Source organism: Agromyces bracchium, from assembly GCF_009709675.1.
Taxonomy (GTDB): Bacteria; Actinomycetota; Actinomycetes; order Actinomycetales; family Microbacteriaceae; genus Agromyces; species Agromyces bracchium.
Map to the genome: position 1 here is coordinate 1 of NZ_WMLB01000041.1, position 57671 is coordinate 57671.

A 57671-nucleotide genomic window follows, 5' to 3' on the forward strand; every position below is an offset into this window, starting at 1 on the left:
CTTGTTGGGGTCGACAGCCGCCCACGGCGAAGTTGTGGAGTTCCAGCCTAGATTCGTGGTGTCGTCACTCAATCGGAGGCGAACACTCAACTGGTACCTCACACCAACTCGCGGGCGCTTGATCCTCAAAGTCGCAATGCCTGATGCGCGATCCAAGACAGGCATAAGGTCCGCGAGTTTCGTACTGTTTCCTATTCCTGGCGCGTAGGCTCCAGCTCCGTAGCTTTCGATGCTCTGGGGAGCATTCTTCCCGAGACGCAAGTGCAACGCGATTCCATCTCGCACTGGGGCGGATGGCGTCTTCGAGGTGTAGTGCATTTCGTCCGGGACTGTGAAATTGAGGAAGTTCGCTTGGAGCACTATGTCCGCGACTTGCCCCTTCTTGAGCGGCTCGTGGAAGTGGACAACATAGTGTCGCCACTTTTCGAAGGTTGCCGGGCTGAGCATCAGCGACTGACTGGGACTGAGGAGCGAGAATCTGGGCTGGATGGCTCCTGTCCACTGAGTTCGATCCGTGAACCAGAGAACGTTGTCCCGAGTCGCTTGGACTCGGTTCGTCGTCACCATTCGCTGTACGCGCGGATTGTCTTCGGCAAGTTCATAGACTTGATCGACAGAAATCCACCGATATCCAGGATCATCGTTCCTGCGGAGGCGCACGAAGGCGATGACGAGGCCGACGCCGACGCCGACAAGGACGGAGCCGACGGAAATCAGGATTACCTGAGCGGTAGGCGAGGCAGAAGGAAACCACGCAAGAGCGGCGATGGCAAGGCCGGTCGCGAAGACGCCAATTCCGATGAGGTTGTTCAGTATCGATGCAGATCGTTCAAGGATCCCAGCAACGTGTGGCCAGCGACTCACTTCGACCCCCTCCATGATCACTGAAATTGTGGCAGAAGCGTCGATCGAATGACGAGAACCGATCCGCTCGAAGCGGGTTCGCAGCGCTACTCCTGTCCACTGGACAGACCCGAGTACGAGAGCGGTCGGCAAAAGGCCCCGCTGGGCTGGCGATTCGGTGATGGTGCTGCCGATAATGCGGAGGCTTTCCGTCGAGCGGCCCGCGCGCGGTGCGACCAGACACGCTGCGCCGACAAGCCCTACTCGCCTAGGGACACCCCTGCTCATCGTCGCCAGTCTCACATGAACAACGAACCGGTTGAGCGACGGCGAATGTTTGCCAACATCGGGCGAACCCCATGGCCGATCGAACAAGGGCACGTTTGATCGGTGCTGGCCCGGCTCGGCATCGAAGGGATGACGGGGCACGACCTCGGGCACTACTTCGCGAGCCTTTGAGCGGCAGCCGGGTACGACATTCGCTACGTGAGCCGGTGGATGGGCCACGCGAGCAACAACATCGCGGACAGCACCTACACACATCTGTCCAGCAACAGCGAAGGCACCGATGCGCTCGACGCGGCCGCCGCCCAGGGGCGAACTCTTCTAATCGCCGGACGCGGTGGGGTCGCCCCTACCCCGACCCGGGTGGAACTGGCATTCCCTCGGGTCGCAACCTCAGAGGAGGCAAACAGGCAGCGCATGCCTGTTAGTGACAACACTGGAAGTCTACCGCTCTGACGAGAGCTGTAGGCCAGCGCAGGAAGGGGTCGGTTAACGTGCCGGCCCCTTCCGCTGCCTCTTGTCGGAGGGGTTCCGGAGGGGATCGCCCGAAGGGCGCCCACGACGGAAGAAGCCCCGGACCCGCACTGTTCTGCGGGATACCGGGGCTTCGCTCTGCGCGCCCGGAGGGACTCGAACCCCCAACCTTCTGATCCGTAGTCAGATGCTCTATCCATTGAGCTACGGGCGCATGGGATGTCGCCCGGAACCTCTCGGCTCATCAGGCAACCCGGTTACTCTATCCCACGTCGCGCCCGCACGCCAATCGAGCGCGTCCGCCCGGGCGCGTCGCCGTCCGCGGCACTCGCAGGCACGGAAACGGACGATCGGCTCCCACTTGGATCCGAGCCTATCCACCATCGGAAGCCGATGATCCCGGGTCCCTCGACCGGCACTAGCATTCCGCCATGGGCAAGCTGATCTACAACTCCTCGAACCGTGAGATCGAGATCGAGGACCGCACGCTCGCGCACCTGCGCGTCGCGATCATCAACAAGCTGCGCCGGTCCGAGAGCTTCGCCATGACCTGGGAGCACGGCATCGAGCACGGCAGCGGCCGCACGACGCTCTGGCTGCACGAGTCGGTGCCGCTGCAGTTCGTGTTCAGCGGCAACCGCCCCCCGAAGCTCAACCGGCTGTGGATCGAGCAGATGCTGCTCTCCGCGAACAGCACCGTCGGCCTGCAGAACGTGCCCGAGCCGGAGGAGAACGAGCCGTTCGACTTCGAGTGAGCCCGACCCCTGCCCGGTGCCGGTTCCGGCCCGGCCTCGGCCGGCGCTCGTCACCGGCGGGATAACAGCCCCTCGCTGAGGCGGCAACCCCTCGCCCGCCCGCCGCTCCCGTGCGTACGGTGGCCGCTCGGCGCGCCTCCGCGCGTCGTCACGACGGAAGGGAGATCGCCATGAGCACGACCGTGACCGCTGATATCGAGGTGGGCGTCCCGATTCGCACGGCGTACGACCAGTGGACCCGGTTCGAGACGTTCCCGCAGTTCATGAGCGGCGTGGACTCGATCCGCCAGGTCGACAAGGCGACGACCCACTGGGTGGTGTCGGTGGGCGGGGCGACCCGCGAGTTCGACGCCGACATCACCGACCAGGTCCCCGACGAACACGTCGCCTGGCACAGCACCACGGCCGAGGTCGACCACCGCGGGCGGGTCGAGTTCCGACCGATCGCCGCCGACCGCACGCGCGTCGACGTCACGCTCGAGTGGGAGCCGGAGGGCTTCGTGGAGAAGGCGGGCGCCGCGCTCGGCTTCGACGACCGGCAGGTCGAGCACGACCTCCGGAGGTTCAAGGAGTTCGTCGAGTCCCGTGGTGTCGGAATCATCGGCGAGGACCCCGACCTCCGCCCCTAGCCGCCAGCGGGGTCGGGCCCGCCGCCGCCGGCGGCGGTGCCCTCCTCGGGGTCGAGATGCTCTGGCACGAGCATGATGCCACCGGTGGAGTTGGCGCTCCGCATGAGCTCCTCGAGGAAGGATCGGCTGAGCTCGGGTGGTTCGGGGTCGTCGAAGACGAATCGCAGCGGGATGTTCGGGTGGAGCCAGAGCGTGCTCCGCCCATCGGGTTGCTCCTCGGGGTGCTGCCACGACACCGTGAACGACTCGCCTCGCCGGAGCTTCGTGACCACCGCGACCTGCAGATGCGCCAGCGCCCGGTCCTCGATCCCGATCGGCGTACCGGCGTTGCCGTAGTACAGCGTTCCCATGCGCACGAGGCTACCCCGCCCCCGCCCACCTCGGTCCGTGCCCGTCAACCCCCTCGGCCCATCTCTCGCGCGCGCGTAGCGTGACGGGACGGACACCCGAACGAGGAGGCCCCGGTGCATGACCACCTGGTCGATCCGACCACCAAGCACACCACGGAGCCGTTCCCGCAGCAGGAGCAGTTCCCGCCCGGCCTGACGCCGCGCATGACGCCGCAACCCGACCACGGCGAGTACAGCTACCGCGGCTCGGGCCGCCTCGCCGGCCGGAGGGCGCTCATCACCGGCGGCGACTCGGGGATCGGCCGGGCCGTGGCGATCGCGTTCGCCAGGGAGGGAGCGGACGTCGCGATCTCGTACCTGTCCTCCGAGCAGGAGGATGCCGACGAGACCGCGTACTGGGTTCGCGATGCCGAACGGCGCGTCGAACTCCTCCCCGGCGACCTCGTCGACGAGCAGCACTGCGCCGACCTCGTCGACCAGACGTGCGATTCCTTCGGTGGCATCGACCTGCTGGTGCTGAACGCCGCCCACCAGCGCGACCGCGGCGGCATCGACGAGGTGCCGACCGACGACTTCGACGAGGTCATGCACGTGAACCTCTACTCGAGCGTGTTCCTCGCTCGGGCGGCCGTGCCGCGGATGGACGCCGGCTCGTCGATCATCACCACCTCGTCGATCCAGGGCTTCGACCCGTCATCCCGCCTCGTCGACTACGCGATGACGAAGGCGGCGCTCGTGGCGTTCACGAAGGCGCTGGCCGAGGAACTCGGGCCGCGAGGCATCCGCGTCAATTCTGTCGCGCCCGGGCCGATCTGGACGCCGCTGATCCCGTCGACCGGATGGCCCGACAAGCTGCCGAAGTTCGGCCAGGACACGCCACTGGGACGCGCCGGGCAGCCGGCGGAGCTCGCGGGCGCCTACGTGTACCTCGCGTCGGACGACGCGTCGTTCACCTCGGGCGCGATCCTGCCGGTCACCGGGGGAAAGCCCCTCTGACCGGCGACACGCCCCGCACGGAAGGAAGGAGAACCGACATGCCTGGCACCCGACGAGGACAGAACTCGCTGAAGGACCCGGAACTGTACGAGGAGCTCCGCGACGACGGTGCCTCCAAAGAGAAGGCCGCCCGGATCTCGAACGCGGCCGCAGGACGGGGCCGCACGGCGGTCGGCAGGAAGGGCGGCGAGTCCGGCAGCTACGACGACTGGACCGTGCCCGAGCTGAAGAAGCGCGCAAAGGAGCTCGGCCTGACGGGCTACAGCGACAAGCGGAAGGGCGAGCTCATCGACGCCCTCCGCAACCACTGAGGGGCGACGGATGCCGCGGCTGCGACGCGTCGAACCGTACGCGTCGCCCGGCCTGACGCGCCGACGCAGCGGCCGCGGCTTCACCTATGGCCACGCCGACGGCTCGCCCGCCGACCGCGCCGACCGGAACCGGATCGCGGACCTCGCGATCCCGCCGGCCTGGACCGACGTGTGGATCGCCGAGGCGCCGAACGCGCACATCCTCGCCGTCGGCCTCGACGCGGCGGGCCGCCGGCAGTACCTGTACCACCCGGTCTGGCGCGAGCGGCAGGACGCGGAGAAGTTCGCGCGCATGGCGGCGCTCGCGGAGGTGCTCCCCGGCGCCCGGCGCGGCGTCCGACGCGATCTCGAGCTCGACGAACTGCTGCGCGAGCGCGTGCTCGCCGCGGCCTTCCGCACCCTCGACCTCGGCGCCATCCGCATCGGCTCCGAGGAGTCGCTCGCGCAGGCACGCAGTCGCGGACTGACGACGCTGCTCGTGCGGAACGCCCGGCTGGAGGGGGCCGACGCCGTCAAGCTGCGGTTCCGCGCGAAGGGCGGCATCGCGCAGGAGCTCGTGCTCCAGGATGCGGCGCTGGCGACGTTCGTGGAGGGGATGTCGGGACGCTCCCCCGCCTCGCGGCTCTACGCGTTCACGGAGGGGCGACGCATGCGGCCGCTCGGTCCGGTCGACGTCAACGAGGACATCCGCTCGCGGACGGGCGGCGACTTCACGGCGAAGGACTTCCGGACGCTGCGCGGCACGATCGCGGCGGCCGACCGGCTCGCAGAGCTCGGTACCGCCTCGACGGCCCGGGCTCGGGCGGCGGCCGTCCGCGAGGCCATCGTGCGCGCGAGCGAGGTGCTCGGCAACACGCCCGCGATCGCGAAGGCGAGCTACGTCGACCCGCGGGTCGTCGAGGCGTACGAGCACGGCCGCCTGGTGGGGCTGCGGGGCGGGCGCGAGCGCGCGCTGCTGCAACTGCTCGTGGACGACCTCGACTGATCCGTGCGCGGGCCGTGCGTCTGCTGGGGATCCTCCACATGTGCGTCGAGCGGTACATACACGGCCATACGCTTGCCCTATCCACTGCGGGCGGACGCCCGCGAGACACCGGCTGGGAAGTCGACGACGACGGGCCGGATCATCAGCGCATCACTCATCCCTGCACCGCACCTCGGTGCGCTCCGAACCACGAAGCCCCGCGGCGATCGCCCCGGCGTCACCCAGAGCTACGCGGCCCTGTCGCAGGTCATCAAGGAGAGCGGACTGCTGCGCCGGACGCCGATCTTCTACTCGCTGCTGGTCGGCGGGCTCGTGCTCGCCCTGGGGGGCGCCGTCACGGGCTTCGTCCTGCTCGGCGACACCTGGTACCAGCTGCTCATCGCCGCGGCGCTCGGGATCATCTTCACGCAGTTCGCCTTCTTCGCCCATGAGGCGTCGCATCGCGCGGTGCTCTCGTCGGGTCGGGCCAACGACCGCGTCGGACGCCTCGTCGCGACGGCCATGGTCGGCATCAGCTACCAGTGGTGGATGACGAAGCACACGCGGCACCACGCGAACCCGAACCGCATCGGCAAGGACCCGGACATCGAGTTCGACACCATCTCGTTCACCGAGGAGTCGGCGGCCCGGCAGCGCGGGCTCATCGCGTGGATCACGCGCCGACAGGGCTGGCTCTTCTTCCCTCTGCTGCTCCTCGAGGGCCTCAACCTGCACGTCACGTCGATCCGGTCGCTGTTCGAGCGCCGCGCGATCCCCGGGAGGGCCCTGGAGCTCACGCTCATCGTGGTGCGCCTCGGCGCCTACGTCGCCGTCGTGTTCTGGTTCCTGCCGCTCGGCATGGCGTTCGCGTTCCTCGGGGTGCAGCTCGCCGTGTTCGGCGTGTACATGGGCGCATCCTTCGCGCCGAACCACAAGGGCATGCCGATCGTGCCCGCCGACGCGAAACTCGACTTCCTGAGCAAGCAGGTGCTGACGAGCCGCAACATCACGGGTCGCTGGACCGGCGCGCTCATGGGCGGCCTGAACCACCAGGTCGAGCACCACCTCTTCCCGAGCATGCCCCGACCGCACCTCGGCCGTGCGCGGGAGATCGTCCGGGAGCACTGCCGCTCGATCGGCATCCCGTACACCGAGACGACCCTGCTGAACTCGTACGGCATCGTGGTCAGGTACCTGAACCGGGTCGGCCTCTCGGCACGCGACCCGTTCGACTGCCCTGCTGCGGGCGAGTTCCGGCGACGCTGAGTCCGGCCGCGCGGAAGCGCGGCCTATGCCGCTTCGACGGGCTTCGGTCCGGTCGGCTTCTGCGCGGCCGCGTGCTCGAGGTCGAGCACGATGCCGCCGCCCGAGTTCGCGCCGCGCATGAGATCCTCGATCCACTCGCGGTCGAGTTCGGGCGCCTCGGGCGTCTCGAAGACGAACCGGAGCGGGATCGCGGGATGCAGCCACAGCGAGCTGCGTCCGCGAGTCTGGCCGTCGACGTGGCGCCAGGACAGGGTGAAGCTCTCGTTGCGGCGGAGCTTCGTCGTGATGGCGATCTTCAGGTGGGCGAGAGCTCGGTCGTCGATCTCGATCGGCGTGCCGGCGTCGCCGTAATACAGGGTTCCCACGGCTGAACACTAACCCCCGTCCGGGTGTCGGCGAAATCATCCGTTCGATTCATTCACGCGTGGTGCGCGTCGGTGTCCCCCGGGTCCGGCCCGGCCTCGAGTCGCACATCGCGCGCTGCCTTGTCCGGCCTGAGACCCCGCCAGCGCGGATGCCGCGCCACGCCCGTCCGCGTCCACTCACCGAACTCGATCTCCCCGACGACCTCGGGCCGCACCCACACGGCGTCCGCCGCATCCGCCTCCGGGACCTCGATGAACGGCGAGGTGTCCCACGCCATCCCGTCGAGCACTCCCTGCAGTCGCTCGGTCTCGCGTTCGCGCAGGCCGGAGCCGACGCGGCCCGCGTAGCGCAGCCCGTCGGCCGTCGGCACGCCGACGAGCAGCGAGCGGATGCGCCCGGTCCGGGTGCCCGAACCCATCCGATAGCCGCCGATGACCACCTCCTGCGTCCGCGAGAGCTTGACCTTGACCCAGTCGTCGCTCCGGACGCCCGGCGAGTACCGCGAGCCGCGCCGCTTCGCGACGATCCCCTCGAGGCCGAGCCGGCGGGCCTCCTCGAGCGCGTCCTCCGCGCCGAGCTCGACGATCGGCGGCACGCTGACAGGTGCGTCCGCGTGCGGTCGCACGAGGCGTTCGAGCCGCTCGCGCCGCCGATCGTACGGCTCATCGACCGTGGGGGTGCCCGCCACCTCGAGCACGTCGAACAGGTGCAGCCCGACCGGGACGGATGCCGCGGCCGCGGCGATCTCGCGCGGCTTCCCGAGGTTCATCCGCCGCTGCAGCAGCCCGAAGTCGGGGCGGCCCCGCTCGTCGAGCGCGACGATCTCGCCGTCGACGACGGCGTCCGCGCGGAGCGCGGACGCGAGCCCCGCGAGTTCCGGATACGTCGCCGTCTGGTCGATCCCGTTCCGGCTGACGAGCCGTGCGACGCCGTCCTCCACGCGCGCGACCACGCGGATGCCGTCCCACTTCCACTCGATCGCCCAGTCGTCGCCGCCGACGAGCCCCGGGGTGCCGGGCACGGCGAGCATCGGCTTCGGCACGGGGTCGCGCCGGAGACCGGTCGAGCCCGAGTGCGCCGTGCGCGCCGAGGGCGTCGCCGAGCGAGCGGATGCCGCGGCCCGCGAGCCCGCGCCGCCCGTCGCCGCCGTCGTGGCCGGCGCGGCCGCGGCATCCGCCCCGCTCGCACTGGCGGCACCGCCGCGCTGCTCCTTCATGCGGTGCAGCAGCCACTGGCTCTTCTCGCCGTCGCCCTGCGTCCGGATCAGCGCGAGGCGCACGCGACCGAGCGGCCCGCCGACCCGGCCGTGCAGCGTGAAGATGACCTCGTCGTCGCGCCACTTCTCGGTCTCGTAGGTGCCCGTGTCCCACACCGTCATCCCCCCGGCGCCGTACTGGCCGTCGGGAATCGTGCCCTCGAAGACGAGGTACTGCATCGGGTGGTCCTCGGTCTGGACGGCGAGGTGGTTGGTGCCCGTGTCATCCGGCACGCCCTTCGGCACCGCCCAGCTCTTCAGCACGCCGTCGCGCTCGAGCCGCAGGTCGAAGTGCAGGCGCCGCGCGTGGTGCTCCTGGATCACGAAGCGCGGGTCGCCGTCGTCGGCGACGCCCCACGACGAGTCGGGCATCGGCTCGGGCGTCGAGCCGGGCGTGCGCATCGAGAGGTAGGTGCTGAGCGGCCCGTCGGCGGATGCCCCGGTCACCTCGAGCATCGGATCGCCGCGCTCGGCGACGATCGCGACCACCTCGTCGGCCTCGAGCTGGCGGAGGTCCGGATCCTCGAGCTCCTCCCACGTGCGCGGGGCCGCGACCGTCGGCCGGAACCGCCCGCGCAGCGAGTACGGCGCGATCGTGGTCTTCTTGCCGTTGTTCTGGCTCCAGTCGATGAGCACCTTGCCGCCGCGGAGCGTCTTCCGCATGCTCGACACCACGAGGTCGGGGTGGTCGGCCTCGAGCGCGCGCGCGAGCTCGTGCGCGACGGCCGACACCTGCTCGGAGGTCTGCGCGCCGTCGAGCGGCGCATACAGGTGGATGCCCTTGCTGCCACTCGTCACCGGCACGGGGTCGAGTCCGATCGGGTGCAGGATGTCGCGGACCATCCGGGCCACTTCGGCGCACTCGGCGAGGCCGACGCCCTCGCCCGGGTCGAGGTCGAACACCATGCGGTCGGGGTTCGCGGGCGTGCCCGACGCGTCGAAGCGCCACTGCGGCACGTGCAGTTCGATGGCACCCATCTGGGCGAGCCAGACGAGGGTCGCACGGCTGTCGGCGATCGGGTACGTCTTGTCGCCGTCGGTGTGGTGCTGCACGCCGCGACGGATCCACTCGGGCGCGTGCTCGAGGTTCTTCTCGAAGAAGGCCTGCTCCGGATGGCTCGGGGTGCCGACCCCGTTCACCCAGCGCTTGCGCGTGATCGGCCGACCCGCGACGTGCGGCAGCATCACGGGCGCGATCTCGGCGTAGTAGGCGATCATCTCGCCCTTGGTCATCCCGGCCTCCGGGTACATGACCTTCTCGAGGCTCGTCAGCCGGAGCCGACGTCCGTCGACGTCGACCAGCTGCGCGGGGCCCTGCGCCATGCCCCCATCCTGCCCGCCCGAGCGCGGCAAGGGGTATCGCTCCAGCCGGGCGGGGTGTGTACTGGGGGCATGCGAGCCGTGTGGAAGGGGGCGGTCACGTTCGGCCTCGTCAACGTGCCCGTCAAGCTGTACAGCGCCACCGAGGACCACGACGTGTCCCTGCACCAGGTGCACGACGCGGACGGCGGGCGGATCCGCTACCAGCGCGTGTGCGAGATCGACGGCGAGGTCGTGCCGTACCAGCACATCGACAAGGCGTACGACGACGGCGAACGCACGGTCATCATCACCGACGAGGACCTGAAGTCACTGCCCGCCGAACGCAGCCGCGAGATCGAGGTCGTCGAGTTCGTGCCGACCGACCAGATCGACCCGATCATGTTCGACCGCAGCTACTACCTCGAGCCCGACTCGGCGTCGAACAAGGCGTACGTGCTGCTGCGCGAGGCGCTCGAGTCGACCGACCGCACCGCGGTCGTGCGGATGGCGCTGCGCCAGAAGACGCGGCTGGCCGCGCTCCGCGTCTTCGGCGATGTGCTCATGGTCCAGACGCTCCTCTGGAGCGACGAGGTCCGCGCGGCGAACTTCCCGGCCCTCGACGAACCGGCGAAGATCACGTCGAAGGAGCTCGACCTCTCGAAGCAGCTCATCGAGAGCCTCTCGAACGACTTCGAGCCCGAGCAGTTCGTCGACGAGTACCAGAGGGAGCTCCGCACGCTCATCCAGGCCAAGCTCGAGCACGGCGACGCGATCGACACCGCGGCCACGTTCGGCGAGCAGCCCGAGGAGGAGGGCGGCGAGGTCATCGACCTCATGGAGGCCCTGCGCCAGTCGATCGCCGCGAAGCGCGGCGGCGGGGCGGATGACGCGAAGTCCTCGTCCTCGGCGAAGCCGGCGTCGAAGACCTCGTCGTCGAAGAAGCCGGCCGCGAAGGGCTCAAGCACGACGTCGTCGAAGTCAGGATCGTCCGAGGAGAAGCCGGCGGCGAAGCGCCGCACTGCCAAGAAGGCGGGGTGACGCGCGGCGGCCGGAGGAGATCTCAGGTCGCCAGCCTGCCGGCGATCTCGGTTGCGACGGCGACGGCCGCCGACTCGTCCGGGGCGGTGACCTGCACCCAGTCGGCGCCGATCACGAGGTCGACGGCGCACGTCCCGTACGCGTCATCGCATCGGAGGACGGCGACGTCCGGGGCGACGAGCCCGAGGTCGACCTCGGACGCGGCCGGCACCAGGCCTCCGCCGTCGACGATGCGGTCGTAGGCCCACCGCCCGCCGCGCACCCAGTCCGCGCCGGCCACGATCTCGTCGGCGTCCGCCCGGAACCACCGGCAGCCGAGGTCCCCGGCGATGGTCTTCGCCTCGGCCCATTCGCTCCACCCTCCGGCCGGCGGCGACTCGACGACGTCGGCGACACCTGACGCCGCCTCGACGATCTCGTCCGAGACGAGGTCGCCGCAGCCGTCCGGAATCGCCGTCTCCGGAGCGGTGGCGGATCCGGCCGGGCTCGCGGCATCGATGGCGGCGACCGCGGCGTCGACCACGTGTCCGAAGGCCGTGGGGTCCGGCGCGCCCGAGCCATCCGTGGCCTGTACTTGGACCCAGGCGCCCGACGCCGGCTGCGTGGCCGTGCAGGTCAGCCCGCCGCAGCCGGTGCCCGCCGACGGCATGCCGAAGCGGACCGCCGTGTCGCTCCACCCACCGGCCTGCGGAGGGACGACGGTCACGAGCAGGCCGGTGTGAGCCGGATTCGACCCGTACTGGCTGTTGTACGGCTCGGCATTCGACCACTCGCACGCCATTCCGCCGACCGCGACGATCGAGGTCATGCGCGGCAGCGAGATCCCGGCCGAGGACGCGGTCACGAGCGGGTCGGTCGGCTCGACCGGTGCGGCGAACAGGTCGCCGACGAGCGTCGCGGGGACCAGGTCGTCGCAGTCGAGGTCGTAGCGGGCGACAGGCGGTTCCGATCCCGGGGCCGCCTCGGCGACGGGCTCCGTCGACGGGGTCGGCGTCGCCGCAGCCGTCGTCGGCCCGGCGGGTCCTGCCGACGGGGCGGCGCACCCGGTCAGGGAGATGCCCGCGGCGAGCGCGAGCACGAGGAGGCCCGGCGCACGGTGACGGGATGCGGTACCGGGGCGAGCGGGGCGGCCACGCTCGGATCGGGATCGGGTCGACATGCCCGAAGCCTAGGGGGCCGCAGAAGAGCCGAACCTCAGGGACGGCACTGAGGCGGGACACCGAGGATGGTACGAGGTCTCGACACCACGGCGATCCGGGCGCGAAGGAAGCCCACGCTGGTGCTGCCGGTCAGCCGGCCGCCGACGCGGGCGGTCCCGCGATGGCGCCGAGCGCCCAAGCGTAGTGCCCGCCGAGGCACTCGTGCGCGGGCTCGGCGAGGCTCGCGCCGCGGAGCCAGGCTCGGCCATCGGTGAAGATCTCGGCGTCGGACATCGCGTCGAGACGGGCGAGTGCGGAGCCGTGGCTCGCGCGCAGGCGCTCGCGCGCGGCCTCCGGGTCGCCGTCACCGCGGTACCGGTCGCGCAGGTCGCGGTTCAGCCGGTCGAGGTCGCGCCAGGTGTACCCGTCGGCCGGATACGCGGGCGCCTCGCCGGCGGCGTCGGCCGTGAGCCAGCCGAGCAGCAGCACATGCCAGGCGTGCAGGTGGTTGACGACGTCGACCGCGTCGCGGTCGCGCGGCTCGGGCGCGGCGGCATCCGTCATCGGCTCGTCACGCGCGGGGAGCGCGACGCCGTCGAGGGCGTCGAGCGCCCGCTCGAGCTGGGCGAACCGGTCCACCGCCTGGCGGACCAGGTCGGCGCGGTGCTGCGGGATGCTCACGCGCCCAGCCTACGATCCGTGCGCGACGGCGAGGATCGCGGCCGTCTCGGGCGGGAGTTCGAGCATGCGGTCGGGCGTCCCGGCGGCGGCGAGCGCGGGGTCGGTCGCGAGCAGCACCTCGGCGGGACCGTCGAGTTCGAGCGACCACGGTGAGGCGCCGAGGTTCGCGAGCACCACGACCCGCTCGTGGGCATCGGGGGCACCGCGATCCATCCGGAACCGCCCCGCCGAGTCATCCGCCCAGGCCGTCGTGTGCTCGAACGCGGGGTCGGTGAACTCGGGACGTGCGCGGCGGAGGGCGAGCAGCCGCCGGTGGAGGCCGAGCAGGCGCGCGTGCACGCCGTCCGCCTGCGCCGGCTCCGACCAGTCGAGCTTGGAGCGCCGGAACGTCTCCGGGTCCTGCGGGTCGGGCACGAGCGACTCGTCCCAGCCCATGCGGGCGAACTCGGCGATGCGACCCTCGGCGGTCGCGCGGCCGAGCTCGGGCTCAGGATGCGACGTGAAGAACTGCCACGGCGTCGCGGCCGCCCATTCCTCGCCCATGAACAGCATGGGCGTGAACGGGGTCGTGAGGTTCAGCACGGCGGCGATCGCGAGCCGGGCCTCGCCGAGCGCCGGCGAGAGGCGGTCTCCGGCGGCACGGTTGCCGACCTGGTCGTGGTCCTGCGTGAACGTCACGAGCCGCCAGGTCGGCACCACGACGTCGATCGGGTGCCCGTGGTCGCGCCCGCGGAACGACGAGTACGTGCCGTCGTGGAAGAACCCGCGCGTCGTCGTCTTCACGAGCGCGTCGAGCGGCGCGAAGTCGGCGTAGTACCCGGCCGTCTCGCCCGTGAGGGCGACGTGCATCGCGTGGTGGTGGTCGTCGCTCCACTGCGCGGTGAGGCCGTAGCCGCCCGACTCGCGCGGCAGGATGAGCGTCGGGTCGTTGAGGTCGGACTCGGCGATGAGCGAGAGCGGACGGCCGAGGTGCGCCGAGAGGGCGTCGGCGTGCTCGACGAGCTCGCGGAGGATGTGCCGCTCCGACCGGTCGCGCAGGGCATGCACTGCGTCGAGCCGCAGCCCGTCGACGTGGAAGTCGCGCAGCCACATCATCGCGTTCTCGACGATGTAACGGCGCACCTCGGGCTCGTCGAGGTTCACCGAGTCGCCCCACGTGTTGCGCTCGGCCGTGCGCAGGTACGGCCCGAAGCGCGGCAGGTAATTGCCGCTCGGCCCGAGGTGGTTGTACACCACGTCCTGGATCACCGCGAGCCCGTGCGCGTGGCACGCGTCGACGAAGCGCTGATAGGCGGCCGGGCCGCCGTACGCCTCGTGCACGGCGTACCAGAGCACGCCGTCGTACCCCCAGTTGTGCGTGCCGTTGAACGCGTTGACGGGCAGCAGCTCGACGAAGTCGATGCCCAGCTCGACGAGGTGGTCGAGGCGCTCGATCGCCGAGTCGAGCGTGCCGTCGGGGGTCCAGGTACCGATGTGCAGCTCGTACACCGAGCCGCCCGCCAGCTGCCGGCCGGTCCAGGCGGCATCCGCCCACTCGTGCGCGCAGAGGTCGAACGCCGCGCTGAGCTCGTGCACGCCAAGCGGCTGCCGCAGCGACCGCGGGTCGGGCAGCGCCCGGTGGTCGTCGTCGAGCACGAAGCCGTACTCGTCGCCGGGTTCGAGCTCGACGTCGGCGTGCCACCGATCGCGGTCGTCGCGGCGCATCGGCAGGTCGGCGCGGCCCGGACGCCGCAGCGCGACGCGCGTCGGGATCGGGGCCCAGAGTTCGGGCGTCATCGCGTGGTCTCCTCGTCGTGGGCCCTCGCGCCCTCGGGCCTCGGGGCGCCGGGGACGGATGCCGCGGGGACGAGCAGCGCGACCGGATACGTCGCGAGCACCGCGGCGAGCGCGAGCGCCCCGCTGCCGCCGTCGCGCGGCCCGTCACCGTGCCGCCGCCCGGTGAGCAGGTCGACGACGGCCCCGCCGGGAACGAGTACCGCGGTGTCACCCCACGACCCGGCCGGCGCGGATGCCACGGGCTCCCCGCCCACGCGCGCGGCGAGCCCGACCGGCAGGCGCGTCGCGACCGTCACCGCCCCGCCGCGGTCGAAGGCGATCGCGTGCCGCGCCGCCTCCCCGACGACCTCGAGCGGCCGGTACCGCGTGAACCACTCGGGGTGGTCGCGACGGGCGCGGAGCGCCCGCGAGGTGATGAGGAGCTTCGCGGCGCCCGTGGCATCCGTCGCCGGAAGCTCGCCGAGCCGCGCGGCGTCGTCGAGGTCGGCGAGCATGCGGCGCCGGAGCCCGAAGTCGACGGGCCGCCGGTTGTCGGGGTCGACGAGGCTCGTCTCCCACAGCTCGGATCCCTGATACACGTCGGGCACGCCCGGCATCGTGAGCTGCAGCAGCTTCGCCGACAGCGAGTTCGACCAGCCGGCGGGGGCGAGCCATGCGACGAACGACTCGATGCGGTCGCGCACGGCGGGGTCGTCGTAGGCCCGGTCGATCACCGCGTGCATGCGGGTCTCGAACGCGGCATCCGGTGCGGTCCAGGTCGTCGAGACGGATGCCTCGCGCGCGGCCTTGTCGGCGTAGGCGTGCGCGCGTTCGCGCTCGATCGGCCAGGCGCCGACGAAGGCCTGCCAGAGGAGCGCGTCGAACGGGCCGTCGCCGGTCGATCCGGCCGCCGCGCGGAGCCCGTCGAGCTCGATCGACCAGCGTTCGGGGATCTCGGCGAGCGCGTCGATGCGCGCCCGCACGTCCTCCCCGCGCTTGGTGTCGTGCGTCGAGAGCGTGGTCATCGAGTGCGGCCATTCCGCGTGACGCCGCACCTGCCGTTCGTGGAACCGGTCCACGGTGATCGCGAACTCCGACGGGTCGCCCCCGACCTCGGTGAGCGAGCCGAGCCTCGTGTACCGGTAGAAGGCCGTGTCCTCGACGCCCTTGGCCATGACCATGCCGCTCGTCTGCTGGAAGCGCACCGCGACCGGGTTCGCGGCGTCGCCGAGCACGGGCACCAGGGCGTCGATCGTCGGCGCGAGGTCTGGGCGGTGCTCGCGCGCGAGGCGCGCGGCCGCCTCGAGGTGCTCCGCACCCGCCGGGAGGTACGAGCGGTAGACCGGAAAGCACGCGAGCAGCTCGGCGAGCGCGTCGGCGGCGCCGGCGAGGCGCGGCTCCGGCAGCATCCGCTCGAGACGGAGCACCTCGCTGCGGAGGATCCCGTCGGCGATGCCGCGCTTGGTGCCGTGGATCAGCTCGTGCCAGTCGGTCGGCCCGGCGATGCCGGTCTCGGCGCGGAGCCGCGCGTCGAGCGCGTCGAGGCCCGCCTCGCCATCGGGGTCGACGAGCACCCGGTCGACGTCGGCGAGCGCGTCGTAGCCGGTCGTGCCGTCGGTGCGCCAGTGCGGCGGCAGCGGCTCGTCGCCTTCGAGGATCTTCTCGACGAGCACATACGCGTCGCCTGTCTCCTCCGCGAGGCGCCGGAGATAGGCGCCGGGCTGGGCGAGACCGTCGGGGTGGTCGACCCGCAGGCCGTCGGCGAGGCCGTCGCGGATCCAGCCGACGATCGCCTCGTGCGTGGCGTCGAAGACACCCGGCAGTTCGACGCGGACGCCCGCGAGCTCGTTGACCGCGAAGAAGCGGCGGTAGTTCAGTACGGCATCGGCCCGCTGCCAGTGCACGAGCTCGTAGTGCTGTCGCGCGTGCACCTCGAGCACGTCGGCGACGTCATCGGCCGAACCCGGCGCGAGCGGGAACCGGTGGTCGAAGTAGCGGAGTTCGCCGTGCTCGACGCGCAGGTCGCCGGCGGCAGCGGCCTCCTCGACCGTGCCGCCGAGCACCGGCAGGCGCACCGTCCCTCCCGTGAGGGCCCAGTCGACGTCGAACGCGTCGGCGTGCGGGGAGTCGGGGCCGAGCTGCAGGAGGCTCCACCACCACGCGTTCTGCGCGGCATCCGCCACGCCCACGTGGTTCGGGACGATGTCGACGAGGATGCCGCGACCGGCGCCGTGCGCGGCATCCGCCACCGCCGCGAGGCCCGCCTCCCCGCCGCGGGCCGCGTCGACCCGGTCGTGCGCGACGACGTCGTACCCGTGGTCGGAGCCGGCGCGCGACGGCAGGATCGGCGAGAGGTAGAGCCAGTCGACGCCGAGCGCGTCGAGGTAGTCGACGACGGATGCCGCATCGTGCAGGTCGAACGACGGCCTGACCTGGAGCCGGTACGTCGACCTCGGTTCGCGGGCGGCCGGCCCGCGACCGGCCGGCTCGCGCTGCGCCCGCCCCGCGGCATCCGTCACTTGCCCGCCTCCGTCTTCGGCGCTGGCGCCTCCTCCTTCGCGGCCGCGACCATCGCCGACAGCGACGCGGCGACCGAGTGGTCGACCTCTTCCGGCGTCGGGTCGTGCTGGCGGAGCACCACGAGCGAGCGCTGCTCGAGCGCGATCACCTCGCCCGGCTGGATCGGCGCACTGTCGGCGCGGCGACCCGCCGTGTCGATGAGCACCTCCCACTCGGGCGAGAGCTCGTGCTCCGGGATCGTGAACTCGACCGTGTCGTCGTGGGCGTTGAAGAGCACGATGAAGTGCCGGTCGACGATGCGCTCCCCGCGGCGGTCCCGCTCGCGGATGCCCTCGCCGTTGAGGAACACGCCGATCGCCTTGCCGAAGCCCGCGTCCCAGTCCTCCGGGGCCATGACCGAGCCGTCGGGCCGCAGCCAGACGATGTCGGGCACCGGGCCGCCCTCGGGCTGGCGCACCGGTCGGCCGTCGAAGAAGCGGCTCCGGCGGAACGTCGGGTGCTCGGCACGGAGCTTCGCGACCGCGGCCGTGAACTCGACGAGCGGCTGGTCGGCGTGCTCCCAGTCGATCCAGCTGAGCTCGCTGTCCTGCGCGTAGACGTTGTTGTTGCCCTGCTGCGTGCGCCCGAGCTCGTCGCCGTGCGAGAGCATCGGCACGCCCTGCGAGAGCAGCAGGGTCGCGATGAAGTTCCGCTGCTGTCTGGCCCGGAGCGTCAGGACCTCGGGGTCGTCGGTCGGCCCCTCGACGCCGAGGTTGTACGAGCGGTTGTGCGATTCGCCGTCCTTGCCGTCCTCGCCGTTCGCGTCGTTGTGCTTCTCGTTGTACGAGACGAGGTCGCGCAGGGTGAAGCCGTCGTGCGCGGTGACGAAGTTGATGGATGCGACCGGACGCCGCCCCGAGTGCTCGTAGAGGTCGGCCGAACCCGTGAAGCGCGACGCGAACTCGCCGAGCGTCGCCGGCTCGCCGCGCCAGAAGTCGCGGACGGTGTCGCGGTACTTGCCGTTCCACTCCGTCCACTGGGGCGGGAAGTTGCCGACCTGGTAGCCGCCGGGCCCGACGTCCCACGGCTCGGCGATGAGCTTCACCTGTGACACGACCGGGTCCTGCTGCACGAGCTCGAAGAACGTCGACAGCTTGTCGACCTCGTAGAACTCGCGCGCGAGCGTCGACGCGAGGTCGAAGCGGAACCCGTCGACGTGCATCTCGAGCACCCAGTACCGGAGCGAGTCCATGATGAGCTGCAGCGCGTGCGGGTTGCCGACGTTCAGCGAGTTGCCCGTGCCCGTGTAGTCCATGTAGAACCGCTTGTCGTCGTCGACGAGGCGGTAGTACGCGGCGTTGTCGATGCCGCGCATCGAGAGCGTCGGCCCGAGGTGGTTGCCCTCGGCCGTGTGGTTGTAGACGACGTCGAGGATGACCTCGATGCCCGCGACGTGGAGGGCCTTCACCATGGCCTTGAACTCCTGCACCTGCTCGCCGCGCTGCCCGGTCGATGCGTACACGTTGTGCGGCGCGAAGAACGCGATCGTGTTGTAGCCCCAGTAGTTCGACAGTCCCTTCTCCTGCAGGGTGCCGTCGTCGACGAACTGGTGCACCGGCATGAGCTCGATCGCCGTGACGCCGAGCTTCCTCAGGTGCTCGATCACGACCGGATGACCGATGCCCGCGTAGGTGCCCCGGATCTCCTCGGGCACGCCGGGCAGCGTCTCGGTCAGCCCCTTCACGTGCGCCTCGTAGATGAACGACGCGGCGTACGGCGTGCGCGGATGTCGGTCGCCCGTCCAGTCGAAGAACGGGTTGGTGACGACGCCGAGCATCATGCTCTTCGACGAGTTCTGGTCGTTGCGGCCATCGGGCTCGCCGAACGGGTAGCCGAAGAGCGACTGGTTCCAGTCGAGCGCGCCGTCGACGGCCTTCGCATACGGGTCGAGGAGCAGCTTGTTCGGGTTGCAGCGCAGGCCCCTGGCGGGGTCGTTGGGCCCGTGCACCCGGTAGCCGTACCGCTGGCCGGGCTGCACCTGCGGCAGGTAGGCGTGCCAGATGTAGGCGTCGACGTCGATCAGCTCGACCCGCTTCTCGCGACGCCGGTTGTCGAACAGGCAGAGTTCGACCTTCTCGGCGACCTCGCTGAACAGCGCGAAGTTCGTGCCGTTCCCGTCGAACGTCGCGCCGAGCGGGTAGGTGGAACCGGGCCAACTGTGCATGCATCCCCCAACGGTGAGCCTCCGGCCATCGTAGGGCTCGGATGTTTCGCGGCGGCGTCCGTTGACGCGAGCGGGCCGCTCGTGGTGGCGGTGCCGACCGCCCCGCGCACGCAGCCCGGGAACGCCGACGGCCGGGGCGCGACCTCGTCGCCGCCCCGGCCGTCGTCGGGCGTCTGCCGCGCCGTACCGCCTTACTCGGACTCGGTGTCGGAGTCCGCGTCGCACGACGCGCCGACGGCCGCCGAGGCCTCCTGCACCGTGGCCTGCTGGGTGGCGAGCTCCTCCGGGTCCTGCTCGATCGTCATCACCGACGGGTCCTCCTCGGACGGCACCTCCTCCAGCCCGTCGGCGTAGGTCGAGACCTCGTTGAGCGCGGTCTGGAACTCGCCGAGCGCGTCGATGAGGGCGCTGTCGTCACCGGCCTCCTCGATGAGCGCGTCGGTCCGCTCCGAGGCCTCGCCGAGGTAGTCCTGGAGTCCCTCGATCGATTCCGGCGTGGCGAGGTTGTTCTGGACGCCGTTCGAGATGTCGCGGACCTCCGCCGCGATCGACGAACAGCTCTCCCCCGCTGTCGCCGTGTCGTCGTCGCCGCCGCTCGCGCAGCCCGTGAGCGCGAGGGCACCGGCGAAGACCAGTGCGGCGGGCATGGTGAAACGTCGCATGTGCAACTCCCCCTGTTTCGTGTCGAACAGTCGGAGCATAGTCCCCCGAACCGACGCGCGCCCACCCCCTCCGACGCAACGCCGTTGCGGGACGGCGACGGTCAGCGCCCGATCAGCGCACCGATCCGCGCCGGCACCGACGCATCCTGCAACGAGGTCGTGTCCCCCAGCGGGCGCCCCTCGGCGAGGTCGACGAGCAGGCGCCGCATGATCTTGCCCGACCTCGTCTTCGGCAGGTCGGGGACGAAGTGGATGTCGCGGGGCTTCGCGATCGGCCCGATCGCCGCAGCGACGTGGGCCCGCAGCCCGGCCATTCGCGCCGCGGCATCCGCATCGCCGTCGCCTCGCCCGGCCGCGCCGTCGCCGACGCCGACGCCGACGACGACGACGAACGCGACGACGGCCTCGCCCGTGCGCTCGTCGCTCACGCCGACGACGCCGGCCTCGGTGACGTCGGGGTGCCCGACGAGCGCCGACTCGATCTCGATGGTCGAGAGGCGGTGCCCGGAGACGTTGATCACGTCGTCGACGCGGCCGAGCAGCCAGATGTCGCCGTCGGCGTCGACGCGCGCGCCGTCGCCGGAGAAGAAGTACCCGCGGTCGGCGAACCGCGCCCAGTACGAGTCGCGGTAGCGTTCGGCGTCGCCCCAGACCGTGCGCGCCATGCCGGGCCAGGTGCCGTCGATCACGAGGTAGCCGCCCTCGCCGCGCCCGACCTCGTCGCCGTGCTCGTCGACGACGCGGGTCGTGAATCCGGGGAGTGCGCGCAGCGCCGACCCGGGCTTCAGGTGCGAGAGCCCGGGCAGCGGCGCCATCACGGCGCCACCCGTCTCGGACTGCCACCACGTGTCGACGATCGGTGCGGTGCCCCCGCCGAGCTCCTGCCGGAACCACTCGCACGCGGCCGGGTTGATCGCCTCGCCCACCGACCCGAGCAGGCGGATGCTCGACCGGTCGTACTCGCCCGGCACGCCGCCGGGGAACCAGCCCATGAACGAGCGGATGAGCGTCGGCGCCGTGTAGTACGTCGTCACGGCGTAGCGCTCGATGATCTCGAAGTGCCGGCCCGGGTGGGGCGTGTTCGGCGTGCCCTCGAAGATCACGCTCGTCACGCCGTTCGCGAGCGGCCCATACAGCACGTAGCTGTGCGCGGTGACCCACGCGAGGTCGGCCGTGCACCAGTAGACGTCGTCGGGCTTCGCGTCGAACACCGAGTGGAACGTGCTCGCGACGTGCGTGAGGTAGCCGCCGGTCGTGTGCACGAGCCCCTTCGGTCGGCCCGTGGTGCCCGAGGTGTAGATGATGAAGAGCGGGGTCTCGGCGTCGAACGCCTCGGCTTCGTGGTGGGCGGATGCCACGTCGACCGTCTCGTGCCACCAGACGTCGCGCCCAGGGGTCCACGGGATCTCCGGCGTCTCATCGCCCGTCCGGCGCACGACGAGCACGTGCTCGACGTGCGCGAGCCCCTCGACCGCCTGGTCGACGGCGGACTTCACGGCCACCGCCTCGCCGCGCCGGAACTGCCCGTCGCTCGTGATCACGACCTTCGCCCCCGTGTCCGCGACGCGGAACCGCAGCGCCTCGGCCGAGAAGCCGCCGAACACGAGCGAGTGGACGGCACCCAACCGCGCGACCGCGAGCGTCGCGACGATCGTCTCGACGAGCACGGGCAGGTAGAGCACGACGCGGTCGCCCGTCCCGACGCCGAGCGCGGCCAGCGCGTTCGCGGCCCGGGCCACCTCGCGCTCGAGTTCGGCGTAGGTCACCGTGCGCCGATCGCCTCGCTCGCCCTCGAAGTGGAACGCGACCTTCCCGCCGTTCCCCGCCGCGACGTGGCGGTCGACGCAGTTCACCGCGGCGTTGAGGCGGCCGCCCGCGAACCACGTCGCCTCGGGGATCGTGCGCCCCGAGGCATCCGTCGGCCGCCACTCGTGCGCCGTGTGCCACGGGCTCGCCCACTCGAGACGCTCGGCCTCTCGCTCCCAGAACGCGACCGGGTCGAGGCGTGCCGCGTCGACGAACGCGGCGTCGACGTTGGCCTGGGCGGTGAAGGCCGGGCTGGGTGCGATCGCGGCGGCCTCGGCGGCGAGCGTCGTGATGGCGGGCGCCCGGCCGGCTGCGGTGGTTGCAGCGGGCGCGGTCGAGGGTGCGGAATGCGGCATGCGGGCGGCTCCACGGATCGGTGCACGGACCCGTTCGACGCTAACGGGCGACGAGCGCCGCACCCGACGCCGGCGTCGCGGGGCGTAACCGCGAGGGTCGACGCCGGAAACGCGACACGGTCGCGTTTGCACGCGACCGTTCGAGTTGGTTCAGGAGCGGAGACGGCGGGATTTGAACCCGCGGTCCCCTTACGGGGACTCCACCTTAGCAGGGTGGTGCACTCGACCGGACTATGCGACGTCTCCTCGTGAACGCCCGAAGGCGAACGCGACTGCCATCATAACCGGCATCCCGCCGAAAACACGATTCGACCGAGCGGATGCCGCGGCGCGCGGTGCACGACCTCGATCGCTGGAGCGGCGACGCCTACTGGTCGGCGAGCGTGCGGCCGGCCGAGCAGCGGGTCTCGGCCGCGGTCTGGCCGGTGACGTCGCTCGGGAGCGCCTGCTGCGTCGGCTCGGGAGCCGTCGTCTCGGCGGGCGCGTCGGTCGCCGGCTCCTCGGCGGGCGTCTCCTCGGTCGGCGTCTCGGCGACGGGCTCCTCGGTCGGCGTCGTGTTCGGGTCGCCGCTCGAGGTGAACGTCGCATCCTCCGCCGCGGCGGGGTCGAACGAGACGGGGGTGTCGTTCTGGAGCGCGAGGTTGACCAGCTCGGCGGACTCGGTGGGCGCGACGCCCGCGTCGACGTAGCCGGTCGGGTACTGGATGAACGCGATCTTCGAGAGGTCGGTGTCCTTCAGGGCCTTCGCGATCGAGACCATGCGCGTCGGGTCGGTGAGGCTGTCGGAGAGCTGCATGTTCGCCAGCGCGGCCTTGGCGATGCCGTAGAGCTTCACCGGGTCGGTGTAGGTGCCGTCGCTCTGCAGCTTGCGCGCGAGCGCCGAGAGGAACACCTGCTGGTTCGAGATGCGGCCGAGGTCGGAGCCGTCGCCCACGCCGTGGCGGGTGCGCAGGAACTGCAGCGCGTCGATGCCGGCGAGCGTGTGGTTGCCGGCGTCGAGGAACATGCCGGTGTACTCGTCCTCGATGGGCTCGGCCACGCAGACCTCGACGCCGCCGACGGCCTCGGAGAGGCCGGCCACGCCCATGAACTGCACGACGCCCGCGAACGGGATGGTCACGCCGGTGAGCTGCTCGACGGTCTTCACGACGCAGGGCACGCCGCCGTACGAGAGCACCGAGTTGATCTTCACGTCGTACTGCTCCCAGACCTCCTCACCCGATTCGGGGTCGGTGCATCCGGCGGGCACGTCGACGAACATGTCGCGGGGGAAGCTGATGACCTCGACGTGCGAGTGGTCCTCCGAGATGTGCATGAGCATCGTCACGTCGTTGAGGACCGCGGTCTCCTCGTCGGGGTCGCCGAATCCCGTGCCCTGGCCGGCCCGGCTGTCGCTGCCGATGACGAGCAGGTTCACGCCGCCCTCGATCGCGCCGACGTCGGGCACGCCCTCGAGGACGTCCTCGTTGCCGAGCGTCACGGTCGGCTTGGCGGTCGCGGCGAGGTCGAACGCGGCGTACGCGGCGACGGCCGCGCCCGACGTGAGGACCACCGCGACGACCGAGGCGAGCGCCTTCATGAGCGTTCCCCAGACTCCGTTGCGACGGAGGCGCCCGTGGCGCGTGCTCGAGGCGGCGTCGGGGTGCGAGGTCGGCTGCGGGGAGGGGCGGCTCACTCGGTCTCCTCTCGGGGTCTCGGTCGTTCTCGGTCGTTCTCGGGTCGGGTGGATCTCGGCGGAGGGCGTGGGATTCGAACCCACGAGGCATTGCTGCCCACTGGTTTTCAAGACCAGCTCCATCGGCCGCTCGGACAGCCCTCCTCGCCCGGCGCACCGCCGGACCGCGTTTCCGCGGCGCGTCGATGGGCTGGGCAGGCCCCGATTCTAGCCGAACCGTATTCGGAACAGGTTTCCACGCCCCGGCTGTGAGGGCGCTGAACCGCGCCTCAGCGCGATCGCGGGAATGCCCCGATCAGCCGGAATTCGCGGCCGCGCAACGCACCTCGGCGGCGGTCTGCCCGCTCACGTCGCCGGGGAGCGCCTCGGTGATCGGCTCGGAGGTCGGCGCCGGCGTCGCGGATTCCGAGGGCTGGGCCGGCGCGGTGGGTTCGGGCGTGTCGGATGCCTCGACGGCGGGGTCCTCGGCCGGGTCGTCGGTCGCGTTCGGATCCACGGTTCCGAACGGCGTGCCGTCGGTCGCGGTCGGGTCGAACTGGACGGCGACGTCCTGCTGCAGGGCGGATGCCACGATGCTCGCGGATGCCGCGGGGATCACGGCGCCGAGGTCCTCCGTGTAGACGGTCGGGTACTGGATGAAGGCGATCCGGTCGAGGTCGGTCGACTGGAGCGCGCGGGCGACGGACACCAGGCGACCGAGGTCCTGCAGCCCCGACGAGAGGGTCATGTTCGTGACCACGGCACGCGCGATGCCGTACAGCTTCACGGGGTCGCCGAGCGTGCCGGCCGACTGGAGCGTGCGCGCGAGCGAGGCGAGGAAGGTCTGCTGACTCGAGATGCGGGCGAGGTCGCTGCCGTCGCCGACGGCGTGCCGGGTGCGGAGGAAGGCGAGCGCCTCGTAGCCCGCGATGACGTGCGATCCGGCGTCGAGCACGAGCCCGGTGTAGGCGTCGTCGATCGGGTCGACGACGCACACCTCGACGCCGCCGACGGCCTCGGACAGCGCCGCGACGCCGTCGAACTCGACCACGCCGCCGACGGGGATGGTGATGCCGAGCATCTGCTCGAGGGTCTTGGCGATGCAGCCCATGCCGCCGTCGTTCAGGATCGTGTTGATCTTGACCCCGTAGCGCGCCGAGTAGCCGAACCCCTCGGGATCCTCGGGGTCGGGGCATTCGGGCACGTCGACGAGCAGGTCGCGCGGGAAGCTCACCACCTCGGCGTGCGAGTGGTCCTGCGAGATGTGCAGCAGCATCGTCACGTCGTTCAGCACGCCCGACTCGATGTCGGGATCGCCGAACGCACCGCTCGCGGGCCGCTTGTCGCTGCCCACGAGGAGGAAGTTCAGTCCGCCCTCCATCGCGCCGATGTCGGGGACGCTCTCGAGCACCTGCTCGCTCTCGAACTTCACGCTCGGCTTCGCCGCGACGGGCGTCACGATCGAGCTGACCGCGTACGCGGCGATCGCACCCGACGCCAGGAGCAGCACCACGAGGGTCGTGCCGACCCCCTTCGCGAACGCGCGCCCCGCACCGCGGCGCGGAAGCCGGCCGTGGTGCGCGGGCGGCACGGCCGCCTCGGTGAGCACGGGCGGGAGGCGGGCGGCGGGCGGCGCCGGCGGCGGGATGACCGGGGGCAGCGGGACATGCCCGTTCGACACGCCGTCGTCAGCCGTCGGCGTGTCGTCCTGCGGTGCGTCGATCAGGTCGCTCACGCATGCCCCCGATCGCGATACTAACCACGTTCGGGCTGATCACGGCGGGAACGCCGCCGTTCGTGATGCGAACGGGACGCGGGCGCGCCCGCCGGCGGCCGGCGCGTGCGGCGACGGGAGCCGCCCTCAGGGCAGCGAGTCCAGCACGGGCGCGAGGCCCGCCTCCTCGATCCGTCCGGTGCGCTCATGCGCGGCCGCGACGACCTCGGCGGGCGCTTGGCCCATCGCGACCGACCGGCCGGCGGCGCCGGCCCAGTGGAACATCTCGATGTCGTTGCGCCCGTCGCCGACGGCGAGCACGCGGCGCAGCGGCACCCCGAGCCATCCGCGCACCCGCTCGAGCGCCGTCGCCTTGTTGACGCCGTCGGGAGCGATGTCGAGCCACGCGGTCCAGCCGATCGCGTAGCTGACGTGGTGCAGGCCCATCCGCTCCACCAGCCCGAAGAACTCGTCGAGGTCGTGGTCGACCGAGGTGGCGACGACGCGGGTGGCGCGCCGGCCGAGCAGCCCCTCGAACTCGACCTCGCGGGCGCGCTCGAGGTTCCAGTCGGACATGCCGCGCGTGAACAGGCGGTATCCGTCGGCGAGCTCGATGAGGAACCGCCCGCCCGGCAGCTCGTCGCGGATGCGCAGCAGCACGTCGGTGGGATCGAACGTCTCGACGTGCGCCTGCGTCCACCCGTCGGGCGATGCCGGGTCGCGGCGCATCGTGATCGCGCCGTTCGCCGTGACGACGTAGTCGGGCTCGAGCCCGAGGTGCTCGAGCACCGGCCGGGTCGTCGACCACGATCGCCCGGTGGCGAGCGTCACGAGGTGGCCGCGATCGACGGCGGATGCCACGGCGTCGACGACGACCGGATCGATCGACTCGTCCTCGTGCATGATCGTGCCGTCGACGTCGAGGGCGACGAACCAGCGCTCGTCGGTGGCGGCGGTCATCGCTCGACGGGGCGGAGCACCTCGAGGCCGCCGAGCCGGCTGCGCAGGCCCTCTGGCACCACCACCGAGCCGTCGGCCTGCTGGTGCGTCTCGAGGATCGCGACGATCCAGCGGGTCGTGGCGAGCGTGCCGTTCAGCGTCGCGACGGGCGCCGTCTTCCCGCTCTCGGTGCGGTGGCGGATGTCGAGACGGCGCGCCTGGAAGGTCGTGCAGTTCGACGTCGACGTGAGCTCGCGGTACGCCTGCTGCGTGGGCACCCACGCCTCGACGTCGAACTTGCGGGCTGCGCTCGAGCCGAGGTCGCCCGCGGCGACGTCGATCACGCGGTAGGCGAGGCCGAGCGCCTGCAGCATCTCCTCCTGCCACGCGAGGAGGCGCTCGTGCTCCTCCTCGGCATCGGCCGGGTCGACGTAGCTGAACATCTCGAGCTTGTCGAACTGGTGCACGCGGATGATGCCGCGCGTGTCCTTGCCGTGGCTGCCCGCCTCGCGGCGGTAGCAGGTCGACCACCCGGCGTAGCGGATCGGCCCCCCGGAGAGGTCGAGGATCTCGTCGGCGTGGTAGCCGGCGAGTGCAACCTCGCTCGTGCCCGTGAGGTAGAGGTCGTCGGCCGGCAGGTGGTAGACCTCCTCGGCGTGCGCGCCGAGGAAGCCGGTGCCCTGCATGATCTCGGGCCGCACGAGGGTCGGCGTGATGAGCGGCGTGAAGCCGTTGCGGATCGCCTTGTCGAGGCCCATGTTCATGATCGCGAGCTGTAGGCGCGCGCCGACGCCCTTGAGGAAGTGGAATCGGGCGCCCGACACCTTGGCGCCGCGCGCCATGTCGATGCCGTCGAGCAGCTCGCCGATCTCGAGGTGGTCGCGCGGCTCGAAGCCGAACGCGGGGATCTCGCCGACCTCGCGGAGGATCTCGAAGTCCTCCTCGCCACCGGCGGGAACGCCCTCGATGACCACGTTGCCGATGCGCTGCACGGCGGCGGTGAAGGCCTCCTCGGCGGCCGAGGCATCCGCATTGGCCTGCTTGACCCTCGCGGCGAGCTCCTGCGCCTGCGCGACGAGCGCGGCCTTCTCCTCCTTCGGGGCCTTCGCGACCTGCTTGCCGAACGCGTTCTGCTCGGCGCGCAACGACTCGAACGCGGTGATGGCGGCACGGCGCGCGGCATCGGCGGACACCGCATCGTCGACGAAGGCGGGGGACTCGCCACGCGACTCCTGCGAGCGCTTGACCAGGTCGGGGTTCTCGCGGAGCAGCACGGGGTCGATCACCCGAGCAAGTGTAGTCGGGGCATCCGTCGACCCCCGCGGCGGCCCGCTCAGCGGATCCTCGGGCTGCGGCGGCCCGCGTGCCCTAGATTCGACGCATGAGTGGGGGCGAGACCGAGCAGGCGGATGCCACGGGCGGCGAGCAGCGCGTCGCGGTGATCTTCAATCCGGTGAAGCAGGGCATCGATCAGCTTCGTTCGGTGGTCGATGAACTCGCGGCCGAGCACGGCCGCACGGTCGACTGGATCGAGACGACCGAGGACGACCCGGGCACCGGGCAGGCGCGCGACGCGCGCGAGAAGGGCGCCGACCTCATCATCGCCGCCGGTGGCGACGGCACCGTGCGCGCGATCGCCGAGGGCCTCGAGGGCGAGCAGATCCCGGTCGGCATCGTGCCGCTCGGCACGGGCAACCTGTTCGCGCGCAACATCGGCATTCCGGTCAACGACCTCCCCGGCGCGGCGAAGCTCGCCTTCACCGGGCGCGACCGCGCGGTCGACGTGCTGCGCGCCAGGGTGCGGCGCGAGGACGGCTCGACCGAGACCGAGGTCTCGCTCGTGATGAGCGGCATCGGCATCGACGCGGCGATGATCGCGAACACCGACCCCGACCTGAAGAAGCGGGTCGGCTGGCTCGCCTACGTCGACGCAGGCCTGCGCGCCATCCCCAACTCGGAGCCGTTCCGGGTCGCCCACCGCATGGACGACGGCCGCACCCACCGCTCCAGGGTCTCGAGCATCCTCGTCGCGAACCTCGGGTACCTGCCGGGCAACATCGAGCTCATCCCCGACGCCGAGATCGACGACGGCCGACTCGACGTCGTGCGGCTCCAGCCGCGCAACTTCTGGGAGTGGCTCATGGTCTGGCGACGCGTCGCGTGGGAGAACCGCGTGCTGCGCAAGACGAACCTCGGGCGACAGCTCATCGACCTGACGGGCGGCAACAAGCGGCGCGAGGTCGTCTACTCCAGCGGCGCGAAGATCGACCTCGTCATCGACGGCGAGCCGCAGGAGTTCGAGATCGACGGCGAGGAGATGGGCACGATCACCGCGGCGCGGTTCACGATCGAGCCGAAGTCGCTCGTCGTGCGGGTCAAGGAGCAGTAGGGGCGCCCTCGTCGACGGCGCGGGAGCGGCGCAGCGCGATGAGCCGCGCGCCGACGAGCAGCGGCAGCCCGACGAGCGCCGCGAGGACCGCGGACGCGGCGGCACCCGAGAGCAGGTACGGCAGCGTCGACATCAGGTACGCGCGACGCTGGGCCTCGGGATCGGCGTCCTCGAACATGATCCCGGAATCCGCCTCGACGGACCACGAGATCATGACCCAGAGCACGACGAGGCCGAGAAGTCCGAGCACGACAAGACCGATCACGTGCGGTGAGAGCACGGCCCGACGCACGTGCATCACCCGGCTCCGCCGCGGCGCTCGGGGGCCGTCGCGGACCGCGCCCGGCGCACGCCGTCGACGACCGCGAGGATCGCGACGCCGACCACCGCGGTGCTCAGCAGCGACGGCCCGGCCAGGTACGCGAACGAGCGGAGCGCGAGCTCGCCGGACGCCTGCCGCGGGGCGGCGAAGGGATCCTGGCCGACGATCAGCCACACCGCCCACACGCCGACGAGGAACGCGACCCCGACCGCGCTCCACGCGATCCCGAACGCGACGCGCAGGATGCGGTCGATGTCGGCTCTGACGGCGGGGTCGGTCGGCGCGGCGGCGGGCTCGCGGACCGGCTGGCCGGAGGCGGCCCGGACGTCGGTCGACGCGGCGATGGAGGCCTCGCGGGCGCCCGTGGCGGCGGGATCGAGGGGGTCGTCGGCACCGAGCACGGATGGCTCCGGCGCGGGCTCGGCGACCGCATCGGCCGCGCGGGCCTCGCCGGGCGCGCTCGCCGCAGCGGATGCGCCGGATGCATCGGATGCGGTCACCGGGCCGACCGGGCCGGCCGCCGCCGCATCGACGGCGGCGCGCTCCGCGGCGGGCACGTCGGCCGGGCGACGCGCGCCCGACGGATCGGGTGCGCCCGGGGCATCCGCCGCCTGACCCGACCAGCCGCGCTGGAACCGCGGATCGAACCGCGGATCGAACTGCGGCTCCGTCGCCGGCTCGGTCATGGCGCTCAGTCCTCCTCGGGCTCGCCGCTCAGGATGCCGCGCAGCCAGTCGCGCGCCTCGATGAAGATCTCGTCGTCGTACTTCGAGTGGTACTCGACCTCGCGCCGGTCCGCGCGCGGGTACGAGCCGAGGAAGATCACCTTCGGGCTGAAGCGCCGGAGGCCGAGGAGCGAGTCGTACACGCGCTCGTCCTCGACGTGGCCGTCGAGGTCGATGACGAACCGGTAGCGGCCCATCTCGTCGCCGATCGGGCGCGACTGCAGCAGCGACATGTTGACGCCGCGCGTCGAGAACTGCTCGAGCATCGCCAGCAGCGAGCCCGGCTCGTCGTCGGGCAGCTCGACGATGACGCTCGTCTTGTCGGCGCCGGTGCGCGCCGGGACGCGTCGCGACCGGCTGACCAGCACGAACCGGGTCATCGCGTTCGGGTTGTCGCCGATCGACTCGGCGAGCACCTCGACGTCGAGGTGGTCGACGATGCCGGGCGGGGCGACCGCGGCATCCGCCAGGCCGTTCTCGAAGAGGGACGCCGCGGCCTGCACGTTGCTCGTCGCCGGCAGGTGGGCGTGGTCGGGCAGCTCGCGCTCGAGCCATCCGCGCGACTGCGCGTAGGCCACCGGGTGGGCGTTCACGACCCGCACCTCGTCGAGCCGGGTGCCGGGGCGCGCGACGAGCACGAAGTTCACGGGGACGAGGTACTCGCCGATGATGCGGAGGCCCGCGACGGTGGCGAGCGCGTCCTGCGTGGCGGAGACGCCGCCGTCGACCGAGTTCTCGATCGCGATCATCGCCGCCGTCGAACGGCCCTCGACGACGTCGGCGAGGGCCTCCCCCACGTTGTTCACGCTGCGCCAGTGGGCGCCCTCGGCCTCGGGCACCTGCTTCAGCGCGGCCTCGGTGAACGTGCCGGCCGGCCCCAGGTACGAGTACGTCTCGTCGGGGTGCGGGTACGCGGCATCCGTCATGCCCTCAGCCTAGGGCGGTCTACTTTTCTCAGGAGTTATGTGGCGGGTCGCTGCAGGGAGCGGCGTGGCGTCCTGAGAAACGCGAGGTTCGCGGCGAACACTCCTGAGAAAGGGATGGGTGGGCGCATGACGACGACGGATGCCGCGGCCGCGCGCCGCGCGGTGCCGACCGACGAGGAGCGGCGCATCGCGCTGCGGCGCATGAAGCGCATCGCCCTGGGGCTGCTGCTCGTGGCCGCGGCGGTGTTCGCGGTCGCGTTCCCCCTGCAGGAGACCGTGCCGTGGATGGGCTTCGTCCGTGCCGCAGCCGAGGGCGCCATGGTCGGCGCGATCGCCGACTGGTTCGCGGTCACGGCGCTGTTCCGCCACCCGCTCGGGCTGCCGATCCCGCACACCGCGATCATCCCGCGCCGCAAGGACGAGATCGGCGCGACGCTCGGCGCCTTCGTCGAGGAGGAATTCCTCTCCGAGGCGGTCGTGACCGGCAAGCTGCGCTCGATGGGCATCGCCCGCCGGCTCGGCGAGTGGTTGCGCGAACCCGAGAACGCCGAGCCCGTCACCGCCGAGGCATCCGTCGCCGGTCGCGGCGTGCTCGCCCTGCTCGGCGACGACGACGTGGCCGACGTCATCGAGCAGCTCGCCCGGCGGCACCTGCTCGAGCCCGAGTGGGGCCCCGCGATCGGACGCGTCGGGGCGCGGCTCGTCGCGGCCGACCAGCAGCGCGCGGCGGTCGACGCCGCGCTCGAGAAGGTCGAGACGTGGCTGGAGGCGCATCCGGAGGCGTTCGGCACCATGGTCTCGAGCCGGCTGCCGAAGTGGGTGCCCGGTTTCGTCGGCGGGCTCGTCGACGACCGGGCCTATCGCGAGGTGCTGGCGTTCGCCCGGTCCGTGCGCGAGGAGCCGCGGCATCCGCTGCGCCTCGCGATCGACCGCTGGCTCGGCGAGGTCGCCGACGACCTGCAGCACGACCCCGCGATGATCGAGCGCGTCGAGCGGCTGAAGCTCGACCTCGTCGAGAGCCCGCGGCTGCGCGAGTTCGCGGGCGAGGTGTGGGACTCGGTCAAGGTCTCGCTCGCCGCATCGCTCGAGGACCCGGCGAGCGAGCTGCGCGCGGGCGTGCGCTCGGCGCTCACGGAGGTCGGGGCGCGCCTCGCGACCGACGAGGAGCTCGCCGCGAAGGTCGATGCGTGGGTGACGGATGCCGCGGCCTACGTCGTCGGCAGGTACCGCCACGAGATCGCGGGGGTCATCACCGAGACGGTCGAGCGCTGGGACCCGACCGAGACGACCGAGAAGATCGAGCTGCAGGTCGGGCGCGACCTCCAGTTCATCCGGATCAACGGCACGGTCGTCGGCGCGCTCGCGGGGCTCGCCATCCACTCGATCGCGACCGCGATCGGCGCCCTCGTCTGACGCTTTTCTCAGGAGATTTCCGGCGCGTCGTCGCATTAGGCGGCGTGTCCTCCTGAGAAGCGACCGGAACGGCGCCGGGCTCCTGAGAAAAGGATCAGCACGAGTCGGCGGGGGTGTCGCGAGCCAGCGGCGAGCGGCAGGATGGGGGCATGCACGAGCGAGCGGGAACCCCGGCGACCGAATCCGACCTGATCGACGTGGAGGCCCTCATCAGGGCGTACTACGACCTGCATCCGGATGCCTCGATCCCCGAGCAGCGCGTCGTCTTCGGCACCTCGGGCCATCGCGGCTCGAGCCTCAACACCGCGTTCAACGAGGACCACATCCTCGCGATCACGCAGGCCATCGTCGAGTACCGTGCGAGCCAGGGCATCACCGGGCCGCTCTTCATCGGCGCCGACACGCACGCGCTGAGCGGCCCCGCGCAGACGACCGCCCTCGACGTGCTCGTCGCGAACGGCGTGCGCGTGCTCACCGACGAGTACGACGACTACGTGCCGACGCCGGCGCTCAGCCACGCGATCCTCAGCTGGAACAACGACCCGGAGCGCCGTGCCGAGGGCGAGGCCGACGGCATCGTCATCACGCCGAGCCACAACCCGCCCCAGGACGGCGGCTTCAAGTACAACCCGCCGCACGGCGGCCCGGCCGACTCCGACGCGACGAGCTGGATCGCGAACCGCGCCAACGAGCTCATCGCCGACGGCTGCCGCGACGTGAACCAGGCCGAGCCGAGCGCGGTCGAGACCTACGACTTCCGCGGCCGGTACGTGGAGGACCTCGCGAGCATCATCGACTTCGACGCCATCAAGGCGTCGGGCATCAGGATCGGCGCCGACCCGCTCGGCGGCGCGTCGGTCGGCTACTGGGGCGCGATCCGCGACCGCTACGGCATCGACCTCACCGTCGTGAACGAGAAGGTCGACACGCGCTGGTCGTTCATGACCCTCGACTGGGACGGCAAGATCCGGATGGACCCGTCGAGCCCCAACGCGATGGCCTCGGTGCTCGCGAACCGCGAGGGCTACGACATCCTCACCGGCAACGATGCCGACGCCGACCGCCACGGCATCGTCACGCCCGACGGCGGCCTGATGAACCCGAACCACTACCTCGCGGTCGCGATCGAGTACCTCTACACGCACCGGCCCGACTGGCCGGCGGATGCCGCGATCGGCAAGACGCTCGTCTCGAGCTCGATGATCGACCGGGTCGCCGAGTCGCTGGGGCGCCGCCTCTGGGAGGTGCCGGTCGGCTTCAAGTGGTTCGTGCCCGGGCTCATCGACGGCTCGGTCGCGTTCGGCGGCGAGGAGAGCGCGGGCGCGTCCTTCCTCCGCAAGGACGGCACGGTCTGGACGACCGACAAGGACGGCATCCTGCTGTGCCTGCTGGCCTCCGAGATCCGCGCAGTCACCGGCAAGTCCCCGAGCGAGCTGTACGCCGAGCTCGTCGCGCGCTTCGGCGCGCCGGCGTACGAGCGAACGGATGCCGCGGCATCCGCTGCGCAGAAGGCCGCGCTCGGCAAGCTCGACGGCGACGCCATCACGGCGACCGAGCTCGCGGGCGAGCCGATCGTGGCGAAGCTCTCGCACGCGCCGGGCAACGGCGCCGCCGTCGGCGGCGTGAAGGTGGCGTCGGAGCACGCGTGGTTCGCCGCGCGGCCGAGCGGCACCGAGGACGTCTACAAGATCTACGCGGAGTCGTTCAGCGGCCCGGAGCACCTCGCCGAGGTGCAGGCGGAGGCCAAGCGGATCGTCGACGCGGCGCTCGGGTCGGCGTAGGCGGCCGCCCCCGCGCCCGCGCGAGCGCACGACCGCGTCGCTGTCAAGCCGGGGCGCGGCGACTCCGCCGTGCCTAGCATCGAGTCGTGACCAACCTCGTCGTGATCCCGTGGCGGCCTGCCCTCTCCCGGATCCCCGCGTTCGATCGCGTCCTCGCCTGGTACCGGGCCGAGCTGCCGGAGTTCCGCATCGAGACGATCGACAGCGACGACGAGGTGTTCGTGCTGGCGCGCACGCGCAACCTGGCCGTCGCCAGGCTCGCCGAGCCCGACGACGTCGTCGTGATCAACGACGCCGACACCCTGCCCGAGGCGGCGACGCTGCGGGAGGCGATCGCCGCGGCCCGCACGAGCGGGCGGGTACACCTGCCCTACACGACGTACCGCTGGCTCGGTCCCGAGGGCACCGCCGAACTCGCGGCCGGCGTCCCGTCGGCCGGCTGCTCGCACGTGCTCGTGCACGGGGCCTGCTCAGGGGTCTACGTCACGACCGCGCGGACGTGGGCGGCGCACGGCGGACAGGACGAGCGGTTCCGCGGGTGGGGGTTCGAGGACTCCGCCTGGCGACTCGCGCACGAGACCCTCCTGGGCGCACCGCCGCAGCGGCACGAGGGCACGGTCTACGCGCTCTCGCACGAGCCCGAGGTGCGCGCCGGCGCGCAGTACGACCGGAACGCCGCACTGATGGCGCGCTATCGCGACGCGTCGGGCGACGTCGACGCGATGACGGCGCTCGTCGCGGAGGGCCTCGACGCGAGGGCCTCGAACGCGACCTCGGGCCCGGGCCTGGCGGCCTGAGCCGCGGCGACGGCGTCGAGCCGGCGCCGAGCGTCCGCCGGCAGGTCGAGCACGCGGCGGAGGGCGCCCGCGAGTTGCTGCTCGCTCGCCGTGTTCGGATCGAGGACCTCGCCGAAGCCCACCGCCTCCACGGCTGCGGCGCCGGCGAACTGGTCGGTCGAGAAGGGCAGGACCACGAGGGGCACGCCCGAGCCGATCGCCTCCGTGACCGAGTTGTTGCCGCCGTGCGTGACGGCCGCGGCGGCGGCCCCCAGGAGCCGTACCTGCGGCAGGTAACCGCGCACGAGCCAGTCGCGCGGCAGGTCGCCGAGTTGCGACGCGTCGGTCGACCCCGTCGCCACGGCCGCGGTCGCGCCGATCGCGCGGAGCGCGTCGGCGACCCTCGCGAGGACGTCGCCGCGGACCGAGAGGAAGCTGCCGAAGCTCACGTAGACGAACGGCCGTCCGCGCGCGAGCCATGCCTCGACCTCCGCGTCCTCCGCCTCGGCGCGTCGCGCCGATCCGAGGAACCGGTGGGGCGGGAGGAGCCGTCGCCGGTCGTCGTCGACCAGCTCGGAGGGGTGATTGTACAGCACCAGCGGGCCGTGCTCGGCGAACGCGTCGTCGACGGGTCGGTGGTCCGGGTCGAGGGTGCGCGCCGCGCGATTCCACTCGTCGGTGAACCGTTCGGAGACCGTTCGGCACAGCTCCCGCAGCGCCTCGAGTCCGCTCGGGTCGGGGTCGATGGCCACGGGCCACGCGGGCGGCACGCCGTAGACCTCGGAACCCACGGGCAGGGCGCTCGGATGCCCCAGCACGACGTCGCCGTAGGGAGTGCCCGCGCTCAGCAGCCCGAGTCGCGCGCTGAACGCGAGGTGGTCGACGAGGACCTGGTCGGGCGCGAGGTCCTCGACGATCCGCGCGGTCTCCGCGGCCCGGCCGACGGGGTCCCACATGAGGTCGGTCAGCCGTTCCTGCGCCTGGTAACGGAGCGTCGCCAGCGCGCCCTGCTCGGTGGCGCGGAAGAAGCCGCGGAGCGACGCGCCCTCATCGGGCGGCTGCGCTCCTGCCGCGATGACCCCGGGATTGGAGCCGCGACCAAGCCGGAGATCGCGGCGTTCGTACCCGAACGCGTCGACGATCCCCGCGGTCGCCGGTCCGCTCGCGACCACGACGCGCTCGCCGCGGTCCCGCCACGCCATCGCGAGGGCCGCGAGCGGCAGCAGGTGGGACGCGTAGTCCGGGCTGATCACGAGGAGCGTCATCGCGCGCGCTCCGCGGATTCGAGCAGGCCCGCCTCGTCGCGCACGACGGTCCGGTACACGCCGCCGAGGGCCTCGGCCATCCGCTGGACCGTGAAGCGCTCGCGGACCACGGCGCGCGACCGCTCGGCCCGTCGGCCGTCGGGCTCGGCCCGCACCGCGGCCACCGCCTCATCGAGCGCGGAGGCCAAGCGCGCGACGTCCCACGTGGCCGTCAGGATGCCCGTTGCTCCATCATCGACGTAGGTCGCCGGTCCTCCGCCGTCGGGGGCGACCACGAACAGTCCGGCCGCCATCGCCTCGAGCAGTGCGATGCCGAACTCCTCCTTCAGGCTGGCGCAGGCGTAGACGCCGCCGGGAGCGACCGCCCCCGGCACGCCGAGCCGCGCGCCCGCCAGCCAGCGTGCGACGACGTCGTTGGGCCGGTGGCCCGGCAGCAGGAGCCCGAGATGCGCCCGCTCGGCCGCCGGCACGAGCGCGTCGATCCGGTCGAGCTGCTCTCGCTCGTCGTCCGAGGGCGAGGCGAGGTCGCCGCCGACGAGCAGGAGGTTCGCGCCCGACGCGATCGAGGAGGACGCCCACGCCTCGACCAGCGAGGCCATCCCCTTCACCCGGTGCAGGCGGCCGACGCTCAGGATCAACGGCAGGCCGCGACGTTCGGGAGCGAGCGCGTCGACGAGGCCGCGGAGCTCGTCGAGCGCGGGCGACGCCCCCGTGCCCTGCCGGAACGCCTCCGCCTCGGCGACCGCGCGGTCGATCGCATCGGCGTCGACGCCCTCCGGCACGATCGTGCGCAGCGCCGCATCCGACGCGGGGTCGACGCCGACGAGCCGACGCAGGTCCTCCTCGAGCCGAGGTCGCGGGAAGTGCACGGTGTGGGCGGCGTTCGCGGCCAGCCGGTGGACCAGGCGGGTGCGGAACCAGAAGTGCTCGGCCAGGTCGGCCCGGCCGAAGCCGGCGCGACCGAGGCGACCCGACCGGTCGAGCGAATCGATCACCGCGTGCGGATCGGGGGCGAGCGTGAAGACCACCGGCGTGCCCAGCTCGCGTGCGACGTCCGCCGCGGCGAGGCTCCCGACGTCGGCCATCCGCAGGTGGAGCACGTCGACGCCGCCCGCGGCGCGCAGGATCCGGCGGATGCCTCGTCGCGTCGCGACGCGCAGCGGCCAGGCGTCGGCGGCCGGGACGGGCTCGTGCAGGAGCGGGATGCGGCCGTACCCGTGCCCCCGCTCGGACGCCTCGACCGAGACGAGATCGTCGAGGGCCCCGGTGACGGAGCCGCGCGACAGCGTGATGACCCGATCCACGCCGGTCTCGGGGTCGCGCACGAGGGCGTCGCCGAGCCGGACGAGCAACGTCGCGATGCCGCCGTTGTCGCCCGCGCCGGCGGTGCGCATCCCCGGGTCGATGTCGGCGTGGAGGAACAGCTGGGCCACCGTCGCCCCGGACCCGCCTCGTCGACGGATCAGGCCGGTCGCCCCCAGGTCGACGAGCGCGAGGCGTGCGACGGCTCCGAGGAACCCGCCGGCAGCGGCGATCGTCTCGAGCGTCGACGCGACGGCGGCCGGGTCGGGACGCTGGCCGAGCGCCGCCACCGCGGCGATGCGGACCGGCTCCGGCTCGTGCGGGTCCGATGCGAGTCGCACGAGCGGCGCGGTGGCGAGCTGATCCCGGACGAGTCCGAGCGTCTCGACGAGCCGCGCGCGGGGGGCCGGGTCGTCGATGCCGAGCAGGCCGCCCTCGGCGCCCGCCACGAGCGGCGCCGGGGCGAATCCGGACCACTGCTCGAGGGTGCGCTGGGCGAGCATCCCGGTGAATCCGCCGGCCACGACCATGCGCAGGAGCGCCCCCACGGCCTCGTGCCGGGGCAGCCCCGAGCCGAGCGCCCACGCGGCGTGCTGGCGCTCGAACTCCCGATCGTCCGCCAGGAGGTCGACGAGCACGCGCGACGCCTCCTCGTCGAGCATTCCGGCGAGCGCGTGCGTCGCGGCGATCGCGGCGAGCTCGTCGTCTCCGCGCGCCACGCGTTGCAGGATCCGGATGGTGCGTGCCGCGGGCTCGCGCCCCGCCTCGAACGCCAGGTCGTCGGCCGCGCGCATCGCGTCGATGATCGCGGGCGCGGTGAGCACCTCGTCGAGTGCGGTCATGACCCCCATGGCGATCCCCCTGCCCGCGGCGCCCGACGCGGCCGGATCCGACGTCGACGGCGCATGCGATCTGGATGATACTTCGGCACAATGGACGTTCCTGTCACCCGGTTGACAGTTCGCTGGGAGGTGGCGCACGCATGCGGATCGTGGCGATCGGCGACGTCGGCGTGGTCGACGGCATGATGCACATCGGCGACGAGGCGATGTTCGAGGCCATGGTCGACGCGCTTCGCGATCGCGGCGTCGACGAGGTCACCGCGATCTCGGCCGCGCCGGAGGACACCGCGGCCCGGTACGACGTCGTGGCGATCGGACGCATCGGCTTCACCGGGACACGCGCGCGGATGCATGAGCGCCTCGAGGCGGTGCGGTCCGCGGCGAGCGGCACGCCGACCCTCTCCGGCGGCGATCCGGCGGCGGCCGTGGTCGACGCCGTCGCGGGCGCCGACGCGGTGGTGATCGCGGGTGGGGGCAACCTCGCGTCGAACTGGCCGTCGCACGTCTTCGAGCGCGCGGCACTCGGCGCGATCGCCGAGCGACTGGGACGCCCGCTGGTCGTCTCGGGCCAGACCCTCGGCCCCTGGCTCGACGCGCCCGACCGGGCGCTCGTCGCCGAGCTCCTGCGATCCGCCCGGCTCACCGGGGTGCGCGAGCCGGCGTCGCTGGCGCTCGCGGGCGAACTCGGGGTGCCGACGGAGCGACTCGCCGGCAACCGCGACGATGCCGGCTTCCTCGGGGTCGGCGACCCGCGATCCGGCGCCGGCGCAGGCCTCGACCTCGACACGGGCGGAGGCACCGCGGAGCCCTACGTGCTCGTGAGCCTCTCGCTCCACCTCGGCGGCCTCCCCCGCGAGGAGACGGTCCGGGGCCTCGCCTCGACACTCGACCGGGTGGCGGATCGCGTCGGCGCTCCCGTGCGCTTCCACCCGCACTTCGGCTCGCTCGATCCGGCGGTCGAGGCGGGCGACGAGGTGCTCCATGCCGCCGTCCGCGACGCCATGCGTTCACCCGCCGAGCTGCTCCAGCCCGGCGATGCGCGGTCCGCCGCGAAGCTCGCGCGCGGTGCGGCGATGCTCGTGACGAGCCGCTACCATCCGGCGGTCTTCGCAACCGCCGCAGGCGTCCCGGTCGCAGCGCTCTCCGCCGACGACTACACCGCCGTGAAGCTGCGGGGCGCGACCGGCTGGTGGGACCAGGACGGCGTGATCCCGCTCGGACTGGCCGCCTCCGACGAGGGCGGCGACGCGCTCGGCCGCATCTGGGACCGCCGAGCGAGCACTCGGAGCGCCGCGCTGGCCCTGCGCGAGCGGGCGATGGAGGAGTCCGCGGCCTGGTTCGATCGAGTCGCGTCGGCGCTCAGGGGCTGACGGCGAGCGCCGTTCGAGCGCTCGCGCCTCAGCGCAACGAGAAGTACGACACCGAGCCGCCACCGGTCGCGAGCGCGACGTCGACGTCCCAGAAGTCGGCGTCCTTCGTGTGGCCGCCGACCCAGACCTTGGAGCCCTCGTCGGTGTGCTCGACCCGGGTGACGACGGCCGTGTGGTCGCGGTCGCCGGAGCCGTCCCAGTCGAACTGGGCGATGTCGCCGACCTTGACCTGTCGGCGCTCGGCGTCGGTGAGCTCGGTGGCGACGTCGGTGCGCGTGCGCAGGTAGTCGCGCAGTGCGGTCGAGCTCGACCAGGCGCTCGTCATCTGCCCGGTCCCGCGGTCGTAGTTCCACGCGGCGTTCATCTTCCAGCCGCGAGCGATGAGCGACTGGCTGGCGAAGTTCGCGCAGTCGACGCCGCTCAGCACCGCGTACTCGGCGGTGTTGTAGTTCGACCAGTGCGCGAGCACGTACGAGACCTGCGCTTCGATGCCGGGGTCGTCGGTGTACGTGATCGAGAGCGGTTCGCTGTCGACCTCGGCGGCCTCGAGCGGCGCGGACGCCTCGACGATGCCCTGGACCGAGGTCGTGATCGAGGCGGGCGCGGATGCCACCGGCACCTCGACGTCGACCGTCGAGCCGTCGGCGTCCGCGAGGACCACCTCGGCGTCGCCGCGCACGGAGTCGTCGACCGCGGGCACGGCGAACGTGATCGCGACGGCGTCGGACTCGACGATCTCCGCCGGGGTGCCGGCGACGGTGACCGCGGCCACCCGGTCGAGGTTGCGGCCCTCGACGGTCACCGTCGTGCCGCCCGTGAACGGCGCCTCGCTCGCGGAGAGCTCGGTCGTCACGACGGGACGGTCGTCGGTCGCCGCGGGCGGGATCACGACGTCGTCTTCGCCGGCGGATGCCGCGAGCTCGTCGATCGCGGCATCCCGGGCCGACGCGTCCGCCACGGCCGGGTCGTCCATGCCGTTCACGAGCACGCCGCCGCCGACGGCGCTGCCGAGGAGGAACGCCGCGCACGCCACGAGCAGCGGGCGACGCGAGCCGCTCGAGGGGCGGCGATTGCCGCGGCGGTCGGCGCGGTGGCGCGGGAAGCGGAACCCTTCGCCGAGGGTGCGGACGCCGCCGGTGCGGGCGTCGGCGTCCGCGGTGCTCGCGGAAGGGGCGGTCGGCTCGGCCGGATCGGGCACGGTCGAGTCGACGGGCGCCGCGTCGGACGCTGCCGCGACCTCGTCTTCGGCGGGGGAACCGAGGACGAGGCCGTCGTCGACGACGGGAGTGACGACGGATTCCGCGGCGACCGGGGGGTTCGGCTCGGCCGGATCGGGCACGGTCGAGTCGAGGGGGGTCGGGTTCGCGGTCGCCGCAGGGGTGAACGTCGATCGGGCCGCCTCCGGCCGGGTGGCCTCCTGCGGCGCGCCGGTCGCCGTCGCCTCGGGCTCGGGCAGGTCGAGCTCGGCGCGGATCGCGGCCAGTGCCGCGCCGCGCGGGGCGTCGGGCTCGGCGTCGACGGAGGGTTGCGCGAGGTCGAAGTCGCGCGCGGCATCCGGGTCGGGAGCGCGGTAGGTCGAACGGCGGTGGGCAGGCAGGAGGAAGTCTCTGGGCACGAGGCGTGGGGGTGTTCCGTGTCGGCATTCAGGGGGACACGACAGCCCATCATGCGATCTTGTGAGGATCCCTCGCGCGCACTGGGAGGACCGTGAGAGCGCGCTCATCGACCCCTGCGCGCGGGACGGAGACCCCGCCCCTAGGCGACGCGGCTGCGGCGCGCCTGACGCGCCAGCGCCACGCCCGCCATCACGAGCGGGACGAGGACGAAGATCGCGACGACGTTCACGCCCGCGAAGCCCGCGACCCCGAGCACGACGCCCGAGAGTGCGGCGGATGCCGCGGCCGCGACGTTCATCGCGGCATCCGTCGCCCCCTGCAGCGCGACGCGCGACGCCGGCTCGACCGTCGTGGTCAGCAGGGTCGAACCGCCGATGAGCGCCGCCGACCAGCCGAGCCCGAGCAGTCCGAGCGCGACCGGGATGAGCACCATCGAGTCGCCGGGCGCGACGACGCCGATGAGCGTCGAGACGAGCAGGATCGCACCGCCGAGCGCGATCACGCGTGGCGCGCCGACCCGGTCGACCAGCCAGCCCATGAGCGGGCTCGCGGCGTACATGCCGAGGATGTGGATGCTGATCACGACCCCCACCATCGCGATGGGCACGCCGTGGCCGGTCATGTGCACGGGGGTCATCACCATCACGCCGACCATGACCGTGTGCGCGCACACGATGGCGAGGATCGCCAGCCGCCCGCGTGCGTCGCGGAAAGCGGCCCGGAAGGCCGGCCACGACCCGACGCGCTCGCTCGAGCCGACTCCCGACGCGTCGGCGACGAGCCGGCCGGCCCTCGGCAGCCGGAGCACGGCGGCCGCGATCAACGTGGCGATCGCGAAGACCGCGCCCGAGAGCACGAACGGCCCGACGAGCGCGGGCAGCCCGATCGCCTGCCCGAGCCGGTCGCCCGTGGACGACAGCAGCGGCCCGGCGACCGACCCGATCGTGGTCGCCCAGAGCACGAGCGACATCGAGCGGGCCTCGAAGCCGGGCGATGCGACCTCCGTCGCGGCGAACCGCGCCTGCAGGCCGGCCGCGGTGCCCGCTCCGAATGCGGCCAGGCCGAGGAAGACGACGGGCACGAGGCCGGTCGACGCCGCCACGACGATGAGCACCGCGCCGACGGCCGACGACGCGTAGCCCATGGCGAGCGCGACGTGCCGGCCGGAGTGGACCGCGAGCCGCGCGAGCGGGATCGCGGCGATGGCCGCGCCGAGCACGCTGGCCGACTGCGAGAGGCCGCCCAGCGCTGTCACGCCCGTCAGGTCCGCGACGAGGATCGCCGCGAGCGTCATGCCGGTCGCGACGCCGATACCCGCGAGGAGCTGGTTGACGATCAGGAGGCCGAGCTGCAGGCCCCGTCGACCGCGTGCGGGCTCAGGCCGCGGCATCCGCTCGCCCCCACCCGGCGACGCCGGGCCCGCCGCAGCGGCACCCGAGGGTTCGGACGGCCGGTCAGGCATAGTTCGGCGCCGCCGGGAGGCCGAAGAACTCCTCGAGGGTCGTGATGCCCTTCTCGTGCATCTCGTTCGAGAGGTCGGTGCCGATGTAGCGGAAGTGCCACGGCTCGAACTGGTAACCGGTGACCTGGGCCTTGTCGGCCGGGTAGCGGAGGAGGAAGCCGAAGCGGTGCGCGTTGTCGCGCAGCCACTGGCCCTCGGGGGTGTCGGCGAAGCAGACGGCGAGGGAGCAGTTGCCGGACTCCGGGCCGATGTCGATCGTGAGACCGGTCTGGTGCTCGCTGAAGCCCGGGCGCGCGGTGAGCTCGTCGTCGTTGTCGTAGATCCGCTCCTGCGCCTCGTACGACCGGTACGCGCTGTTCGACGCGAGCGAGAGCCCGGCCTCGGCGGACGCCGCCTGGAACATCTTCACGACCGCGTCGGCAGCCTCAGCGCGCATGAGCGGCTCCCACGTGTGCGGCACGGGGACGACGACGAGATCGGAGGGCTCGTAGTCGGCCGGGTTCAGCGGACGGAGCTTGTCGACGACGACCCAGATACTGTCGGGGTCGTCGATCGAGCGCGCCGACTTGTCGAAGGTCTCCACCGGCGTCGGCGTCGGCGTCGCGGTGGGCGCGGGTCGGGGCGTCGACGTCGGCGTCGCGGACGGCGACGCCGACGGGCTCGCCGAGTCGGCCGACGGCGTGAACGCGAGGATGGCCCAGATCACGACGATCGCGACGAGGACCATTCCGATGACGGCGGCGATGAAGCGGTTGCGGCGGACGCGCGGGGACGGTCGGGATCCGGACGACATCACCCGGCGAGCCTCCAGTAGTAGACCTCTGCGCCGGGGTGCTCCTGGGTGATCGCGACGTCGACGTCGCGGTAGTCGCTGTCCTTCGTGTGGCCGGCGAAGGAGATCCGGGTCTCGCCGTCGCCGCGCTCGATGCGCGTCACGATGCCCGTGTGGTCGCGGTCGCCGGAGCGGTCCCAGTCGAACTGGACGATGTCGCCCAGTTGCACCTCGTCGCGCTGGCTGTCGGCCAGCGGCGTCGCGAGCTCGGGATGGCGGGAGAGCCAATCGTGCATCGCGGTCGAGCTGCGCCACGACGCGGTCGACGCGTACGGGTCGCCGCCGTGATTCCATTCGGCGGTCTGCGTCCACCCGCGCGCCACCAGCGCCTGGCTGGCGAAGTTGACGCAATCGTTGCCTTCCAGCACGCCCCACTCCTCGACGTTGTAGTCCGACCAGTATGCGAGGGCGTAGTCGAGTTGCGCCACCACGTCGGGGTCGCTGGTCTCGTCGGCGACGAGGTCGGGTTCCGTACCGAGGTCGGCGACGTCCGACCCCGAGTCGTCGTCGGAGGACTCTCCGTCGTCGGCGTCGATGCCGCTGCTCCGCGTCGGCGATGCCGAGTCGGCCGAGGCGACCTGGGGCGGCAGGGGGGGGACGCCGCCGCAGCCGGTCAGGCAGAGGGCGCCGAGTGCGGCCACGCCGAGAAGGGTCGCCACGGCGCGGCGACTGGGCGTTCGGGTTCGTGGCACCGGATCACGGTAACCGCGGCGGCTCGGAGGACGCCGGGAGCGGGCTGCGTGCGAGCGGTGCATCTGCGGTGCCGCAGGTGCGAAGAATCGGGCCCGTCGGAGTCACGCGGAGGTCACGAAAGCGAGAATGTGAGAGCGCTCTCTTGACATCTGCACTGACGACTGCCTAGCATCGTGAACCGCATCGTGAGAGCGCTCTCACCGGAGATCGATCGCGCTCGAACGACGCGCCCGCAATCCGATTCCACGCACACAAGGGAGTGACCGTGATGCTTTCACGACGCACCAAGGCGATCGCCGCCCTCGCCGGCGCCGCATCGTTCGCCCTCATCGCCACCGGCTGCGCCGCGGGCGACGACACCGCCTCGGACGACGGCGGACCGATCGAACTGACCGTCGCCACGTTCAACAACTTCGGCTACACCGACGAGCTCCTCCAGGAGTACATGGACGAGCACCCGAACGTCACCATCGTCCACAACGTCGCCGCCGAGTCCGGCGACGCCCGCGCCAACTACTTCCAGAAGCTCGGCAAGGGCGGACTGGCCGACGTCGAAGCGGTCGAGATCGACTGGTTCGCCGAGGCGATGCAGTACTCCGACCTGCTCGCCGAGGCGCCCGACAGCGTCAAGGGCCGCTGGCTCGACTGGAAGGAAGCCGCCGCGACCGACGCCGACGGCCGCCTCATCGGCTTCGGCACCGACATCGGCCCGCAGGGCATCTGCTACCGCGCCGACCTGTTCGAGTCCGCGGGCCTCCCGAGCGACCGCGAGTCGGTCGCCGAGCTGTTCGACGGCGACTGGGAGCACTTCCTCGACGTCGCCGACCAGTACCGCGAGGCCACCGGCAAGCCCATGATCGACTCGGCCAACTCGGTGCTCCAGGGCATCGTCAACCAGATCGAGTACACCTACACCGAGCCCGACGGCACCGTGATCGCGACCGAGAACCCCGAGATCGCCGACGCCTACGAGCTCGTCACCGAGCGCGCCATCCCGAACTCCGCCTACTCCGGCCAGTGGTCGGACGACTGGTTCGCCTCGATGGCCAACGGCGAGTTCGCGACGATGCTCTGCCCGGGCTGGATGCTCGGCGTCATCTCCGGCTCCGCCGCGGACGTCTCCGGCTGGGACGTCGCGGACGTCTTCCCGAACGGCGGCGGCAACTGGGGCGGCTCGTACCTGACCGTCCCGGCCGACGGCGAGAACGTCGAGGCTGCGCTCGAGCTCGCGGACTGGCTGACCAGCCCCGAGACCCAGATGAAGGCCTTCGCCAACGCGGGCACGTTCCCGAGCCAGGTCGAGGCACTCGAGGGCGAGGAGCTCGCCGGCGCCACCAACGAGTACTTCAACGACGCGCCGACCGGTGAGATCCTCTCCAGCCGTGCCGAGGCCGTGTCGGTCGCCCCCTACAAGGACGCCGACTACTTCAAGTACCACGACGCGCTCCAGAACGCGGTGAACCGCGTGTTCGACGGCTCCGAGGACGCCACGTCGTCCTGGAACACCTGGGTCGCCGAGGTCGAGGCCTTCTAGGGCCGAGACGGGGGTGCGGGCCGGCACCGGCCCGCACCCCCTCCCCGACGCATCCACGCACCCTGATTCGGAGCCCCATCGTGACCTCGACGCAAACGCGACCGCCGGCGCCGGCGGCCCCGCCGCACCACGCCGAGCCCGCAGCCCGCCCGGTCCGCGTGCTCGGCTTCCGCCAGCACCTCAGCCGGTGGGACCTGAAGTTCTCCCCGTACCTCTACATCTCGCCGTTCTTCATCATGTTCGCCGTCGTGGGCCTGTTCCCGATCGGCTACACGGCCGTCATCTCGCTCATGGACTGGGACCTGGTCCGCAACTCCGGCGAGTTCATCGGCCTCGACCAGTACGTCTGGATCCTGCAGAACCCGCAGTTCTGGACGGCGCTGCGCAACACGTTCAGCATCTTCCTGCTCTCGAGCGTGCCCCAGCTGATCGCCGCGATCTTCATCGCCGCGATGCTCGACCGCAACATCCGAGCGAAGACGTTCTGGCGCATGAGCGTGCTCGTGCCGTTCGTCATGGCGCCGGTCGCGGTCGCCCTGATCTTCAGCAACATGTTCGGCGACGTCCACGGCCTCGTGAACGGCATCCTCACCGACCTCGGCCTGCCCGCCGTCCCGTGGCACAAGGACCCGTTCTGGAGCCATGTCGCCATCGCGACGATGGTCAACTTCCGATGGACGGGCTACAACACGCTGATCCTCCTCGCCGCGATGCAGGCGATCCCGCGCGACTACTACGAGGCGGCCACCGTCGACGGCGCCGGCGCCTTCCGCCAGTTCCTCAGCATCACGCTGCCCTCGCTCAAGGCGACCCTGATCTTCGTCATCATCACCTCCACGATCGGCGGGCTCCAGATCTTCGACGAGCCGCGCATGTTCGACAACACCGGCGAGGGCGGTCCGGCCCAGCAGTGGCTCACGATCACGCTCTTCCTCTACAACATCGGCTGGGGCGAGTGGAACTTCGGCCGCGCGGCCGCACTGGCGTGGATCCTCTTCCTCATCATCCTCGTGATCGGCCTGATCAACCTCGCGGTGACACGGGCCCTCGTCCGCGACGAGGGCGCCCGCAGCCCGAAGGCCAAGAAGCAGAAGGGAGTGCGCGCATGAGCTCCCTGAACTCGCCCGCGGCGCTGTCCATCGTCGAATCGAGCATCCCCGAGACACCGCAGCGCAGGCACAACCGCACGACCCGCATCAAGGGCCGCCGGGCGGGCTTCTGGGTGTACGCGGGCCTCGGCGTCGTGTTCATCGCCTCGCTGTTCCCGTTCTACTGGTCCTTCCTGATCGGCTCGGGCGACTCGACCACGATCAACGACCCCGACTTCTCGTGGTGGCCTGCGGGCAACTTCCTCGCGAACGCGCAGACGGTGGTGAACGACCCGGCGGTGAACTTCTGGCCCGCGCTGTGGAACTCGATCTACAGCTCGGCGCTCATCGCAGCGGCCGTCGTCGTCACCTCGACGCTCGCGGGCTGGGCGTTCGCCAAGCTGCGCTTCCCCGGGTCGAAGCCGCTGCTCGTGTTCGTGGTCGCCACCATGGCCGTGCCGATGCAGCTCGGCGTCGTGCCGCTGTACATCCTGTTCTCCGACCTCGGCTGGACCGGGCAGATCGGCGCGATCATCATCCCGGCGGTCACGAGCGCGTTCGGCGTGTTCTGGATGACGCAGTACCTCCGCCAGTCGGTGCCCGACGAGCTCATCGAGGCCGCGCGCGTCGACGGCGCGTCGATGATCCGCACGTTCTGGACCATCGGCGTCGTCGCCGCCCGCCCCGCCGCGGCGATGCTCGGCCTGTTCACCTTCGTCACGGCCTGGAACAACTTCTTCTGGCCGTTCATCGTGCTCGACCGCAGCGACCCGACGCTGCCCGTCGCGCTCTCGCTCCTGCAGTCCAACCACTTCGTGGACTACTCGATCGTGCTCGCGGGCGTCCTGCTGTCGACCATTCCCCTCCTCCTGCTGTTCGTCGTCGCCGGCAAGCAGCTCGTCTCAGGAATCATGCAAGGAGCCGTCAAGGGATGACCACCATCCAGCACACCACCACCGCGACGACGGATGCCGCGGCCGCGGCCGCACCGTCGAGCCTCCGCCGCTTCCCCGAGGGCTTCCTCCTCGGCGCCGCCGCCGCCGCGTACCAGATCGAGGGCGCCGCCCACGAGGACGGCCGCACCGACTCGATCTGGGACGCCTTCAGCCGCGTGCCCGGCGCGGTCGTGAACGCCGACAACGGGGATGTCGCGTGCGACCACTACCACCGCTACCGCGACGACGTCGCGCTCATGCGCGAGCTCGGGCTCGACACCTACCGGTTCTCGACCTCGTGGGCGCGCGTGCACCCCGACGGCGGACCGGTGAACCCGGCGGGCGTCGACTTCTACTCGCGCCTCGTCGACGAGCTGCTCGAGCAGGGCATCCTGCCCTGGCTGACGCTCTACCACTGGGACCTCCCGCAGGCCCTCGAGGAGCAGGGCGGTTGGGCGAACCGCGACACCGCCTTCCGGTTCCGCGACTACGCGCTCACGATGCACGACGCGCTCGGCGACCGCGTGAAGGTGTGGACGACGCTCAACGAGCCGTGGTGCTCGTCGTTCCTCAGCTACACGGCCGGCGCGCACGCGCCCGGGCGACAGGACGTCGAGGCGGGCCTCCGCGCGGCGCACCACCTCCTCCTCGGCCACGGCCTCGCCGTGCAGGCGCTCCGCGAGCGCGACGCCTCGCTCGAGCTCGGCATCACGCTGAACCTCACGGTCGCGAAGCCCGTCGACCCGGCGAGCCCCGGCGACGTCGACGCCGCGCGCCGCATCGACGGGCAGTTCAACCGCGTGTTCCTCGACCCGATCTTCCGCGGCCACTACGCGGGCGACCTCCTGGCGGACGTCGGCCACCTCGGCCTGCGCGAGGCCATCGAGCCGGGCGACCTCGAGATCATCTCGGCCCCGATCGACGCGCTCGGCGTGAACTACTACCACGGCGAGTCCGTGAGCGACCGGCCCGCGGCGGAGCCGCTCGCGGGGCAGGCGCCGACCGACCGACCCACCCGGTCGCCGTTCCCCGCCGCCGAGGGCGTGCACTTCCACTCGCAGGGCCTGCCGCAGACCGGCATGGGCTGGGAGGTCCAGCCCGACGGGCTGCGCGAGCTCCTCGGCCGCGTGCACCGGGAGTACTCGGGCCCGGCCGACGTGCGGCTGTACGTGACCGAGAACGGCGCGGCGTACGACGACGAGGTGGCGACGGATGGCGCGGTGCACGACGCCGAGCGCACCGACTTCCTGCTCGGCCACCTCGGCGCCGTCCTCGACGCGGTCGACGAGGGCACGCCCGTGCACGGCTACTTCTACTGGTCGATCCTCGACAACTTCGAGTGGGCGTGGGGCTACGACAAGCGCTTCGGCCTGGTCCGCGTGGACTACGAGACCCAGGAGCGCACGGTCAAGGACAGCGGGCTCGCCTACCAGCGCGTCATCCGCGACCGCCGCCTGCCCGCGGCATCCGCTCGCTGAACGACCCGACGAACGCGCCTCGGACCGACGCCCCATGACCGACGGAAATAGACTGGCCGGCATGCAGGGGGCAACCGGGACCGGGGCGCGTTCGTCTGCGCCGACCCTCGAGATGGTCGCGCGCGAGGCGAACGTGTCGCGGGCGACGGTCAGCCGCGTCGTGAACGGCTCGCCAAAGGTCTCGCCCGAGGTGGTGCGGGTCGTGAACGCGGCCATCGCGAAGCTCAACTACGTGCCGAACCGGGCGGCGCGTTCGCTCGCCAGCCGGACGTCGGGCGCCATCGGGCTCGTGGTGCCGGAAGACACGCGGATGTTCTTCGGCGACCCGTACTTCGCGGCGATCGTGCAGGGCATCACCCGCCGGCTCGACGACAGCGAGTACGTGCTGAACCTGCTGCTGTCGACGAGCGACCCGAACCGGAAGACCCTGCGCTACCTGCGCTCCGGCGTCGTCGACGGCGCCCTCGTCGTCTCGCACCACGAGGGCGACCACCAGCTGCACGAGGCCGCGCACGAGATGCCGATCGTGTTCGGCGGCCGGCCGCCGAACATCACCGAGACCGACATCTTCGTCGACGTCGACAACCTCGAGGGCGGCATGACCGCGACGGAGCGGCTGATCGCGGTCGGGCGCAAGCGCATCGGCACGATCACCGGCCCGCTCGACATGCCCGCCGCCGTCGACCGGCTCGAGGGCTTCCGCCGCTCGATGGCCACCGCCGGCATGCCCTCCGACGCGGTCGAGAGCGCCGACTTCACGGTCGCCGGCGCGGTCGCCGCGACCCGGCGCCTCCTCGACCGCGTACCCGACATCGACGCGATCTTCGTGGCGAGCGACCTCATGGCCACGGGCGCGCTCGCGGTGCTGCGCGAGCGCGGGCGGCACGTGCCCGAAGACGTCGCCGTGGTCGGCTACGACGACAGCCCCGCCGCGACCTCGTCGGCGATCCCGCTCACCACGGTGCACCAGCCGTCGGAGGAGATGGGCTACATGATGGCCGACCTGCTGCTGCGACTGCTCGCGGGCGAGGACGTGCCGCACCGCAACATCATGCCGACGCGGCTCGTGCGTCGCGTGTCGGCGTAGCCGGGCGGCGCGTCAGGCGTCGAAGCGGATGCCGGCGGCATCCGCGAACCGGCGGCGCATGACCTCGATCGCGTCGGCGTGCTCGTCGACGAGGACGAACCGGCGACCGAGCGAACGGGCGACCGCGCCGGTCGTGCCCGAGCCGGCGAAGGCGTCGAGCACCCAGTCGCCCGGCCGGCTCGACGCCTGCACGATGCGACGCAGCACTCCCTCGGGCTTCTGCGTCGGGTACCCGGTCTTCTCGCGGCCCGTCGGGGAGACGATCGTGTGCCACCAGACATCCGTCGGCAGCTTGCCGCGCGCGGCCTTCTCGGGCGTGACGAGCCCGGGCGCCATGTACGGCTCGCGATCGACCGACTCGGAGTCGAAGAAGTACGCCTCGGGATCCTTCACGTACACGAGGATCGTGTCGTGCTTCGTCGGCCAGCGCCGCTTCGACTTCGCGCCGTAGTCGTACGCCCAGATCAGCTCGTTCAGGAAGCACTCGCGGCCGAACAGCGCGTCGAGCAGCACCTTCGCGTAGTGCGCCTCGCGGTAGTCGAGGTGCAGGTAGAGCGTGCCGTCGTCGGCGAGCAGCCGCCAGGCCTCGACGAGCCGCGGCTCGAGGAAGCCCCAGTAGTCGTCGAACCGGTCGTCGTAGCGGAGCAGGTCGCCGCGGATCCGCTCGTAGCGCTGACCCGCGAACCCGGTGATCGAGAGGCGCCGGGTCGCGGTCGCCTCGGCGCTTCGCGCAGGGTCGGCGACGGATGCCTCGTCGGCCGCGGCATCCGCCCCGCCCTGCCGCACGTGGCGCAGCGACTGCCGCGCCTGCGACCGGCCCGTGTTGAACGGCGGATCGAGGTAGACGAGCGTGAACCGGCCGTCGGGGAACGAGCGCAGCACGTCGAGGTTGTCGGCGTGGATGACGCGATCGGGTTCGTCGGCGGACACCGCTCAAGTCTGCCAGCGCATCCGGATCGCCGAGGCCGCCGACGCCCCGGCGCTTCGGTGCCCGGGTCCGCGGCGGAGCCCGCCGGTCGAAGGTCCCGGCCGGGTGCGGTCGCCCGGACCTACGCTGAACGCCTGACGGCGGGCGCCGACGGCGCCGGCCCGGGACGGGGAGCGGAATGATGCGCGCGTTGGTGGTGTACGAGACGATCTGGGGCAACACCGGATCCCTGGCCGAGGCGGCCGCCGAGGGGCTGCGCGGCAGCGCGGGCGTCGAACGCGTCGACGTCGTGGCCGCCACGGAGGCCCCGCCGGCGATCGATCCGGAGGTCGACCTCGTGGTCGTCGGCGGACCGACGCACGCGTTCTCGATGTCGACCGCGTCGACCCGGAACAACGCACGCCAGCAGGGCGCGACCGAGATCCCCGCCCGCGGGATCCGCGAGTGGATCGACGAACTCGCCGCGCCGACGTCGGCCGTCGCGGTCGCGACGTTCGACACGCGCACCGTCAAGCCGCGCCTGCCCGGCTCGGCCGCGAAGAAGGCGATGAAGGCGCTCGTCGCGAAGGGCTTCCGCCCGGTCGACTCCCCGAAGACCTTCGGCGTGCACGGCTACTCGGGCCCCGTCGCCGACGGCGAGCTCGAGCGGGCACGCGAGTGGGGCGCGACGCTCACGGACGCGTAGCGGCGCGTCGCGGCATCCGCCTGCCGACCGGATGAGCCGGTCTGCCTCGGCAGTCCGCTGGCGACGGCGCGCTCAGCGCTCGACGTCGAGCCGGATGCGACCGCGGAACCGGTCGGGGTCGTCGTCGTCGGCGTCGGCCGCCGCGAACGCGATGCCCTTGTCGCCGTCGCCCGGAACGGGTGCGGGCACGGGGAGCCGCGCCTGCCGGTCGACCTCGACCTGCGCCTCGTACTTGCGCGGTGCGAAGACCTCGTCGCCGATCATCATGACCGCCGACCCGCTGGGCTTGCCCGCCTTGGTCTTGTCGGACAGGTCGATCCACCCCTTGCGCACGGCGACCACGCCGAACGCGATCACCGCGCCGGCGATGATCAGGATCAGCCACCAGTCCACCCGGCGATTGTAGACGCCCTGACTCCCCCTCACGTTCAGCCCTTCCACAGCCACGCTGCGGGCACTCTTCTCAGGAGTTGTTCGGCGTGCCGCCGGATTCGACGGCGTGTCCTCCTGAGAACCGGACCGATCCGGGCGCGACTCCTGAGAACGGGATCGGCGTCAGGGCACGCGCTGGAGCCAGTCCTCCGTCGCGAACTTCGAGGCGACGAGCGCCTCGGCCTCGGCGAGCTCGTCGGCGGTGACCGCCCCGGGCGTCGCGCCGTAGAGCCCCGCGAACGTCTCCTTCAGTCGCTCGATGATCTCGGCACGAGAGAGCCCGGTCTGCGACCGCAGCGGGTCGACGCGCTTCGCCGCGGACGCGATGCCCTTGTCGCTGATCTTCTCGCGGCCGATGCGCAGCACCTCGAGCATCTTGGCGTTGTCGAGGTCGTACGCCATCGTCACGTGGTGCAGCACGCCGCCCGAACCGAGGCGCTTCTGCGCGGCGCCGCCGATCTTGCCGGCCGGGCTCGCGATGTCGTTGAGCGGCTGGTACGTCGCCTCGATGCCGAGGGAGCGCAGCCCCTGCAGGACCCAGTCGTCGAGGAACGCGTACGAATCGGCGAAGCTCATGCCCTGCACGAGCTCGGCCGGCACGTACAGCGAGTAGGTGACGACGTTGCCCTTCTCCATCATCATCGCGCCGCCGCCCGAGATGCGGCGCACGACGTCGAAGCCGTAGCGGGCCGCGCCATCCGGGTCGACCTCGTTCTTCACCGACTGGAACGAGCCGATCACGACGGCCGACTCCTCCCACTCCCAGAACCGCAGGGTCGGCTTCCGCCGCCCCTCGCCGACGCGCGTCGCGAGCACCTCGTCGAGCGCCAGGTGCACGCGCGGCGGCACGGCCGCGTCGTGCACGATCTCCCACTCGTAGTCCGACCACGTCCGCGCGTTCGTCATCGCCCGGCGGACGGCCACGGCGATCGCCTCGGCCGAGAAGCCGAGCATGACCGCGTCGGGTCGGAGCCCCTTCGTGATCGCCGCGGCGATCTGCTTGGCATCGGATGCCGCCGGCAGCCCGTCGAGCGCCCGGTTCAGGTCGCCCAGCGCCTCGTCGGGTTCGAGGAAGAAGTCGCCCGCGACGCGCGCGTTCCGGATCGCCCCGTCGACGACGTCGAAGTCGACGACCACGAGCTTGCCGCCGGGGACCTTGTACTCACCGTGCATGCCCCCAAGCCTACGGATGCCGCGGCGGCGCGCACCCCGGGCGTAGGCTCGGGCTCGGAGCATCCGTTCGGCTGCGAGGGGGACGCCGCGATGACCACCCTGTACCTGGCACGACACGGCGAGACCGTGTGGCACGGCGAGCACCGCTACGCGGGCTCGTCCGACGTCGAGCTCACCGCCCATGGGCTCGCCCAGGCCGACGAGCTCGCCGAGTGGGCGTCGCGCGCGCGCCTGTCGGCCGTCGTCTCGTCGACGCTCAGCCGCGCGCGGCTCACCGCAGAGCCCGCAGCGGATGCCGCGGAGCTCGAGCTGCGCACCGACCCGCGCCTCGTCGAGATCGACTTCGGAGCCGGCGAGGGCCTCGGGCCGGGCGAGCTCGCCGAGCGCATGCCGGCCGAGTGGGCCGCGTTCGAGCGGCATCCCGCGCGGCAGCCGCTGCCCGGTGGCGAGGCCGGCGTCGAGGGCATCGCGCGCGCGCAACCCGCGCTGCGGGAGCTCGTCGACGAGTTCGGCATCGGGCCCGGCACGGTCGGCGGTTCGGCGGCGTCGCGGCAGGGCGACCGCGTGCTCGTCGTGATGCACGGCACGCTCATGCGGCTGCTGCTGTGCGACTGGCTCGGCATCGACCCCGACCGCTACCGCGACCTGTTCCCCGAGGTCGAGAACTGCGGGCTGACGCCCGTTCGCTTCGAGCTGCTCGAGGGGCGGATGCAGCCGCGGCTGATCGGCTTCAACCTGCCGACGGCGCGCTGACGCGGCATCCGTCGCCGACCTCTGCCCGCCCGGTTCGTTTCTCAGGACCGCGGCCGCCGTCCGATGCGCTTCTCAGGAAGAAACGCCGAACGATGCGGCGACACGCCCGCAGACTCCTGAGAAAGGTATCGATCAGTCGACGGCGAAACGGTCGTCGAGCCACCGGATGAGGTCGCCGCGGACCTCCTCCTGGTTGGTCTCGTTGAAGACCTCGTGGCGGGCGCCCTCGTAGACGACGAGCGTGACGTCGGCGAGCCCGGCGCGCGAGGCGTAGGCGTTCGCGAGCTTCAGCGCGCTCTTCTCGCCGCCGAGGGAGTCGTCGGAGCCGACCATGATGAGCAGCGGCAGCTCCTCGGGGAGGTTGCGGCCGGGCCGGCCGAGCAGGCGGGCGGCCTCGATGAGCCCGAAGAGCTGCTGCAGCGGCACGCCGGTCGTGTACGGGTCGGCGACGAACGCCTCGGCGACCGCCGGGTCGCGCGAGAGCCACTCGAGACCCGTCGTCCCGAGGTGCCGATGACGGCGGTTCAGGTCGCCCGAGTTCATGTGGATCGGCGTGCGATAGGCCGTGCCCGTCAGCACCACGGCATCCCAGTCGTGCGGATGCCGCTCCAGCAGGATCTGCGACATGAGCGAGCCCCACGAGTGACCGAGCAGTACGAGCGGCACCTCGTCGCCCTCGGTCTCGCGGATGACGCCGGTGAAGAGGTGCACGTCGTGGATCGCGGCGCGCAGCCCGCCCGGGCCGAGCTTGCCCATCCGGTCGAGGTCGCCGCCGTGCTGCTCGAACCCGGTCTGCCCGTGGCCGCGGTGGTCGTCGGCCCAGACCGAGTAGCCAGCGGAGTTCAGCGCCTCGACGAGGGCGCCGTAGCGCCCGATGTGCTCGCCGACGCCGTGCACGAGCTGCACGACCGCGACCGGGTCGGGCACGCGCCAGGACTCGTAGTGGATTCGCACGCCCTGCGGGTCGGTGAACGTCGGCATGCGCTCATCCTGTCATCCGGGTCAGGACTCGCGGGTCACCTCGACCGACACGAAGAGCTCCGACGACGACGGGCCCGCGTAGACCCCGCGGAGCGGGGCCACGTCGGTGTAGTCGCGCCCGCGACCCACGAGCACGTGCAGCTCGCCGACCTCGGCGAGGTTGGTCGGGTCGTAGCCGCGCCAGGTTCCGGCGAACCACTCGACCCACGCGTGCGACTCGCCCGTGACGGTGACGCCGACGGGCGCCTCCCGGTCGGGATGCAGGTACCCCGACGCATACCTCGCCGGGATGCCGACCGAGCGCAGCGCGCCGACCGCGAGGTGCGCGATGTCCTGGCAGACGCCCTTGCGCTCGGACCACGCCTCTCGCGCGGTCGAGTTCACGGCGGTCACGCCCGTCACGTACTCCACCGCATCGCCGATCGCGCGCGAGATCTCGAGCGCGGTCTCGCCGACCGGCATGCCCTCCGCGGCGATCTCCGCGGCGAGCGCGGCGACCTCCGACGGCGGCTCCGTGGCATCCGTCTGCGTCGTGTACTCGGTGAAGGGCACGCTCGACGCGCGGATCTCGGCGAGCTGCTCCCACGTGGGCTCGGGCCCGCGGCCGGGCAGCGGCCGCACCTCGACGACACTCGTGGCGGTGACCGAGAGCTCGCGATGCGGGGTCAGCACCTCGAACGTCGAGACGCGCGTGCCCCAGTAGTCGAGGTAGGCGTGCTGGGTCGCACCGGGGCGGATGTCGAGGCTCGCGTGCAGCACGAACTGCTCGCCGCCGGAGTGCGGGAGCATCCGCGCCTCGTTGTACGACGCCGTGGCCTCCTGGGCGTAGGCGAACCCGGTGCGGTGGACGATGCGGAGCCGACTCACGAGACCTCCCCGATCCAGACCGGCACGACGCTCGTCGGGAAGTAGCGCTGCCGTATCGCGTCACTCGCCGCCGAGACGACCTCCTGGACGCGTTCCATGTTGCCGGCCAGGTCGAACAGGATGTCGCCGATCGGCCGGTACTCGAGCTCGGAGCGGATCTGCCCGAGCAGCCGCTGCCCCTGGTCGGTCACGCCGACGCGTCCCGCACGCGGGTCGATCTCGCGGAGCGACTCCTCGGCGCGGATGACGCTCGAGATGATCGAGCGCGGGAACAGCCGGTCGAGCAGCAGGAACTCCGCCGCCGAGAGCGTCGAGGGCACGCCGCGGTAGCTGCGGAGGTACGCCTCGTACCCGCCGCAGCTGCGGAGGATCGTCGTCCAGCTCGGCCCGCTCGCCTCGGTGAGCGAGCGCGTCGAGAGCAGGCGCGCGGTCATGTCCGCACGCTCGATCGAGCGGCCGAGGTTGAAGAAGTGCCACGCCTCGTCGCGGCTCGACGCCGAGTCGACGACGCCGATCGCGAGCGCCGCCCGGTCGCGCACCCAGCGGAAGAACTCGTGGGTCTTGTCGGATGCCACGTGCCGGGGCATCCGCGCATAGGTGTGGTTCAGCGCCTCCCACAGCTCGGTCGAGACGATCTCTCGCGCGCGGCGCGCGTTCTCGCGGGCCGCGGTCACCGAGTGGGCGATGGACGCCGGGTGGTGCGGGTCGACCGCGAGGAGCGCGATGACATCCGAGGGACCGAGTGCGACGTCTTCGTTGGGCTCGCTGCCCATGACCGCGAGGAGCGCGCGGCACGCCGAGTCCTCGTCGATCCACGGATCCTCGAGGAGGAGCTGCAGGTGCACGTCGAGGATGCGCGCGGTGCCGTCGCTCCGCTCGATGTAGCGGCCGATCCAGAAGAGGCTCTCGGCGATGCGGCTCAGCATGGGTTCGCCTCCGTCCCCGTCGGTGGTCGAGTAGACCGCGCAGCGACCGTATCGAGACCCTGGGGAATGGTCTCGATACGCGCGCTTCGCGTGCTACTCGACCACCGGAGCGTGGGCGCGCTTCGCGTGCGACTCGACCAACGGGTCTGCTGCTGTTGCTGTTGCTGTTGTTGCTGGCGGATCGGGGCGTCCTCGTCCTGCGGCGAGGACTCGGGCCGATGGCTGCGGTGATGCGCGGCCTGCTCGACCTCGGCGATCGGGCTGGTCGCCGTCGCCGTGGCGTTCGCGATCCCCGTCGCGGTGGTGGGCGCGCCGGCGATGCCGGTCGCCTGGTCGGCGACGATCGTGCCGACGCGCCCGCCGGCGCCGTGGGCGGAGCCGAATCCCTCCGGTCGCGGGCTCGGCACGAGCCCCGCGATGGGGCCGGTCGTGACGGAGTCGTCGAGCACCCAGGTGTCCTTCGACCCGCCGCCCTGGCTCGAGTTCACGACGAGCTGACCTTCGGGAAGGGCCACGCGCGTGAGCCCGCCGGGGAGCACCCAGACGTCCTCGCCGTCGTTCACCGCGAAGGGGCGCAGGTCGGCATGGCGGGGGCGCATGCCATCCTCGACGAGCGTCGGGAGCGTGGAGAGCTGCACGACCGGCTGGGCGATCCAGCCGCGCGGGTCCTTCAGCAGTCGACCGCGCAGTTCCGAGAGCGTCGACTTCGAGGCATCCGGCCCGACCACCAGGCCCTTGCCGCCCGACCCGTCGACTGGCTTCACGACGAGCTCGTCGAGTCGGTCGAGCACTTCGGCGAGCGCCTCGGGCTCCTCGAGCCGCCAGGT

The 57671-nt window shown here is 71.9% G+C and carries 50 protein-coding genes and 3 tRNA genes (1 of these 53 running past the window's edge); 19 read left to right on the forward strand and 34 right to left on the reverse strand.

The genetic code is table 11. The features are described from left to right. A partial coding sequence (locus tag GJ743_RS16770; protein WP_155053059.1) for a hypothetical protein occupies positions 1–879 on the reverse strand: 879 nt, incomplete at its 3' end. Between the two features lie 864 nt (positions 880–1743). Next, a tRNA-Arg gene (locus tag GJ743_RS16775) sits at positions 1744–1816 on the reverse strand. Between the two features lie 217 nt (positions 1817–2033). Between GJ743_RS16775 and GJ743_RS16780 the strand changes: the two genes are divergently transcribed. After that, positions 2034–2357: a DUF7882 family protein gene (locus tag GJ743_RS16780; protein WP_155053060.1), complete on the forward strand. Its 324-nt coding sequence runs from the start codon at positions 2034–2036 to the stop codon at positions 2355–2357. A 170-nt stretch (positions 2358–2527) separates the two neighbouring features. After that, a complete protein-coding gene (locus GJ743_RS16785; RefSeq protein WP_155053061.1) occupies positions 2528–2986 on the forward strand; it encodes an SRPBCC family protein in 459 nt (152 codons plus the stop codon). Here the strand turns inward: GJ743_RS16785 and GJ743_RS16790 are convergent. Further along, positions 2983–3336, reverse strand: coding sequence for a DUF7882 family protein (locus GJ743_RS16790; RefSeq protein WP_155053062.1), 354 nt, complete (start codon positions 3334–3336; stop codon positions 2983–2985). The genes GJ743_RS16785 and GJ743_RS16790 overlap by 4 nt on opposite strands. A 114-nt stretch (positions 3337–3450) precedes the next feature. Here GJ743_RS16790 and GJ743_RS16795 point away from each other — a divergent pair, with 114 nt between their 5' ends. The 4 genes from GJ743_RS16795 to GJ743_RS16810 all read left to right on the forward strand — a co-directional run bounded on the left by GJ743_RS16795 (position 3451) and on the right by GJ743_RS16810 (position 6873). After that, positions 3451–4332, forward strand: a complete 882-nt coding sequence (locus GJ743_RS16795) for an SDR family oxidoreductase (protein WP_328289293.1) — start codon at positions 3451–3453, stop codon at positions 4330–4332. A 38-nt stretch (positions 4333–4370) separates the two neighbouring features. Beyond that, entirely contained in the window at positions 4371–4643 is a 273-nt protein-coding gene (locus GJ743_RS16800) for a DUF7218 family protein (protein WP_155053063.1), read from the forward strand. A 10-nt stretch (positions 4644–4653) separates the two neighbouring features. Beyond that, positions 4654–5628: a DNA topoisomerase IB gene (locus tag GJ743_RS16805; protein WP_155053064.1), complete on the forward strand. Its 975-nt coding sequence runs from the start codon at positions 4654–4656 to the stop codon at positions 5626–5628. 156 nt (positions 5629–5784) lie between these two features. After that, positions 5785–6873, forward strand: a complete 1089-nt coding sequence (locus GJ743_RS16810; RefSeq protein ID WP_328289303.1) for a fatty acid desaturase family protein — start codon at positions 5785–5787, stop codon at positions 6871–6873. Positions 6874–6896: 23 nt separating this feature from the next. Here the strand turns inward: GJ743_RS16810 and GJ743_RS16815 are convergent, their stop codons facing one another. Then, on the reverse strand, positions 6897–7238 hold the full coding sequence (locus GJ743_RS16815) for a DUF7882 family protein (RefSeq protein WP_328289294.1): 342 nt from the start codon (positions 7236–7238) through the stop codon (positions 6897–6899). Positions 7239–7291: 53 nt separating this feature from the next. Next, positions 7292–9817: an ATP-dependent DNA ligase gene (locus GJ743_RS16820; RefSeq protein ID WP_155053065.1), complete on the reverse strand. Its 2526-nt coding sequence runs from the start codon at positions 9815–9817 to the stop codon at positions 7292–7294. A 69-nt stretch (positions 9818–9886) separates the two neighbouring features. Here GJ743_RS16820 and ku point away from each other — a divergent pair, with 69 nt between their 5' ends. Further along, the gene (ku, locus tag GJ743_RS16825) at positions 9887–10834 is read left to right on the forward strand and encodes a non-homologous end joining protein Ku (protein WP_155053066.1); all 948 of its coding nucleotides are present in this window, start codon (positions 9887–9889) and stop codon (positions 10832–10834) included. A 22-nt stretch (positions 10835–10856) separates the two neighbouring features. Here ku and GJ743_RS16830 read toward each other — a convergent pair whose 3' ends face one another. From GJ743_RS16830 to serS, 13 genes are all read right to left on the reverse strand, one after another. Beyond that, positions 10857–11993 (reverse strand): hypothetical protein, encoded by a 1137-nt coding sequence (locus tag GJ743_RS16830; RefSeq protein ID WP_155053067.1) that lies wholly within the window; start codon positions 11991–11993, stop codon positions 10857–10859. Between the two features lie 130 nt (positions 11994–12123). Next, positions 12124–12654, reverse strand: a complete 531-nt coding sequence (locus GJ743_RS16835; RefSeq protein WP_155053068.1) for a ClbS/DfsB family four-helix bundle protein — start codon at positions 12652–12654, stop codon at positions 12124–12126. 9 nt (positions 12655–12663) lie between these two features. Next, positions 12664–14430, reverse strand: coding sequence for a malto-oligosyltrehalose trehalohydrolase (gene treZ / locus GJ743_RS16840; protein ID WP_155053069.1), 1767 nt, complete (start codon positions 14428–14430; stop codon positions 12664–12666). Beyond that, entirely contained in the window at positions 14427–16928 is a 2502-nt protein-coding gene (treY, locus tag GJ743_RS16845; RefSeq protein WP_328289295.1) for a malto-oligosyltrehalose synthase, read from the reverse strand. The genes treZ and treY overlap by 4 nt, the downstream gene beginning before the upstream one ends. Then, positions 16925–19132, reverse strand: coding sequence for a glycogen debranching protein GlgX (glgX, locus tag GJ743_RS16850; RefSeq protein ID WP_155053070.1), 2208 nt, complete (start codon positions 19130–19132; stop codon positions 16925–16927). Before glgX ends, treY begins: the two co-directional genes overlap by 4 nt. 191 nt (positions 19133–19323) lie before the next feature. Then, positions 19324–19794: a hypothetical protein gene (locus GJ743_RS16855; RefSeq protein WP_155053071.1), complete on the reverse strand. Its 471-nt coding sequence runs from the start codon at positions 19792–19794 to the stop codon at positions 19324–19326. A 101-nt stretch (positions 19795–19895) separates the two neighbouring features. Then, on the reverse strand, positions 19896–21956 hold the full coding sequence (gene acs / locus GJ743_RS16860) for an acetate--CoA ligase (RefSeq protein WP_155053072.1): 2061 nt from the start codon (positions 21954–21956) through the stop codon (positions 19896–19898). Positions 21957–22113: 157 nt separating this feature from the next. Continuing rightward, positions 22114–22202, reverse strand: a tRNA-Ser gene (locus GJ743_RS16865). 121 nt (positions 22203–22323) lie between these two features. Then, the gene (locus tag GJ743_RS16870; protein WP_328289296.1) at positions 22324–23631 is read right to left on the reverse strand and encodes an LCP family glycopolymer transferase; all 1308 of its coding nucleotides are present in this window, start codon (positions 23629–23631) and stop codon (positions 22324–22326) included. Positions 23632–23690: 59 nt separating this feature from the next. Then, a tRNA-Ser gene (locus tag GJ743_RS16875) sits at positions 23691–23775 on the reverse strand. A 151-nt stretch (positions 23776–23926) separates the two neighbouring features. Then, positions 23927–25345, reverse strand: coding sequence for an LCP family protein (locus tag GJ743_RS16880; protein WP_155053073.1), 1419 nt, complete (start codon positions 25343–25345; stop codon positions 23927–23929). 126 nt (positions 25346–25471) lie between these two features. After that, on the reverse strand, positions 25472–26284 hold the full coding sequence (locus GJ743_RS16885; protein WP_155053074.1) for an HAD family hydrolase: 813 nt from the start codon (positions 26282–26284) through the stop codon (positions 25472–25474). After that, on the reverse strand, positions 26281–27549 hold the full coding sequence (gene serS, locus GJ743_RS16890; protein WP_328289297.1) for a serine--tRNA ligase: 1269 nt from the start codon (positions 27547–27549) through the stop codon (positions 26281–26283). The genes GJ743_RS16885 and serS overlap by 4 nt, the downstream gene beginning before the upstream one ends. A gap of 95 nt (positions 27550–27644) precedes the next feature. Here serS and GJ743_RS16895 point away from each other — a divergent pair, with 95 nt between their 5' ends. Continuing rightward, positions 27645–28652, forward strand: a complete 1008-nt coding sequence (locus tag GJ743_RS16895) for a diacylglycerol/lipid kinase family protein (protein WP_155053076.1) — start codon at positions 27645–27647, stop codon at positions 28650–28652. On the opposite strand, the gene GJ743_RS16900 is transcribed toward GJ743_RS16895, so the two are convergent. Genes GJ743_RS16900 through pheA form a run of 3 tightly spaced genes read right to left on the reverse strand, consistent with a single transcriptional unit; the run spans position 28639 to position 30625 of the window. Beyond that, positions 28639–28950, reverse strand: coding sequence for a hypothetical protein (locus tag GJ743_RS16900; protein ID WP_155053077.1), 312 nt, complete (start codon positions 28948–28950; stop codon positions 28639–28641). The genes GJ743_RS16895 and GJ743_RS16900 overlap by 14 nt on opposite strands. Beyond that, entirely contained in the window at positions 28950–29660 is a 711-nt protein-coding gene (locus GJ743_RS16905) for a hypothetical protein (protein WP_155053078.1), read from the reverse strand. Before GJ743_RS16905 ends, GJ743_RS16900 begins: the two co-directional genes overlap by 1 nt. 5 nt (positions 29661–29665) lie before the next feature. Then, positions 29666–30625, reverse strand: a complete 960-nt coding sequence (pheA, locus tag GJ743_RS16910; RefSeq protein ID WP_155053079.1) for a prephenate dehydratase — start codon at positions 30623–30625, stop codon at positions 29666–29668. Between the two features lie 126 nt (positions 30626–30751). Here pheA and GJ743_RS16915 point away from each other — a divergent pair, with 126 nt between their 5' ends. The 3 genes from GJ743_RS16915 to GJ743_RS16925 all read left to right on the forward strand — a co-directional run bounded on the left by GJ743_RS16915 (position 30752) and on the right by GJ743_RS16925 (position 34616). Continuing rightward, positions 30752–32038, forward strand: coding sequence for a DUF445 domain-containing protein (locus tag GJ743_RS16915; protein WP_155053080.1), 1287 nt, complete (start codon positions 30752–30754; stop codon positions 32036–32038). Positions 32039–32187: 149 nt separating this feature from the next. After that, the gene (pgm, locus tag GJ743_RS16920; protein WP_155053081.1) at positions 32188–33819 is read left to right on the forward strand and encodes a phosphoglucomutase (alpha-D-glucose-1,6-bisphosphate-dependent); all 1632 of its coding nucleotides are present in this window, start codon (positions 32188–32190) and stop codon (positions 33817–33819) included. A gap of 86 nt (positions 33820–33905) precedes the next feature. After that, positions 33906–34616: a hypothetical protein gene (locus GJ743_RS16925; protein ID WP_155053082.1), complete on the forward strand. Its 711-nt coding sequence runs from the start codon at positions 33906–33908 to the stop codon at positions 34614–34616. On the opposite strand, the gene GJ743_RS16930 is transcribed toward GJ743_RS16925, so the two are convergent. Both GJ743_RS16930 and GJ743_RS16935 read right to left on the reverse strand, forming a co-directional pair. Next, complete coding sequence (locus GJ743_RS16930; protein WP_155053083.1) at positions 34511–35860, reverse strand: nucleotide disphospho-sugar-binding domain-containing protein; 1350 nt, start codon at positions 35858–35860, stop codon at positions 34511–34513. The two genes, GJ743_RS16925 and GJ743_RS16930, sit on opposite strands and share 106 nt — an antisense overlap. Beyond that, positions 35857–38013, reverse strand: a complete 2157-nt coding sequence (locus tag GJ743_RS16935; RefSeq protein WP_155053084.1) for a glycosyltransferase — start codon at positions 38011–38013, stop codon at positions 35857–35859. The genes GJ743_RS16930 and GJ743_RS16935 overlap by 4 nt, the downstream gene beginning before the upstream one ends. 131 nt (positions 38014–38144) lie before the next feature. Here GJ743_RS16935 and GJ743_RS16940 point away from each other — a divergent pair, with 131 nt between their 5' ends. After that, positions 38145–39374, forward strand: coding sequence for a polysaccharide pyruvyl transferase family protein (locus GJ743_RS16940; protein ID WP_196217041.1), 1230 nt, complete (start codon positions 38145–38147; stop codon positions 39372–39374). A gap of 28 nt (positions 39375–39402) precedes the next feature. Here the strand turns inward: GJ743_RS16940 and GJ743_RS20265 are convergent, their stop codons facing one another. The 4 genes from GJ743_RS20265 to GJ743_RS16960 form a co-directional block, all read right to left on the reverse strand. Continuing rightward, on the reverse strand, positions 39403–40989 hold the full coding sequence (locus GJ743_RS20265) for an amidase domain-containing protein (protein ID WP_155053086.1): 1587 nt from the start codon (positions 40987–40989) through the stop codon (positions 39403–39405). Between the two features lie 140 nt (positions 40990–41129). After that, a complete protein-coding gene (locus GJ743_RS16950) occupies positions 41130–42380 on the reverse strand; it encodes an MFS transporter (protein ID WP_155053087.1) in 1251 nt (416 codons plus the stop codon). Positions 42381–42444: 64 nt separating this feature from the next. Next, positions 42445–43245, reverse strand: a complete 801-nt coding sequence (locus GJ743_RS16955) for a M15 family metallopeptidase (RefSeq protein ID WP_155053088.1) — start codon at positions 43243–43245, stop codon at positions 42445–42447. After that, positions 43245–43976 (reverse strand): amidase domain-containing protein, encoded by a 732-nt coding sequence (locus GJ743_RS16960; protein WP_155053089.1) that lies wholly within the window; start codon positions 43974–43976, stop codon positions 43245–43247. Before GJ743_RS16960 ends, GJ743_RS16955 begins: the two co-directional genes overlap by 1 nt. A gap of 269 nt (positions 43977–44245) precedes the next feature. Between GJ743_RS16960 and GJ743_RS16965 the strand changes: the two genes are divergently transcribed. From GJ743_RS16965 to GJ743_RS16985, 5 genes are all read left to right on the forward strand, one after another. After that, the gene (locus GJ743_RS16965) at positions 44246–45511 is read left to right on the forward strand and encodes an ABC transporter substrate-binding protein (protein ID WP_155053090.1); all 1266 of its coding nucleotides are present in this window, start codon (positions 44246–44248) and stop codon (positions 45509–45511) included. 80 nt (positions 45512–45591) lie between these two features. Beyond that, positions 45592–46620, forward strand: coding sequence for a carbohydrate ABC transporter permease (locus tag GJ743_RS16970; RefSeq protein WP_376861989.1), 1029 nt, complete (start codon positions 45592–45594; stop codon positions 46618–46620). Beyond that, complete coding sequence (locus GJ743_RS16975; RefSeq protein WP_155053092.1) at positions 46617–47534, forward strand: carbohydrate ABC transporter permease; 918 nt, start codon at positions 46617–46619, stop codon at positions 47532–47534. Before GJ743_RS16970 ends, GJ743_RS16975 begins: the two co-directional genes overlap by 4 nt. Next, positions 47531–49012 carry a GH1 family beta-glucosidase gene (locus tag GJ743_RS16980; RefSeq protein WP_155053093.1) on the forward strand — a complete coding sequence of 494 codons (1482 nt, stop codon included), beginning with the start codon at positions 47531–47533 and terminating at the stop codon, positions 49010–49012. The genes GJ743_RS16975 and GJ743_RS16980 overlap by 4 nt, the downstream gene beginning before the upstream one ends. A 61-nt stretch (positions 49013–49073) precedes the next feature. After that, entirely contained in the window at positions 49074–50099 is a 1026-nt protein-coding gene (locus tag GJ743_RS16985; protein WP_155053094.1) for a LacI family DNA-binding transcriptional regulator, read from the forward strand. Between the two features lie 12 nt (positions 50100–50111). Here the strand turns inward: GJ743_RS16985 and GJ743_RS16990 are convergent, their stop codons facing one another. Next, positions 50112–51029, reverse strand: a complete 918-nt coding sequence (locus GJ743_RS16990; RefSeq protein ID WP_328289298.1) for a DNA-methyltransferase — start codon at positions 51027–51029, stop codon at positions 50112–50114. Between the two features lie 179 nt (positions 51030–51208). Between GJ743_RS16990 and GJ743_RS16995 the strand changes: the two genes are divergently transcribed. Further along, positions 51209–51712, forward strand: coding sequence for a flavodoxin family protein (locus GJ743_RS16995; RefSeq protein WP_155053095.1), 504 nt, complete (start codon positions 51209–51211; stop codon positions 51710–51712). A 72-nt stretch (positions 51713–51784) separates the two neighbouring features. Here GJ743_RS16995 and GJ743_RS17000 read toward each other — a convergent pair whose 3' ends face one another. Then, the gene (locus tag GJ743_RS17000; protein WP_155053096.1) at positions 51785–52105 is read right to left on the reverse strand and encodes a hypothetical protein; all 321 of its coding nucleotides are present in this window, start codon (positions 52103–52105) and stop codon (positions 51785–51787) included. A 162-nt stretch (positions 52106–52267) separates the two neighbouring features. Next, positions 52268–53317, reverse strand: coding sequence for a lipoate--protein ligase family protein (locus GJ743_RS17005; RefSeq protein WP_155053097.1), 1050 nt, complete (start codon positions 53315–53317; stop codon positions 52268–52270). Between the two features lie 90 nt (positions 53318–53407). On the opposite strand from GJ743_RS17005, the gene GJ743_RS17010 reads away from it, so the two are divergent. After that, positions 53408–54070, forward strand: coding sequence for a histidine phosphatase family protein (locus GJ743_RS17010; RefSeq protein ID WP_155053098.1), 663 nt, complete (start codon positions 53408–53410; stop codon positions 54068–54070). Between the two features lie 132 nt (positions 54071–54202). Here the strand turns inward: GJ743_RS17010 and GJ743_RS17015 are convergent, their stop codons facing one another. The 4 genes in view from GJ743_RS17015 to GJ743_RS17030 are tightly spaced (at most 21 nt apart) and all read right to left on the reverse strand, a layout consistent with a single transcriptional unit that may run on beyond the window. Further along, positions 54203–55051, reverse strand: a complete 849-nt coding sequence (locus GJ743_RS17015) for an alpha/beta fold hydrolase (protein ID WP_155053099.1) — start codon at positions 55049–55051, stop codon at positions 54203–54205. Between the two features lie 21 nt (positions 55052–55072). Continuing rightward, positions 55073–55918, reverse strand: a complete 846-nt coding sequence (locus GJ743_RS17020; protein ID WP_328289299.1) for a transglutaminase family protein — start codon at positions 55916–55918, stop codon at positions 55073–55075. Then, positions 55915–56844 (reverse strand): alpha-E domain-containing protein, encoded by a 930-nt coding sequence (locus tag GJ743_RS17025; RefSeq protein ID WP_155053100.1) that lies wholly within the window; start codon positions 56842–56844, stop codon positions 55915–55917. The genes GJ743_RS17020 and GJ743_RS17025 overlap by 4 nt, the downstream gene beginning before the upstream one ends. Then, positions 56838–57671, reverse strand: partial view of a circularly permuted type 2 ATP-grasp protein gene (locus tag GJ743_RS17030; protein ID WP_155053101.1) — the 3' end only. Its footprint extends 1065 nt past the window's final position; only the last 834 of its 1899 coding nucleotides appear in the window; the start codon falls outside the window, past its right edge; it ends in the stop codon at positions 56838–56840. Before GJ743_RS17030 ends, GJ743_RS17025 begins: the two co-directional genes overlap by 7 nt.

Bases quoted from the DNA above. Each gene is read 5' to 3' on its own strand.
- GJ743_RS16905 (WP_155053078.1), bottom strand. From the start codon at position 29,660: ATGACCGAGCCGGCGACGGAGCCGCAGTTCGATCCGCGGTTCGATCCG.
- GJ743_RS16985 (WP_155053094.1), top strand. From the start codon at position 49,074: ATGCAGGGGGCAACCGGGACCGGGGCGCGTTCGTCTGCGCCGACCCTC.
- GJ743_RS16800 (WP_155053063.1), top strand. From the start codon at position 4,371: ATGCCTGGCACCCGACGAGGACAGAACTCGCTGAAGGACCCGGAACTG.
- GJ743_RS16950 (WP_155053087.1), bottom strand. From the start codon at position 42,380: ATGCCGCGGCCTGAGCCCGCACGCGGTCGACGGGGCCTGCAGCTCGGC.
- ku (WP_155053066.1), top strand. From the start codon at position 9,887: ATGCGAGCCGTGTGGAAGGGGGCGGTCACGTTCGGCCTCGTCAACGTG.
- GJ743_RS16820 (WP_155053065.1), bottom strand. From the start codon at position 9,817: ATGGCGCAGGGCCCCGCGCAGCTGGTCGACGTCGACGGACGTCGGCTC.
- treZ (WP_155053069.1), bottom strand. From the start codon at position 14,430: ATGACGCCCGAACTCTGGGCCCCGATCCCGACGCGCGTCGCGCTGCGG.
- acs (WP_155053072.1), bottom strand. From the start codon at position 21,956: ATGCCGCATTCCGCACCCTCGACCGCGCCCGCTGCAACCACCGCAGCC.
- GJ743_RS16805 (WP_155053064.1), top strand. From the start codon at position 4,654: ATGCCGCGGCTGCGACGCGTCGAACCGTACGCGTCGCCCGGCCTGACG.
- pheA (WP_155053079.1), bottom strand. From the start codon at position 30,625: ATGACGGATGCCGCGTACCCGCACCCCGACGAGACGTACTCGTACCTG.
- GJ743_RS16915 (WP_155053080.1), top strand. From the start codon at position 30,752: ATGACGACGACGGATGCCGCGGCCGCGCGCCGCGCGGTGCCGACCGAC.
- GJ743_RS16975 (WP_155053092.1), top strand. From the start codon at position 46,617: ATGAGCTCCCTGAACTCGCCCGCGGCGCTGTCCATCGTCGAATCGAGC.
- GJ743_RS16830 (WP_155053067.1), bottom strand. From the start codon at position 11,993: ATGTCGACCCGATCCCGATCCGAGCGTGGCCGCCCCGCTCGCCCCGGT.
- GJ743_RS17025 (WP_155053100.1), bottom strand. From the start codon at position 56,844: ATGCTGAGCCGCATCGCCGAGAGCCTCTTCTGGATCGGCCGCTACATC.
- GJ743_RS16895 (WP_155053076.1), top strand. From the start codon at position 27,645: ATGAGTGGGGGCGAGACCGAGCAGGCGGATGCCACGGGCGGCGAGCAG.
- glgX (WP_155053070.1), bottom strand. From the start codon at position 19,132: ATGCACAGTTGGCCCGGTTCCACCTACCCGCTCGGCGCGACGTTCGAC.
- GJ743_RS16995 (WP_155053095.1), top strand. From the start codon at position 51,209: ATGCGCGCGTTGGTGGTGTACGAGACGATCTGGGGCAACACCGGATCC.
- GJ743_RS16930 (WP_155053083.1), bottom strand. From the start codon at position 35,860: ATGACGCTCCTCGTGATCAGCCCGGACTACGCGTCCCACCTGCTGCCG.
- GJ743_RS16855 (WP_155053071.1), bottom strand. From the start codon at position 19,794: ATGCGACGTTTCACCATGCCCGCCGCACTGGTCTTCGCCGGTGCCCTC.
- GJ743_RS16780 (WP_155053060.1), top strand. From the start codon at position 2,034: ATGGGCAAGCTGATCTACAACTCCTCGAACCGTGAGATCGAGATCGAG.
- GJ743_RS16940 (WP_196217041.1), top strand. From the start codon at position 38,145: ATGCGGATCGTGGCGATCGGCGACGTCGGCGTGGTCGACGGCATGATG.
- GJ743_RS16955 (WP_155053088.1), bottom strand. From the start codon at position 43,245: ATGTCGTCCGGATCCCGACCGTCCCCGCGCGTCCGCCGCAACCGCTTC.
- GJ743_RS16965 (WP_155053090.1), top strand. From the start codon at position 44,246: ATGCTTTCACGACGCACCAAGGCGATCGCCGCCCTCGCCGGCGCCGCA.
- GJ743_RS16885 (WP_155053074.1), bottom strand. From the start codon at position 26,284: ATGACCGCCGCCACCGACGAGCGCTGGTTCGTCGCCCTCGACGTCGAC.
- GJ743_RS17005 (WP_155053097.1), bottom strand. From the start codon at position 53,317: ATGCACGGTGAGTACAAGGTCCCCGGCGGCAAGCTCGTGGTCGTCGAC.
- GJ743_RS16785 (WP_155053061.1), top strand. From the start codon at position 2,528: ATGAGCACGACCGTGACCGCTGATATCGAGGTGGGCGTCCCGATTCGC.
- pgm (WP_155053081.1), top strand. From the start codon at position 32,188: ATGCACGAGCGAGCGGGAACCCCGGCGACCGAATCCGACCTGATCGAC.
- GJ743_RS16900 (WP_155053077.1), bottom strand. From the start codon at position 28,950: ATGCACGTGCGTCGGGCCGTGCTCTCACCGCACGTGATCGGTCTTGTC.
- GJ743_RS16980 (WP_155053093.1), top strand. From the start codon at position 47,531: ATGACCACCATCCAGCACACCACCACCGCGACGACGGATGCCGCGGCC.
- GJ743_RS17015 (WP_155053099.1), bottom strand. From the start codon at position 55,051: ATGCCGACGTTCACCGACCCGCAGGGCGTGCGAATCCACTACGAGTCC.
- GJ743_RS16790 (WP_155053062.1), bottom strand. From the start codon at position 3,336: ATGGGAACGCTGTACTACGGCAACGCCGGTACGCCGATCGGGATCGAG.
- GJ743_RS17010 (WP_155053098.1), top strand. From the start codon at position 53,408: ATGACCACCCTGTACCTGGCACGACACGGCGAGACCGTGTGGCACGGC.
- GJ743_RS16935 (WP_155053084.1), bottom strand. From the start codon at position 38,013: ATGGGGGTCATGACCGCACTCGACGAGGTGCTCACCGCGCCCGCGATC.